General features: G+C 60.5%; 48 protein-coding genes and 1 tRNA gene. 29 read left to right on the top strand and 20 right to left on the bottom strand.

Going from position 1 to position 55,122, the window contains the following annotated elements:
* From VMA09_20635 to VMA09_20620, 4 genes are all read left to right on the top strand, one after another.
* A partial coding sequence (locus tag VMA09_20635) for a hypothetical protein (GenBank protein ID HUA36030.1) occupies nucleotides 1–400 on the top strand: 400 nt, incomplete at its 5' end.
* Nucleotides 397–2,181, top strand: a complete 1,785-nt coding sequence (locus tag VMA09_20630; GenBank protein HUA36029.1) for a type IV secretion system DNA-binding domain-containing protein — start codon at nucleotides 397–399, stop codon at nucleotides 2,179–2,181. The genes VMA09_20635 and VMA09_20630, both read left to right, overlap by 4 nt.
* A gap of 2 nt (nucleotides 2,182–2,183) precedes the next feature.
* Nucleotides 2,184–4,892: a MobF family relaxase gene (gene mobF / locus VMA09_20625; GenBank protein ID HUA36028.1), complete on the top strand. Its 2,709-nt coding sequence runs from the start codon at nucleotides 2,184–2,186 to the stop codon at nucleotides 4,890–4,892.
* Between the two features lie 290 nt (nucleotides 4,893–5,182).
* Nucleotides 5,183–5,428 carry a hypothetical protein gene (locus tag VMA09_20620; protein HUA36027.1) on the top strand — a complete coding sequence of 82 codons (246 nt, stop codon included), beginning with the start codon at nucleotides 5,183–5,185 and terminating at the stop codon, nucleotides 5,426–5,428.
* A gap of 509 nt (nucleotides 5,429–5,937) precedes the next feature.
* Here VMA09_20620 and VMA09_20615 read toward each other — a convergent pair.
* The 3 genes from VMA09_20615 to VMA09_20605 form a co-directional block, all read right to left on the bottom strand.
* Nucleotides 5,938–6,378: a hypothetical protein gene (locus tag VMA09_20615; protein ID HUA36026.1), complete on the bottom strand. Its 441-nt coding sequence runs from the start codon at nucleotides 6,376–6,378 to the stop codon at nucleotides 5,938–5,940.
* A 358-nt stretch (nucleotides 6,379–6,736) separates the two neighbouring features.
* Nucleotides 6,737–6,814, bottom strand: a tRNA-Glu gene (locus tag VMA09_20610).
* Nucleotides 6,815–6,907: 93 nt separating this feature from the next.
* Entirely contained in the window at nucleotides 6,908–10,114 is a 3,207-nt protein-coding gene (locus VMA09_20605; protein HUA36025.1) for an AAA family ATPase, read from the bottom strand.
* Between the two features lie 231 nt (nucleotides 10,115–10,345).
* Between VMA09_20605 and VMA09_20600 the strand changes: the two genes are divergently transcribed.
* On the top strand, nucleotides 10,346–11,161 hold the full coding sequence (locus tag VMA09_20600) for an alpha/beta fold hydrolase (GenBank protein HUA36024.1): 816 nt from the start codon (nucleotides 10,346–10,348) through the stop codon (nucleotides 11,159–11,161).
* Nucleotides 11,162–11,186: 25 nt separating this feature from the next.
* Complete coding sequence (locus VMA09_20595) at nucleotides 11,187–11,570, top strand: cupin domain-containing protein (protein HUA36023.1); 384 nt, start codon at nucleotides 11,187–11,189, stop codon at nucleotides 11,568–11,570.
* Here VMA09_20595 and VMA09_20590 read toward each other — a convergent pair.
* On the bottom strand, nucleotides 11,567–11,956 hold the full coding sequence (locus tag VMA09_20590) for a VOC family protein (protein ID HUA36022.1): 390 nt from the start codon (nucleotides 11,954–11,956) through the stop codon (nucleotides 11,567–11,569). The two genes, VMA09_20595 and VMA09_20590, sit on opposite strands and share 4 nt — an antisense overlap.
* Nucleotides 11,957–12,033: 77 nt before the next feature.
* Entirely contained in the window at nucleotides 12,034–12,963 is a 930-nt protein-coding gene (locus VMA09_20585; protein ID HUA36021.1) for a hypothetical protein, read from the bottom strand.
* Here VMA09_20585 and VMA09_20580 point away from each other — a divergent pair.
* Together VMA09_20580 and VMA09_20575 are read left to right on the top strand one after the other, a co-directional pair.
* The gene (locus tag VMA09_20580; GenBank protein HUA36020.1) at nucleotides 12,956–13,324 is read left to right on the top strand and encodes a hypothetical protein; all 369 of its coding nucleotides are present in this window, start codon (nucleotides 12,956–12,958) and stop codon (nucleotides 13,322–13,324) included. The two genes, VMA09_20585 and VMA09_20580, sit on opposite strands and share 8 nt — an antisense overlap.
* Nucleotides 13,325–13,408: 84 nt before the next feature.
* On the top strand, nucleotides 13,409–13,741 hold the full coding sequence (locus VMA09_20575; GenBank protein ID HUA36019.1) for a hypothetical protein: 333 nt from the start codon (nucleotides 13,409–13,411) through the stop codon (nucleotides 13,739–13,741).
* A gap of 368 nt (nucleotides 13,742–14,109) precedes the next feature.
* Here the strand turns inward: VMA09_20575 and VMA09_20570 are convergent, their stop codons facing one another.
* Both VMA09_20570 and VMA09_20565 read right to left on the bottom strand, forming a co-directional pair.
* A complete protein-coding gene (locus VMA09_20570) occupies nucleotides 14,110–15,492 on the bottom strand; it encodes a sulfatase-like hydrolase/transferase (protein HUA36018.1) in 1,383 nt (460 codons plus the stop codon).
* A gap of 43 nt (nucleotides 15,493–15,535) precedes the next feature.
* A complete protein-coding gene (locus tag VMA09_20565; protein HUA36017.1) occupies nucleotides 15,536–16,699 on the bottom strand; it encodes an acyltransferase in 1,164 nt (387 codons plus the stop codon).
* Nucleotides 16,700–16,794: 95 nt separating this feature from the next.
* On the opposite strand from VMA09_20565, the gene VMA09_20560 reads away from it, so the two are divergent.
* On the top strand, nucleotides 16,795–17,706 hold the full coding sequence (locus tag VMA09_20560; GenBank protein ID HUA36016.1) for an alpha/beta hydrolase: 912 nt from the start codon (nucleotides 16,795–16,797) through the stop codon (nucleotides 17,704–17,706).
* A gap of 19 nt (nucleotides 17,707–17,725) precedes the next feature.
* Here VMA09_20560 and VMA09_20555 read toward each other — a convergent pair whose 3' ends face one another.
* The gene (locus VMA09_20555) at nucleotides 17,726–18,172 is read right to left on the bottom strand and encodes a peroxiredoxin (protein HUA36015.1); all 447 of its coding nucleotides are present in this window, start codon (nucleotides 18,170–18,172) and stop codon (nucleotides 17,726–17,728) included.
* A gap of 124 nt (nucleotides 18,173–18,296) precedes the next feature.
* Nucleotides 18,297–19,688 carry an amidase gene (locus VMA09_20550; protein ID HUA36014.1) on the bottom strand — a complete coding sequence of 464 codons (1,392 nt, stop codon included), beginning with the start codon at nucleotides 19,686–19,688 and terminating at the stop codon, nucleotides 18,297–18,299.
* A 102-nt stretch (nucleotides 19,689–19,790) separates the two neighbouring features.
* On the opposite strand from VMA09_20550, the gene VMA09_20545 reads away from it, so the two are divergent.
* A complete protein-coding gene (locus VMA09_20545) occupies nucleotides 19,791–20,900 on the top strand; it encodes an LLM class flavin-dependent oxidoreductase (protein HUA36013.1) in 1,110 nt (369 codons plus the stop codon).
* 236 nt (nucleotides 20,901–21,136) lie between these two features.
* On the opposite strand, the gene VMA09_20540 is transcribed toward VMA09_20545, so the two are convergent.
* Nucleotides 21,137–22,021 (bottom strand): LLM class F420-dependent oxidoreductase, encoded by an 885-nt coding sequence (locus VMA09_20540; GenBank protein HUA36012.1) that lies wholly within the window; start codon nucleotides 22,019–22,021, stop codon nucleotides 21,137–21,139.
* 161 nt (nucleotides 22,022–22,182) lie between these two features.
* Between VMA09_20540 and VMA09_20535 the strand changes: the two genes are divergently transcribed.
* The 5 genes from VMA09_20535 to VMA09_20515 all read left to right on the top strand — a co-directional run bounded on the left by VMA09_20535 (nucleotide 22,183) and on the right by VMA09_20515 (nucleotide 26,906).
* Complete coding sequence (locus tag VMA09_20535; GenBank protein HUA36011.1) at nucleotides 22,183–22,602, top strand: GntR family transcriptional regulator; 420 nt, start codon at nucleotides 22,183–22,185, stop codon at nucleotides 22,600–22,602.
* Nucleotides 22,599–23,633, top strand: coding sequence for a DUF5808 domain-containing protein (locus tag VMA09_20530; protein HUA36010.1), 1,035 nt, complete (start codon nucleotides 22,599–22,601; stop codon nucleotides 23,631–23,633). The genes VMA09_20535 and VMA09_20530 overlap by 4 nt, the downstream gene beginning before the upstream one ends.
* A 4-nt stretch (nucleotides 23,634–23,637) precedes the next feature.
* Nucleotides 23,638–24,084, top strand: a complete 447-nt coding sequence (locus VMA09_20525) for a DUF4019 domain-containing protein (GenBank protein ID HUA36009.1) — start codon at nucleotides 23,638–23,640, stop codon at nucleotides 24,082–24,084.
* A gap of 68 nt (nucleotides 24,085–24,152) precedes the next feature.
* Nucleotides 24,153–25,457 (top strand): DUF1329 domain-containing protein, encoded by a 1,305-nt coding sequence (locus VMA09_20520; GenBank protein HUA36008.1) that lies wholly within the window; start codon nucleotides 24,153–24,155, stop codon nucleotides 25,455–25,457.
* Nucleotides 25,458–25,574: 117 nt separating this feature from the next.
* Nucleotides 25,575–26,906: a DUF1329 domain-containing protein gene (locus VMA09_20515; GenBank protein ID HUA36007.1), complete on the top strand. Its 1,332-nt coding sequence runs from the start codon at nucleotides 25,575–25,577 to the stop codon at nucleotides 26,904–26,906.
* Between the two features lie 8 nt (nucleotides 26,907–26,914).
* Here VMA09_20515 and VMA09_20510 read toward each other — a convergent pair whose 3' ends face one another.
* Complete coding sequence (locus VMA09_20510; protein HUA36006.1) at nucleotides 26,915–28,078, bottom strand: ABC transporter permease; 1,164 nt, start codon at nucleotides 28,076–28,078, stop codon at nucleotides 26,915–26,917.
* Nucleotides 28,079–28,080: 2 nt separating this feature from the next.
* Nucleotides 28,081–29,193 carry an FtsX-like permease family protein gene (locus tag VMA09_20505; GenBank protein HUA36005.1) on the bottom strand — a complete coding sequence of 371 codons (1,113 nt, stop codon included), beginning with the start codon at nucleotides 29,191–29,193 and terminating at the stop codon, nucleotides 28,081–28,083.
* A 706-nt stretch (nucleotides 29,194–29,899) separates the two neighbouring features.
* Between VMA09_20505 and VMA09_20500 the strand changes: the two genes are divergently transcribed.
* On the top strand, nucleotides 29,900–30,241 hold the full coding sequence (locus VMA09_20500) for a hypothetical protein (GenBank protein ID HUA36004.1): 342 nt from the start codon (nucleotides 29,900–29,902) through the stop codon (nucleotides 30,239–30,241).
* A gap of 64 nt (nucleotides 30,242–30,305) precedes the next feature.
* Here the strand turns inward: VMA09_20500 and VMA09_20495 are convergent, their stop codons facing one another.
* The 6 genes from VMA09_20495 to rfbC all read right to left on the bottom strand — a co-directional run bounded on the left by VMA09_20495 (nucleotide 30,306) and on the right by rfbC (nucleotide 37,167).
* A complete protein-coding gene (locus VMA09_20495) occupies nucleotides 30,306–32,228 on the bottom strand; it encodes an amidase family protein (GenBank protein ID HUA36003.1) in 1,923 nt (640 codons plus the stop codon).
* Nucleotides 32,229–32,698: 470 nt separating this feature from the next.
* Nucleotides 32,699–33,532, bottom strand: coding sequence for an acyl-CoA thioester hydrolase/BAAT C-terminal domain-containing protein (locus VMA09_20490; protein ID HUA36002.1), 834 nt, complete (start codon nucleotides 33,530–33,532; stop codon nucleotides 32,699–32,701).
* Nucleotides 33,533–33,547: 15 nt separating this feature from the next.
* Nucleotides 33,548–34,588, bottom strand: a complete 1,041-nt coding sequence (locus VMA09_20485; protein ID HUA36001.1) for an LLM class flavin-dependent oxidoreductase — start codon at nucleotides 34,586–34,588, stop codon at nucleotides 33,548–33,550.
* A 24-nt stretch (nucleotides 34,589–34,612) separates the two neighbouring features.
* Nucleotides 34,613–35,695 (bottom strand): hypothetical protein, encoded by a 1,083-nt coding sequence (locus VMA09_20480; protein HUA36000.1) that lies wholly within the window; start codon nucleotides 35,693–35,695, stop codon nucleotides 34,613–34,615.
* Nucleotides 35,696–35,773: 78 nt separating this feature from the next.
* Nucleotides 35,774–36,607, bottom strand: a complete 834-nt coding sequence (gene rfbD, locus VMA09_20475) for a dTDP-4-dehydrorhamnose reductase (GenBank protein HUA35999.1) — start codon at nucleotides 36,605–36,607, stop codon at nucleotides 35,774–35,776.
* Nucleotides 36,608–36,609: 2 nt separating this feature from the next.
* Nucleotides 36,610–37,167, bottom strand: coding sequence for a dTDP-4-dehydrorhamnose 3,5-epimerase (rfbC, locus tag VMA09_20470; GenBank protein ID HUA35998.1), 558 nt, complete (start codon nucleotides 37,165–37,167; stop codon nucleotides 36,610–36,612).
* 165 nt (nucleotides 37,168–37,332) lie between these two features.
* Between rfbC and VMA09_20465 the strand changes: the two genes are divergently transcribed.
* Both VMA09_20465 and VMA09_20460 read left to right on the top strand, forming a co-directional pair.
* Nucleotides 37,333–38,106 (top strand): hypothetical protein, encoded by a 774-nt coding sequence (locus VMA09_20465; GenBank protein ID HUA35997.1) that lies wholly within the window; start codon nucleotides 37,333–37,335, stop codon nucleotides 38,104–38,106.
* A gap of 33 nt (nucleotides 38,107–38,139) precedes the next feature.
* Nucleotides 38,140–39,420 carry an MFS transporter gene (locus VMA09_20460; protein ID HUA35996.1) on the top strand — a complete coding sequence of 427 codons (1,281 nt, stop codon included), beginning with the start codon at nucleotides 38,140–38,142 and terminating at the stop codon, nucleotides 39,418–39,420.
* Here the strand turns inward: VMA09_20460 and VMA09_20455 are convergent.
* The gene (locus tag VMA09_20455) at nucleotides 39,411–40,481 is read right to left on the bottom strand and encodes a nitrilase-related carbon-nitrogen hydrolase (protein HUA35995.1); all 1,071 of its coding nucleotides are present in this window, start codon (nucleotides 40,479–40,481) and stop codon (nucleotides 39,411–39,413) included. The two genes, VMA09_20460 and VMA09_20455, sit on opposite strands and share 10 nt — an antisense overlap.
* Before the next feature lie 15 nt (nucleotides 40,482–40,496).
* A complete protein-coding gene (locus VMA09_20450; protein HUA35994.1) occupies nucleotides 40,497–41,855 on the bottom strand; it encodes a TrpB-like pyridoxal phosphate-dependent enzyme in 1,359 nt (452 codons plus the stop codon).
* 186 nt (nucleotides 41,856–42,041) lie between these two features.
* Here VMA09_20450 and VMA09_20445 point away from each other — a divergent pair, with 186 nt between their 5' ends.
* The 11 genes from VMA09_20445 (at nucleotide 42,042) to VMA09_20395 (ending at nucleotide 54,864) form a co-directional block, all read left to right on the top strand.
* The gene (locus VMA09_20445) at nucleotides 42,042–42,716 is read left to right on the top strand and encodes a helix-turn-helix domain-containing protein (GenBank protein ID HUA35993.1); all 675 of its coding nucleotides are present in this window, start codon (nucleotides 42,042–42,044) and stop codon (nucleotides 42,714–42,716) included.
* Nucleotides 42,717–42,728: 12 nt separating this feature from the next.
* Nucleotides 42,729–44,243 (top strand): 4-hydroxyphenylacetate 3-hydroxylase N-terminal domain-containing protein, encoded by a 1,515-nt coding sequence (locus VMA09_20440; protein ID HUA35992.1) that lies wholly within the window; start codon nucleotides 42,729–42,731, stop codon nucleotides 44,241–44,243.
* A gap of 49 nt (nucleotides 44,244–44,292) precedes the next feature.
* Nucleotides 44,293–45,144 (top strand): fumarylacetoacetate hydrolase family protein, encoded by an 852-nt coding sequence (locus tag VMA09_20435; GenBank protein ID HUA35991.1) that lies wholly within the window; start codon nucleotides 44,293–44,295, stop codon nucleotides 45,142–45,144.
* A 48-nt stretch (nucleotides 45,145–45,192) separates the two neighbouring features.
* Nucleotides 45,193–45,960, top strand: a complete 768-nt coding sequence (locus tag VMA09_20430) for a DUF455 family protein (protein HUA35990.1) — start codon at nucleotides 45,193–45,195, stop codon at nucleotides 45,958–45,960.
* A gap of 228 nt (nucleotides 45,961–46,188) precedes the next feature.
* Nucleotides 46,189–47,292, top strand: coding sequence for an FtsX-like permease family protein (locus VMA09_20425; protein ID HUA35989.1), 1,104 nt, complete (start codon nucleotides 46,189–46,191; stop codon nucleotides 47,290–47,292).
* The gene (locus VMA09_20420; protein HUA35988.1) at nucleotides 47,289–48,455 is read left to right on the top strand and encodes an ABC transporter permease; all 1,167 of its coding nucleotides are present in this window, start codon (nucleotides 47,289–47,291) and stop codon (nucleotides 48,453–48,455) included. The genes VMA09_20425 and VMA09_20420 overlap by 4 nt, the downstream gene beginning before the upstream one ends.
* A gap of 208 nt (nucleotides 48,456–48,663) precedes the next feature.
* The gene (locus tag VMA09_20415; GenBank protein ID HUA35987.1) at nucleotides 48,664–49,665 is read left to right on the top strand and encodes a hypothetical protein; all 1,002 of its coding nucleotides are present in this window, start codon (nucleotides 48,664–48,666) and stop codon (nucleotides 49,663–49,665) included.
* A 120-nt stretch (nucleotides 49,666–49,785) separates the two neighbouring features.
* Nucleotides 49,786–50,949: an FtsX-like permease family protein gene (locus VMA09_20410; GenBank protein ID HUA35986.1), complete on the top strand. Its 1,164-nt coding sequence runs from the start codon at nucleotides 49,786–49,788 to the stop codon at nucleotides 50,947–50,949.
* A gap of 26 nt (nucleotides 50,950–50,975) precedes the next feature.
* On the top strand, nucleotides 50,976–52,133 hold the full coding sequence (locus tag VMA09_20405; protein ID HUA35985.1) for an ABC transporter permease: 1,158 nt from the start codon (nucleotides 50,976–50,978) through the stop codon (nucleotides 52,131–52,133).
* Between the two features lie 176 nt (nucleotides 52,134–52,309).
* Nucleotides 52,310–52,495: a hypothetical protein gene (locus VMA09_20400; protein ID HUA35984.1), complete on the top strand. Its 186-nt coding sequence runs from the start codon at nucleotides 52,310–52,312 to the stop codon at nucleotides 52,493–52,495.
* Nucleotides 52,492–54,864 (top strand): response regulator, encoded by a 2,373-nt coding sequence (locus VMA09_20395; GenBank protein ID HUA35983.1) that lies wholly within the window; start codon nucleotides 52,492–52,494, stop codon nucleotides 54,862–54,864. The genes VMA09_20400 and VMA09_20395 overlap by 4 nt, the downstream gene beginning before the upstream one ends.
* Nucleotides 54,865–55,122 lie beyond the last annotated feature (258 nt).

Genomic DNA, 55,122 nt, shown 5'->3' with positions numbered 1-55,122 from the left:
AGAACGCAAACAGACCTACACGATTCGTATTCCCGAGGAGATTGCGACCCGGATCGAGGATGCCGCCCGAACTCGAGGAATCCCACCGACCACGCTTCTCCAATCACTCGTTCTGCACAAGTTCAAATCGCAACAGTCCGCCGATTTTGAAGCGGAAGGGCTCGCCGCTCAGACCATCGTGGCAAAGCTCGAGTCACTACGAAAAACCCTCGAGCTCCGGGTTCATAACGGAGACACACGCATCGAGCAGCTGCGATTCGAGATCGTCAAGACGCGCGCCGCTCTTCTTCATTCGCTCGATCAATCTCTCGGCGCGGCAGTCGTCGACCAGATCATCGAGGCCTCCGAACAAACAGCGCGAGAGTACACGGCCGGCATCGCGCGAGGAGACAAGTCGTGAAAGCCGACTACGACAGCGCAGTGTTGCATCGCGCCGACATGGCGACGCTGAAGGTATGGGCTCAGACCGCGCTGCGGATCGTCTTGATGATCGTGTTCATGTGGGCGGTGACCACTACAGTATTGGTGTGGTGCTGGCTCGGATACTACGGCGGGCCGCCCGCGCACGAGTACTTCGGACGCTGGGTACTGGCCTGGTTCTTTACCGAAATCGTTCCGCTGCCGTTCGGTTCACTTCCCTACCGCGGCGCACGCTATCCGATCGATCGCATGTACGTGTTCCTCTGCCGCAAATACTACCTGGGCGGATCGTTTGCCGGCTGGTTCTGGCATTATGCGCCCTGGGGCGCGGTCGTCACGGGGTGGCTAATCTGTCTCGTACTGCTGCTCATCTTCCGGCCGAGAGGTGAATCGCGAAGTTCAAAATATATTCGCGGCACCGATGTCGTTCCGACGCAGCACCTCGCCCGTGAGCTCGCCGCAGACGGCATAACCATCGGCGACATGCCCACGCCTCGGCGCCAGGAGTCGCAGCACTTCATCATCAGCGGCGCGCCGGGGACGGGCAAATCGACCGCCATCCGCTCGATGCTCCGCCAGACCGAGCGGCGCGGCGAAACAGCCGTAGTACTCGATCCCGAATGCGAATACGTCCCGGAGTTCTACCAGCCACAGCGGGGCGACGTGATCCTCAATCCGCTCGATGCTCGTAGTCCCTCGTGGTCGCCGTGGTGGGAGCTGAGACCGGGCAGCGAAGCGATGGACGCGGAGGCACTCGCAGCGGCGCTGGTGCCCGATCCACCCAGCACATTCAGTCAGGGCGGGGCCGACTTTTTCTTCCGACAGTCCGCGCGCACGTTAATCATCGGACTGCTGTACGCGCTCAAGTCACGTGATCCAGCGGACATTCCAAAGCTGCTCGGACTGCCGCGCCATGAATTGAAAGAGGCATTGAGAGGAACTCCGGCGGAAGTGCTGATCGACCCGGGCGCCCATGAGCAGGGCGCGGGAATCGTCGCTACGGCTTTCAACGCGACCAGCGCTTTTCGCCACATTCCGCATCGGGCCGAGAAGTCGTGGAGCGCACTCGGATGGGCAGGCAACCAACGGAGTTGGCTCTTTTTGAGCTCCAATGAGGAGTCGCGCGAAGCCGCGCTCCCATTGCAGGGCGTCTGGCTCGATTGCGTCATCCGTCGCTTGATGGCACGCGAAGAGGGAAGCGGCCAGGTCTGGATTTTCGCCGACGAGTTGCCGGTGCTGAAGCGGCAGGCCGAACTCGAGACTCTTGTAGTGCGCGGCCGCAAGCGCGGACTGTGCGTCGTGCTGGGCTTTCAGGCCATCACCCAGTTGCGCGCGATTTACGGGCATGACCAGACGGCGACCTTGGCCGCGGCTCCAGCGACCAAGCTCATTCTGCGCACCGGCGAGGCGGAAACAGCTCGCTGGTCGAGCGCGCAGATCGGCGAGCGCGAAGTTACCAGGCGCGAAATCGGACATAGCCTCAACCGGCAGAACGGGTTCACCATTCATCCCCATCGGCAGGTCGAGAGCGCCGTACTCGCGAGCGAAATCCAGATGCTGCCGCCATTCGAAGGCTACCTGTGCATTGCCGGTCACCATCGCGCGCGAGTCCGCGTTCCGTACCTCGCGCCCGTACGTCGCGAGCGTCCCTTCATCCGCCGCGTCGATGAAGCCGCGTTGAATCCGCACGAGGGTTCAGGCAGCCCTATCGGACCGAAACCGAACGAAAGTTCGCGCCCCGGGCGCCGGCTTCGGGCTTAGTCATGCTCGTAATGTCCAAAGGCGCGCTGTCGGCGGCGCAAGCCGAAACGTACTACGAAGAGAAGTACGTTCATGACGATTATTACTCCGAGCGGCAGCAGGTCGTCGGCGAGTGGTTTGGTAAGGGAGCGAACGCGCTCGGGCTTTCCGGTGAGGTAGCGACAGAAGATTTTCGGGCGATCCTTAACGGCCAGCGGCCTCAAGATGGAGAGGTCCTGGTTCACACTGCCAACGGCCGGAGCGAGCGGCGCGCGGGCTGGGACGCGACCTTTAACGCGCCAAAATCGGTCAGCATTCAGGCTCTGGTCGGCGGTGATGCGCGTCTGGCAGAAGCGCACCGCCATGCCGTAAGCTGCGCGCTCGGTGAGCTCGAACAATATGCACTCTCACGCCGCAACGGCGGCAGCGAGTGGGTCGTCAGCGCTAACATCGTCGCGGCGCGGTTTGATCACATCGCAGCTCGTCCTTCACAAGGCGTTGATGATGGCTACGGTCCCGATCCCCACTTGCATACCCACGTCGTGATCGCAAACTTGACGCAGCGTCCCGACGGAGCCTGGCGTGGCCTCGACCCAGTCGAGATCTATCGCTCACAGAGCTTCGCCACGGCCATCTATCGCTCTGAACTCGCGCGCCAAGTGCAGCGGCTCGGATATGGAATTGAGATCACCAGTAGCGATGCACGCTGGGAGTTGCAGGGTTACACGCGCGAACAGGTGATGGCGTTTTCCCGACGCCGCAAGGATATCGAGCAGGAGCTGAGCCGCAGAGGCCTGAGCGGAGCTGGCGCGGCGCAGAACGTCGCACACCAGAGCAGGCTCGCAAAGGACGGTCGCCGTGAAGCTGAGCTGCGCGAAGAGTGGCGGACGCGCGCGCACGGGTATCGCATCGATCTTCAGGCCCCACGGCACGCCCAAATCGTTCAAGTGTCTCCATTCGAAGTCCAGGATGCTGTCGGTTACGCCGTCACTCACGCGACCGAGCGCGAGGCTGTCGTTGACCGCAGGGCTCTTGAAGGCGCAGCGCTTCAGCATTCGATGGGGCGAGCGTCGCTCACCGAGATTCGAGACGAAGGCATCCAGCAACAGCTTCGCGGCGAACTAATCGAGATCAAATCGGCGCAGCACGCGTCGTTTACAACGCCGGAGATGTTGCGGCTCGAGACCGAGAACCTTGAGCTGATGCGCGCCCGTCGGGGGCGAGCCAACGAGATCGCTCCAAGTGCTCAGATCAACCGATGGTCGAGGCAGCGCGGGCTGCTCAGCGATCAAGCGCAGGCGGCGGAAATCACGTTATCGAGTCGCGACTGGCTCACCTCTATCGAAGGATTGGCCGGCAGCGCAAAAACCACCACTGTCGGCGCGATTGCGGAATTTGCAGGCGAGAATGGTTACACGGTGCTGGGTTTTGCTCCCACCACTCGCGCGGTCAGATCGCTTTCCGAAGCTGGTATCGAAGCCCAGACCGTCGCGAGTCTTTTGGAGACCTCTTCTCCGGAAGACACGATAAAGCGCCAGTTTTGGATCGTCGACGAATCGAGTCTTCTTTCCACTCGGCAAGTAAATCGATTGCTGCAACGTGCGTGGTATCAGGATGTGGACAGGATCGTGTTTGTCGGCGATCAAAGACAACATCACGCAATCGAAGCCGGGCGGCCCATCTTCCAGATGCAGCAGGCCGGAATGGCGGTTGCCCGGCTCGATACCATCCGGCGTCAAAGAGACGGCGAGCTCCGGCAAGCGGTAAAGTTCGCTGCGACGGGGCGAGTGGCCGAAGCTCTTGCCCGGCTCAAGGAGCAGAATCGAATTCGGGAGATCGCTTCGACTAACGACCGATACCAGGCAATCGCGCGCGAGTTTGTTGGCGCTCACGAGAGCGGCGAACGAGTCCTGGTCGTCAGTCCCGCCAACGACGAGCGCCGCCAGCTTAACGAGGCGATCCGGGAGTTGCTCAGAAGTCGAGGGAATATTGAGACAGCGGGACACGATCAAACCGTGCTCATCAATCGCAACCTCACAGCCACGCAACGCACTTCTGCGCGAAACTACGAGGAGGGTGACGTCATTCGATATAGACGAGGGAGCGCCAAGCTAGGCCTCGCGAGATGCGACTACGGGCAAGTTAAAAGTGTCGACGCGAAACATCATCGCATCAAAGTCCGTACCGAGAACGGGAAACTGGTTGAGTACAACCCCAAGCGCCCCTCAGGCGTCGAGGTCTTTCGAGCGGAGCACCGCACGCTCGCCGTTGGTGACCGGATCCAGTTTCGAGCGCCCGATCGCGCTCTCAAAGTCGCTAACGGCGAGTTAGCCACCATTCGTTCGATCGATGACGAAAAGGCAATTCTCCGAACCGATGCCGGCCGGGAAATCAGAGCCGCGCGCCAGCGGCTGCGCCATATCGATTACGGCTATGCGTCGACCTCTCATTCGAGCCAAGGCGCCACTGTCGATCGCGTGATTGTCAACATCGACACGCTGCGCTCGGCAGAGCTGGTAAATCGCAAGCAGTTCTACGTCTCAGTCAGCCGCGCTCGCCACGCGGTTTCGGTTTACACCGACGATCGTCAGGCGCTTCAATACGCCGTGAACCGCGATCGTGAGAAATCGCTTGCGCTTGAGCACGCTCGAAGGACGATAAAGCCGCAGATCAAGCAAACTCCGCTGGCACCGCGCCAGACGATTACACCGAGTCATGGATTTCGAATGTGAAACAGTACGTCTACGGCATACAAAATGGTGGCGCTTGCTCCGTTCGCAACCGCGCCGCCCGCGCTCACACGCGGGGTGCTTCGCTCGTCACGCGTGCAGCACTCCGCGGCACGCGACTCAGAATCCTGCGCCGCCCTCCTTGTTCAATTGAGAGGGCGCCGCCTTCAATGCTGCGCAGCAATCGGCGCGAGAAGCCCTTCCCTTCGGGAGGCGGGAGCTTGGGCATGTCCCTTGACTTTGCAAGAAATATCTAGCTAGATAGCTAATATCATACATTAGTGAGCACGCTCATGAGCCCCGAGCAGTCTGTCAGTCGTCCAAAGCCTTATCTTTCCGTCCGTGAATTGGCCGCTCTCACCCCTTGGACCGAACAGGCGATTCGAAGCATGATCGCCAAAGGAACTCTTCGCGAAGGTGAGCACTTTTTCCATGTCGGGCGAAGGCCCCTGCTCAAGTGGGAGGCGATCGTCGCCTTCATTGAAGCAGGTCACGAAAATCCGGAAACTGCAATTCCTCACTATCGCGATCGACTTTGATGGCTAAGAAGATTGCGAAACGCCAAGCCTGCTTTGTTGAAACGACGCCCGCCGGACGGCTTCGCTTCCGCTTTCGATGGAAATTGCCAAACGGCCGCCGGCGCTTCTTCGCTGAGGCGACGGTGCTCGATGATACATCTCGCAATCGTCGGCTCGCAGAAAAGCAAGCCGCTTACATTGGCGCCGAAATCCGCGCCGGCGTTTTTGATTATCTCAAATGGTTTCCGAACGGGAACCGAGCGAATTATTTTCTTCGGCCGGTGATTGCGCCGGACCAGCCGGTCCCGACGCTAGGTGAATTCTACGAACGTTGGATCACGACCAAGAATTCGCCGGCTTTTCGGGAGTCGCTGGTGAGGGACTACAAGAGCCACTTTCGTCGCTATATTTTGGGCTTCCTGGGCAATCTGTCAGTCTCTGCTCTCAGTTTGGCGCACCTCGAAGACCTCAGGGCACAACTCCGGGCAAGAGGTCTGTCTGAAAAGACGATAAGGAACGCGATTGACGGGTCACTTCGAGCCATGATGCGGGAGGCACTGCAAGAAGAAGTTCCGGCCGCGTTCCCTTTTCCCAAGTTGAGATGGCCCGAAAAGATCGTCCCCGGTCCTTCGCCATTTGAGGCCGAGGAACGCGATCGAATCCTCCAGTACTTCAAAAGCAGGAACTGGAAAGTTGGCGGGTTCAACGACACCCGGCCGCACTACGCTTATTATGCCCTCGCGCATACCTTGTTCTTCACTGGGATGAGACCGTCCGAAGCAGTGGGGTTGCGGGTAGGAAATGTCAGCTTGCGCGCTGGAACGATTCAGGTCGAACGCTCCCGACACCTCGGCTTCGAAACCGCACCCAAGACGCAGCGCGCGCGACGCGCTGTCCGCCTCACACTGGAAACCATCGATGTGTTGAAGCCGCTCATCCAGTTGAGAGCATCCGGCGATTATCTGTTTCAAAACGTTCGCGGAGAACCGATCAATCCCGCGAATTTTTACGACCTGTTTCGCGACGCACAGAGAGCGCTGAAGGTGTCGCCGCTGCGGGACCTGTATTCTACAAAGGACACCTACATCTCGCTCGCGCTGACCAACGGCGTCAGCCTGGCGTGGCTCTCGGATCAAACTGGAGTGGCAGTGGCAACCCTCCTTAAGCACTACGGCAGGTACGTGCACACCTCCGAAACCGATGCGTTTGAGCTCTCCAAGATTGCCGGTTCCAGCTTTCGGAACCTTCCTGATGCCGCTCAGTTTGAACACCGGTGTTCAAACCAGGACAGCTCAGACGCGGGAAACTCAGGAATTTCCTCAGGAATCTTGGCGTCCCCGACGGGATTTGAACCCGTGTTACCGACGTGAAAGGCCGGTGTCCTAGGCCGAGCTAGACGACGGGGACTTTGAGCCTGAAATAAGTTGGCGCGCCAGATGCGCGCCGGACAGGTGAAACTAACAGACGCTCAAGAAGCGGGGCAAGTAGCTGCGGCGATTGTTACGAGGAAGATGGTGAGTTCTCGCTCATGAGGTCGCCGGCGCGTTTTATCCAGCCCGTCATTGCCAGTTCTTTGAACTGATTGAGGGCGCAGCAGAGTAGGGGTTTCGCGCGTTCGCGATCTTCGCCGCAGCCGCGCCGGATGAACATCAAGGCTTCATCGAAATCGACGATCGCTCGCATTGGCCGCGCGCCTTGCTCGTCGAGCGCGATGCGGGCCGCGGCGAACCACTGGCGCGCCTCGTCAGGTCGGTTTTGCAGCGCGCACAGGCGCGCGATCGAGAGCCGGCAATCGCGCATCGGCGGTCGAAAATCGGTGGGCAGCATCCTGTCGCGCAGGTTGCGCTCGATAATCTCGGCGTGATCGGTTCGATTCATCAACCACAGCGCGAATGCCGCGTTGCAGGCCGCGATGCCATAGATGGGGAAGCACGGCGCGCCAACTTCGAGCGCAGGCGGGACCATCGACAGCCATTGCAACGCGGCGTGGCTATTGCCGAGGCGCGCAAAAATGTACGCGGCAGTCGAGCAAATCGAGGCGAACGCCCAGCGCGTTTCGATCGAAGGCTGCGAGATGTAGCTCGACTCACCCAGCATGCTTTCCCATCCGCAGTCGAGCGCGATGAGCATCTCCTGCTTCACTGAAGCGAGGCTCAGGTGATGTCCGGATTGGCCTGTTGTGCGCGCCGATAAAGCGCATGCGCGATCGTAGGCCGCCTGGCCGGCCGCAAAATCACCGATTGCGATGTAACAGCGCGCGACATTGGCCCACGAGCTCATCGCCTTGACGATGCGTCCCATGCGCTCCTGATCGCCGGCATCGTGCTCCCAAATCGACAGGCTGCGCCGATAGTCGCCGGCCAGGAAGGTCAGGCAACTCGCCGGCGCTTCGGGAGTTCTCAATGTTTCTTCGCGCGAATCGAATGCCGGTTCGATTCCGTGCGCAATCACCTGGTCGATCGGCAGCCGCTTCATGGTCGCGCGCCACTCGCGTAACTCGGGCGAATCGCGGCGAATTCCATGGCTCTCGGGGTCGCTGGCGTCAATGCGGATGCGATCGAGCTCGGCGAGACTCGCCCAGGTAATGTCGCGTCGTTCGCCGATGCGCTCCAAGCCCTTGCGCGCGAGCTCCCACGAGCCGCTGGCCAAGCCCGCGAAATGCATCGATCTCGCGGCGGTCTCGAGATAATCGGCGCTGGCGCCGGGTCCCGATGCGGTTTCAATCAGACCTGCGACTTCGTTGATGACGGTCAGCGCCTCTTGTTCCTGCTGCGTCCAGGTAAGCGTCGTGCCGAGACGCACCAGCAGCTCCTGCCGCCGAGGATCGGTCGCGGACAACAGTTCGATCGCGATGCGCAGAAAGCTCGCGAGCTCGTCATAGGCATATGCCTTCTCGGCGTAGTTAGCGGCTGCTATCGCATAGTCAACACCGCGATGCTCACGGCCCAATGCTGCCGCGCCGCGCCAGAAGTGATACGCAACTTCGGCCGCATGTTCGGCCGCCTCGTCGCCCCATTGGCGATCCATCGTTTCCGCGATTCGCCGATGCAATCGGATGCGGCGCGCCGGGTTGAGCTGGGAGTAAAGCGAATGCCGGATCAAGGCGTGGGTGAAGTCGAAGTTGTCGGCGACGGTGCCGGGGCGCAGCAATTGCGCTTCGAGCGCCTCGTCGGTTGCGCTCAATGCCGCGTCGTCGCTCAGACCCGCGACCGAGGCGGCGACATCAAATGAGAACTCGCCCTTGAACGCCGCGCCCACCGTCAGCAGGCTTCTCGCGTCATCCGAGAGACGCATCAGTCTGCGTTCGATGATTTCGCGCACGCCCTCGGGAATCCCCAGCTCTTCGATGCTGAGTTCGGACGTCCAGCTCTGTCCGGCGCTCAGGATTTTTCCTTCCTCGACCAGGTGCAGCAGAACTTCGCGGATGAAAAACGGGTTTCCATCGGTCTCTGCCTCGAGCGTCTGGACCAGCTGCGCCGGTGCGGTTTGATCGCCGATGATCCCGAGAAGCTCGGCGACGTCTGTGGCGCCGAGTCCTTCGAGCGCGATGGACTCGAAATCGCGCGTGCGCCTGATGGCCGCGAGCGCTGCGGAAAGCGGATGGAGCCGGCCGACTTCGCTGTCGCGATAGGCCCCGATCAGCAGGATCGGATTCGACGCGACAAAGTGTCCAACATGGTTGAGCATCGCCACCGTGCCGCGATCCGCCCAATGGAGATCGTCGAGGATCAGAACGAGCGGCGATAGTTGCGCAATCGAGATCAGCGATTGTGCGACCGCATCGAGCAGGCGAAAGCGCTCTTCGTCTTTGTCGAGGGCCGACGGCTCTGGAACATCGCCGAGGTAATGCCGCAAACCGGGCGCGATGCGCGCAATCGTTGAAGCGCTGTGGCCGAGCACCTTTTTCAGGTGATCCAACGAGGCCGCTTGCGCGTACGCGCCAATGACTTCGGCGAACGGACCGTATGGCCGCTGAAATTCGCCGTCGTAACATGCGCCGCGCAAGACAATCGCGTTGCGCTGTCGCGCCACGTCGGAAAATTCCTCGAGCGCGCGCGTCTTACCGATTCCCGGCTCGCCGACGAGCATCGCGACGGCACCGTGCCCGTTTGACGCGAGTTCCAACTTCGCAAGCAGGCGCTCCATCTGCACCGCGCGGCCGACAAACGGGGTGCGGTTGAGCAGAGCGACGGGATCGTTGCGCTCGTAATGCACTTCGCAAGCGACGATTGGCTCGACGATTCCCTTGAGCTGTAGCGGTCCGATCTCGCCAAAGGTAAACGCGTGGCGCGAGTTCAGCAGGTTCGCCACCATCGTGCTGCACAGAATCTGGCCCGCCTCGGCGCGGTCGCATAGCCGGCGTGCGATCACCACCGCGGCGCCGAAATAGCCTTCCTCGCGGCGCATTGCTTCGCCGGAATGAATCCCGATCCGGATCTCGAAACGCACGTTGCCGATCGGGCGCCGCGCCGTCTGCTGAATTTTGATCGCGCTCCGCACGGCGTCGGCTGTCGATCCAAACGCGGCCAGCACGCCGTCGCCGAGCCATTGCAATTCCTCGCCGCCGCAGCCCGTGACCGCGTCGGTAATCAATTTGTGATGAGCGCGGAAAAAGCGTTGACCGGCTTCGTCACCCGCGTCTTGCAGGTGGCTGGTCGAGTTGACCAGGTCGGTGAAGAGAAGAGTGACTGTGCCTGACCGAGCCACGATAATTTGCCGATCCCTCGCAGTCCTGGCACTACCGCGAGGACTCTAAATAACTCAGCTATTCTTTCTAATGAACTTTATAACTCAATCATGTTTTAAATCAACTTGACATGTTATTGTATCCATTGGCGACGCAAGATGTCGAGTGCCTGGCAGATCGTTAACGGCCGGTTGCGAAAACTCTGTGCCATGCGTGCATACAAACTGCGATCCCTGATAGGTGCTTAGGCGATGACCGAGCCTGTGAAAGTGCTGGTTCCTGGAACGCCGCGGATTGCGGTCGAGCATATCGGCGCAGGGCCGGTTGCGATTTTCCTGCACGGCATCGGTGGGAATCGCACCAACTGGCGCGAGCAGCTTCGCGCCTTTGCCGGCGACTTTCATGCGATCGCATGGGATGCGCGCGGCTACGGCGACAGCGACCATTATGAAGGCGCGCTGGACTTTGCGGACTTCGCGAGGGATCTGCGCCGCGTGCTCGATCATTTCGACGCACGCCGCGCGCATGTGATTGGCCTTTCGATGGGCGGCGTGATCGCACTGGATTTCGCTGAGCGATTTCCGGATCGCGTTGCAACGCTCACCTTGTGCGATTCGATGCCGGGGTTCGGCCATTTGTCGGAGGCGCAGCGCAGCGAGTTCATCCGGCTGCGCCAGGAGCCACTGCTCGCGGGCAAGGAGCCGAGCGACATGGCGCCGGCCGTAGCGCGGACTTTGATAGGCAAGAATCCGCGGGCGGGAGTCTTCGAGCGGCTGGTCGCGAGCATGTCGGCGCTCCACAAGGAGTCGTATTTGAAAACGATCGCGGGATCGGTGAACTACGCGCGCAAGTTCGAGCTGGAAAAGATCGCGGTCCCGACGCATGTTGTGGTCGGCGGCGAGGACACGCTGACTCCTCCTGCGATCTCGCAAGCGATGGCGCGGCGCATCGCCGGCGCGCGCCTCACGATCATTGAAGGGGCGGGGCATCTGAGTAATATTGAGCAGCCCGAGGCATTCAACCGCGCGGTGCCAGATTTCCTCCTTGAGCATCGCGAGCGGGCATGACCGATTTCACCCGGAGACGAACGACATGCCCGTTGTAAACAATGCGTCACAGACGGAATTCAATCTGCCAGGTCTGAACCATCGCACCTTCGCGGGACCTGAGCATGGAATGAAGAATCTCGAGGTCTGGGGCCAGGCGATCGAGGCCGGCGCGGCGACGCCGGTTCATCGTCACGCCTGCGAGGAGGCGATCGTGATCCTCGAAGGCTCAGGCACGCTGACGATCGAGGGCAAGGGCACGGCCTTTGGTCCGAACTCGACGCTGATCATCCCGGCCGATGTGATTCATCAGATTGCCAACACCGGCGATAGTAAGATGGTCCTCATTGCCGCGCTCAGCGCCGCCCCGGTGAAGGTCCGCCACGCCGACGACACTGCGATGCCGCTGCCGTGGCAGGCGCCGCGCTAACGATTCAGCATCGTCGCGATCCACCAGGTATTGCCGAAAGAATCGACGACGCCGCAGTTGCGCTCGTCGTAAGGCTGATCCGCCGGCGCGCGCATCGTGGTCGCGCCCGCGCCGAGCGCGCGCTTGTAGGCGGCATCGACATTGGGAACATAGACGTAGGTCGAGTTAGGTTTGCCCGCGGCATGCGGCGGATCGGCGACTTCGAGCACGACGACGGAATCGCCGATCCTGGCCTCGATATGAAAAGCCTTGTCGCCGAGCTTGTGGCGGCTCAGTTCCTGCGCGCCGAAAACCGTTCGGATGAAGTCGGCAAGATCGAGGCGGCCGAACAGGTAAGGCCGCACCTGCCCGAAGCCGTCGCGGGTGAAACTGTTGTGCGTGCTCATCAGGGCTCTCCCGGAGTCGAGCGCGACCGCTTGCTCCTAGCCTCTAAACTGCGCGCATCGCAAAAGGTTACGGCCGCCTATTGGTTCCCTCCCGGCCACGGCGCGCTGCTCAGAGTGCTCAGGAACTCGCTCAGATACGAGTCGGTGCTGCCGCTGAACCAGTTGCCGCTGTAGTGTGTGTCGATACAGCCGTAGGCGAGGTACTGCAGGTTGGTCCAGCCGGAAATTTTCGAGGCGCCACTGGGATTACTCTCGGCGGCCGCGACCGCGTTCTCATAGTCAGTCGCGCCGCTCGGGCTTTGCGCGTCGAAATAGCCATACTGGTCGCCGTTCACGCATCCACGCATCTCGGCGTAGCGGAAATCCACCCCGAAGGGTGTCGATTCCCCCATCATCGGCCACGTCATCCATTCGTAGAAGACCTTGTTCTGCACGATTGACCACGAGGCATACAGATTTGGCATCGCGAGTCCGCCAAATCCTTCGAGGCCGCAGAATTGACCATTGGGCGTGAGAGCAGTGACAGGCAGTCCACTCACGCATCCCGATGGATTGTTCTCGTCGCCGCCCTCTGCGCATCCGCTGCCGCCATGCGCCGCGGCGCAATCCTGATGCCAATGAGATTCGATGTAAGCCTGGGCGCGAATGTAATCCTCGTCGATCCCCCACTTGCAGGCATAGACGCGGAAGATGTCGTCAGTCGTTCCCGCGTAGGCGCCATCGACGGTCTGGAAATCCGCATTCGGCAGCTCCGTGCAGCATGGTGCGTTTTGATAGAAGTAGCTCGGCACGCCACCCGCAGGGCTCTGGTTGGAGTTGTAGCCAGTGCCGTCGTCCTCGTTCCAGGGCGCGCTCTCGGCAATCGGCGAAGCGTTCACTTGCGCCGCGCATGATGATTCGGTCGGCAACGTCGCTGCCGGACCGAGCATCGAATAGTGCGGTCCGCCTGGAGTCGGACTCGCGGTGGGCGTCGGACCGACGTTCGACGAGAGCCCGCTATTGTTCACGGTTAGTGTCTCGGAAGCAGTACCAAGAACGACGGAGTTCGGGTTTTCGCTTTGGCTGGTCACAGTGATCGTATGGGTGCCGTCGCTGACGGTCGTGCTGTTGAACACCACTTTTCCGGGCGCGAAGGCGCCCGATTGCGTACCGTCAACCTGGAGCGTTTCGAACCAGAGTTTGGGGCAGGTGTCCCTGGTCGTGATCGCGACGCTGGTGCCGCTCACGGTGCTGTCGTTCGTGGGCGCGGTGATCGTGATGCAAGGCGTCGGTGTGGAGCTCGGCGATGGAGTGCCTGTGGCCGTTGAGGTCGCCGTTGCGGTTGCGGTTGCAGATGCCGTCGCACTCGGAGAAGGCGTCGCCGTCTGAGTTGCAGTTGCAGTTGCGGTCGCCGTCTCGGTAGCAGTCGCCGTGGCGGTGGCTGTTTGAGTAGGTGTGGCCGATGCGGTCGGAGTGGCAGTCGAAGTCACGGTCGGGGTCGCCGTCGCGGTAGCCGTGGTGCTGGCGGTCGCGGTCGGCGTCGGAGTGGCGCCGGGTGTGGATGTCGCGGTTGAAGTGGTGGTAGCCGTTGCAGTGGGGGTCGCGGTGCGGGTGCGCGTTGGTGTGGGGGTCGGCGTGCGAGTCGGCGTCGCAGTAGGTTTGGGCGTCGGCGTGCGCGTGGGAGTTGGCCGGAAAATCGGCAACCATCCGAAGAGCTGCGCCGCGCCCGAGCTGGGCGTCGCAAGAATTGTGGATATCAGCAGCGCGCACACCAGCACGCCGATGCGAAAGGTCCGTGAATTTTGAGACACACGTACACCCTTCACGCCACGCGCAGTTAAAAAACGCGTAGGCGCACCGTTAGCGCTCCCTCAGACGGCATAGCCGTCAGGGAGACAATTCGTATTTCGGTCGCGGCGGTTAGTAGGTGATGCGACCGTCACCGGTGGAACCGGTGACTCACCGGCCTCTTGAAGGGACGGTTACTCAGTGCGAGACGCCCAAAACAAAGAAATCCCCTGCATCTCGTCGCTAGCGGTGTACCATACTAAATGTATCAGAAGCAAGCTTCTTATGATGATCAGGCTTTAATGATTACTCAAAGTTTTCTAGCTAACTTCTGTTAGGCTATTGTTATCTAAAATTGAGTAGTTTTTACAGAATGTGAACTTTATTCACTCCGCGATCGTTTTCCGTTCGCGTTCGACGTCGGTGAACCAGTCCATCAGTTGATTAGTCATTCGCGCGACACGATCAGATTCCCGCGCCGCCAAGTCAACGCGCTCGAACGGATCGTTGACGATATCGAAAAGCTGCGCGGGCGGCGGCGCAGGGCGCGTCCGCTCCGGTTCCGGTTCGCGCACGATGTCCGGGTACCTGTCGGGGTGGTATTTCGAATCGAAGTCCATCGCGAGGTCGGCTTGCGAGACTCTCATCAGCTCGCGCATCGCGGGCCGCACGAGCTTCCATCGCCCGTCGCGCATCGCGGCGTTGCATTCGCCGTCGGGCGAATAGCGATTCCATTGCCAGAAACGCTCGCCGGGGGCCTTGCCGGAATCGCCGCTCAATACGGGCCTCACGTCGATCCCGTCGAGCTTGCGATCGCGGGGCGTGTCAGCGCCCGCGATCGACAGGATAGTTGGCAGCCAGTCAGTGAAGTGAATCATGTTGTGAACCTGCCGCGCAGGACCGAGTCCCGCCGGCCACCGCATGACCATCGGCAGGCGGATTCCGCCCTCGTAGACGAGGGTCTTGGCGCCGGCGAAGCCGCAGTTGAAGCGATCGGTGCACATTTCCCCCTGGCCGCCGAACTGCGGACCATTGTCGCTCGAGAACATGACCAGCGTGTTCTCGGCGAGACCGAGCTCGCCCAGCAGATCGAGCAGCCGCGCGATTCCGCGATCCATGATTTCGATCATTGCGTAGATCGCGCTGACGGCGGCGGTGAAGCTGCCGGTCTCGCGATAGGGCTTGATCGCATCGTCAGGCGCTTCGAAAGGAAAATGCGGGGCGTTGTACGCGAGGTACAGAAAAAAGCTCTCGCTGCGATGGCGCCGGATGAAATCGGCGGCCTCCTCGGTGAAAACGTCGGTGAGGTAGCGGCCGTCGGACGAGCCGATTGAGCCATTGCGATCGATTCGCCAGTTCCAGTACGGCGCCCATCCGCCGCAGAAGCCTGCGAACTCGTCGAAGCCGCGCCGGTTCGGATGGTAGCGCGCGTCGAGCGCGCCGTTGTGCCATTTGCCGACGAGCCCGGTCACGTAGCCCGCAGGCTTCAACAGTTCGGCGAGAGTGCGTTCACGCAGCGCCAGGCGGTCGAGCCCGCGCATCTCGAGCGTGTCGAGCACGCCGGTGCGATGCGGATAGCGGCCGGTGATCAGCGACGCGCGCGCGGGAGCGCATACGGGAGAGGCGGAATAATGCTGCGTCAGGCAGAGGCCGCCACGCACCAGCTGATCGAGTGTCGGCGTCCGCGAGATTCCGTAGTTGAAGCAGCCGAAGTCTCCGTAACCCATGTCATCGGCAAGGATGAGCAGGAAGTTGGGTTTGCCGGGCATAGAGGCGAAACTCCTTTAGGCCAGAATGATTCCGAGATGATGACTAGCTGATTGTTCCTGCGGCAAGGATCGGCGGCGATGCGGCGCCGCGCGGCTTCAGGGCGCGATCGCGCAGGAGCAGCGAGGGGCGTTCGATTGCGGCGAAGAAAAGAGCTCCGACGATTGTTGCGGTGCCCCCATACACTGCGATCGATAGGAGCGGATGCGGCATAAGCGTCCCGCCGGCGCAGAGACTGACGAGGTGGTAGACGGATTTGTGCGTGAGATAGAGGCTGTATGCCATCGCGGCGACCAAGCCTGCGCCGGGAATCGCCTTGCGGCCGATGAGACTCGACGGACTCGCGCCGGCGGCGACCAAACCGCCGAGGGCGATCGCGAGAATCGGAAAGCCGATCACCGACGGCATGAAGTCGACCTGATCGCGAAAGATATATGCCGCGATTGCAAACAAACTGAGGGCAGCGATTAACATCGTGTTGCTGCAATCCATCAGCAGCCGCCATGCCTTCGGACGAAGGCCGCGTATCAGCGCGAGGACGATGCCGGCGAGGAGTCCGTCGAGGCGCGACCACGTCGGACGGTAAATCAAATTCATCCAATGCCAGTCGAGCTGGTGCGGAGAATCGACGAAGGGCGCGAGCGCGAGCTTCCAGATCGCAGCGCGCAGTACGACTCCGCCGATCAGAATCGATGCGCACGCGACGATCGTCTTGAGCGCCGAGGGCCGTCGCGCCAGCATCCACACCGCCAGCGGCGCGATTAGATAGAACTGCTCCTCAACGCATAGCGACCAGGCGTGCGAGAAGGCCGTTCTGCGATCAGCGTCGCTGAACAGGTTCTGCGTGAAGGTGAGAAAGCGCCAGAGTGGCGGAATCGGCGGCGCCTCTCGAACAATTGGCAATGTGAAATACAGCACCACGACCGCGAGGTACGGCGGCCAGGTGCGAAACATCCTGCGCGCGTAAAACCGCCAGATATCGATCTGATGTCCATGAGTGAGCGGGCGAATGAGCTGGTTTCCGATCAAGAAGCCGCTCAGTGCGAAAAACAGGTCGACGCCCATCCATCCGGTCCTCGCGACCGGGTCCGAGTGCGCGACAAAATGGAAAACGACTGCGTGATAGTACATAACCCACAGGATCGCGATCGCGCGCAGCAGGTCGAGCCCCGGCATCCGAGTCGTCGCTTCGCCACCTTCGCCATCCATAGAAATGAGCCTTCGATCCTCTCGCTCGACGCTAGCAGCGCGAGTACCGCCGATGCCATTCGGTGTATATAGCTGGTCCTGTGAGTGAAACCACGATGACGAAAACTCGAACCAGCACCTATCTGCGGAGCCTGGCATTTATACTGGTGGCGCTATTCGCGTCGGCGGAATCGAGCTGGGCGCGGTATCCGTGGATGATCCTGCCGCCGACCCCGACGTTGCCAAAGGCCGAGCGCAGCGGCCTCGCCGCCGTGAACGGCATCCATCTTTGGTTTGCCGAATTCGGACGCGGCGCGCCAGTAATCATGCTCCATGGCGGCCTGGCGAATTCCGATTACTGGGGGCTGCAGGTGCGCGCGCTGGCGTCTCGCTATCACGTGATCGTGATGGACAGCCGCGGCCATGGCCGCAGCTCGCGCGACGAGTCGCCGATCGGCTACGACCTGATGTCATCCGACGTCCTCGCGCTGATGGACTACCTGCACATCGACAAGGCCGCGATCGTCGGATGGAGCGACGGCGCGATCGTCGGGCTCGATATCGCGATCCATCATCCGGAGCGCGTGACGCGGCTCTTCGCGTTTGCGGCGAATTCAAATCCCTCCGGGGTCAAGGACGTCAACCAGAGTCCGGTCTTCACCGCGTTCATCGCACGAGCCGCCGATCAGTATGCGCATCTGTCGCCGACTCCAACGAAATACAAGTCGTTCCTCGCCGACATCGAGCATATGTGGGCGACGCAACCGAACTTCACTGCCGAGCAGTTGACTCATATCGCGGTGCCCGTGTGGATCGTGGACGGCGATCACGACGAAGCAATCAAGCGCGAAAATACCGATTACATGGCGTCGACGATCCCTGGCGCCGGAGAATTAATCCTGCCGCGCGTGAGCCACTTCGCATTTCTGCAGGATCCGCAAATGTACAACGCATCGCTGATGCACTTTCTGAGTGGAAGTGAGCAGCAGCCTGGGTCCGGTCAGGGACCTCAGGCGGCTGCTCAATGATCAGATCCTCTAAGAGACTTTAGGCCCGAGCCGCATCAGCCAGCACCTGCGCTGGATGATCGGCGGGACTCACTTTCGGATACGTCTGCATGATCTTGCCGTTCCCGTCGATCAGATAACTGATGCGATTTGCGTAGCCCGCGGTCTTGTCCGTACAGGCACCGTACAGCAATCCGACTTTGCGATCGGTATCGCAGAGCAACTTGTACGGGAAGCTGAACTTCTGGACGAAAGCGGCATTGGCCGCGGCGTCGTCGAAGCTGATGCCCAGCACGACGATGCCGGCTTTTTCGAACGCGTCGTGTTGGTCGCGGAACCCGCGACCCTCGATCGTTCAGCCAGGCGTGTCAGCCTTGGGATAGAACCACAACAGAATCTTGCTGCCGCGCAGCGACGAGAGCGTGAGCGGTTTGCCCTCGTGCGTATTGACGGTGAAATCAGGCGCGGACTCGCCAACATTCAGCATCGCACAAACCTCCTTGCGTCGAGCTTTGACGAATTGGCCGCGATAAGTGCCGCGACTCGAAAAGTGTAGGGAGTGCGCGGCGGCTGGATCAAGCCGCTGCGATTCGATCCGCCTTTGATCTCGGTCAGATCGAGGGATGCAGCCGATGCCATTCGGTCGCCGCTTCGTATACGGCGCCGGCCTGGATTAGCGTCGCCTCGCCGAGCCGGCGCGCGATTAACTGCAGGCTCGGCGGCGGCGCGCCCGCGCCGCAGGGCATCGACAGCGTGGGATTCCTGCTCATGTTGAACGGCGACATGAAGCGCATGAGGGGATTGCCTTCCAGGAGCCGCTTGGCGTCCGGCGGCCCGCCGCCAGCCGGAATCGCGATCCGCGGCAATGAAGGGCAGGCGATGACGTCCACGTCTTCGAAGAATGCCTGGAAACGGTTTCCGAACTGCTCGCGCACGAGCTGCGCATTTGCGTAATCCGCGCCGCGCAGCGACTCGCCCACTTCGAGCATCGAGCGGAAGCCCGGCCCGTAGTCGGCCGATTGCGCGGGATATGTCTTTGAGTGAGCCGCGACCGCCTCACAGGCGAGAATCTTAATCCCCGCCGTGACGATCGGATCGAAGTCAGGCAGCATGATCGTCACGATTCGAGCGCCGCACTGTTCCAACATCCGCGTCGCGGCGATTACCGCGTTGCCAACTTCGGGTGCGGCTCTCGCGATGAACTTTTCATCGACGCCGATGCGGATACCCTCGATGCCTTTGCCGATCATCGCGGAGTAATCATTAACCGGCGCTCGCAGGGACGTATCGTCGAGTGGATCGTAACCTGCGATTGCCGCGAGCATGAGAGCTGCATCGCCTACCGTGCGCGCCATCGGGCCAACATGGTCGAGTGATTCGGCCAGCGGAACGACGCCGTGCCTGCTGACCCGGCCCCAGGTCGGTTTGATCCCCACCACGCCGCAGGCCGCCGATGGAGCGCGAATCGAGCCGCCTGTGTCGGTGCCGATCGAAGCGAAGCACAGACCAGCTGCAGTCGCGACGCCTGAACCGCTGGATGACGCGCCAGGCCAAATCGCCGGATTCCACGGATTGATCGGAACAGGAAATTCCGGATGGTACCAGCCGCCGGCGAACTCGGTCTGATTCAGCTTGCCGAGCATCACGGCGCCGGCGGCTTCGAGCCGCGTGACGACGGTCGCACTCGAATCGGGACGCCATTCGCGCAAGACCTTGCTCGCGGCGGTCGTCAGCGCGCCCCTCGTCTGGCACAGATCCTTGACGGAAACTGGCACGCCATGAAGTGGCCCGCGCCATCGGCCCGCTTCGATTTCCCGATCAGCTTGAGCCGCGTGTGCCAGCGCGGATTCCTCGAGCACGGTGATGTAGGAGTGCAATCTCCAATCGAGCTGTCTGATGCGATCGAGCAGGCTTCGCGTAACTTCCGAGGAGGAGATCTTTCGTGCGCGGAGCATCGCGCCGAGGTCCGCGATCGATAGAAAGCAAATCTGTTCCGTGTCCATGAGGCCCTCGAATGAGAAAGCCGGAGCAGAGCGAACCCTAGCACATGAGCCGGCGATCGTATTGCCTCGTGCGTTTTCCGTCTGATGTGGTAAGGACATGCCATGAATGTTGGAATCTTTATGATGCCGTCGCATCCGCCGGAACGCAGCTTCAGCGAGGGCTTCGAATGGGACCTGAAACATCTCGAGCTGTGCGATCGCGCGGGCTTTTCCGAAGCATGGATCGGCGAGCATTTCTGTTCGCCATGGGAGCCGAACCCCGCGCCTGACCTGCTGATTGCGCAGGGCTTGCTGCGTACGTCGCGGATGAAGCTCGCGCCGGGTGCGCATTTGCTGCCATATCATCATCCCGCCGAGCTCGCTTGCCGCGTCGCCTATCTCGATCACATCGCCAAGGGCCGCTTCATGTTCGGCGTCGGCTCGAGCGGACTGCCGAGTGACTGGCGGTTATTCAATGTTGACGGGCAGGGCGGTCAGAATCGCAAGATGACGCGCGAGGCGCTCGACATCATTCTCAAGCTGTGGGAATCGGAGACGCCTTTCGAATACCGCGGCGAATATTGGACCGTGAATCGCATCGAGCCGATGCTGCGCACGTTGAAGTTCCACATCAAGCCGTATCAGAAACCGCATCCGCCTATCGGCATCGCGGGACTCACGCCGAAATCCGACACGCTCGAAATCGCCGGCGAGCGCGGCTTTATGCCGATGAGCCTGAACCTGTCCAGCGCGTACCTAGCCGAACATTGGGCGTCCGTCGAGCGCGGCGCGGCCAAGACCGGCCGCAAGCCCAGGCGCGAGGATTGGCGCGTCGTGCGCGAGGTTTATATCGCGGAGACCGACGCCGAGGCCAAGCGCCTCGCGCTCAAGGGGATGTTGGCGCGAGCGTATCGCGAATACCTGCTGCCGCTATTCGGCGACTTCGGCCTGCTCTCGCTCTTCAAGCACGATCAAAAAGTTGCCGACTCCGATGTCACGCCGGAGTATCTCGTCGAGCACAACTGGCTGGTTGGCTCGCCGCGCACGGTGAAGCAGAAATTCGACGACATGTACGGCGCCTGCGGCGGTTTCGGCACGATGCTGGTGCTGACGTTTGATTTTTCCGAAGAGCACGAGGCGTGGGCGGCGTCGCAGCAGGCGCTGGTGAGTGAGGTGATGAGCGCGCCGATGCGCATCGGCGCGCAGCCCGAGGTTCCCCAGTTCCAGCGCTAGAGTCGCATCGCAGCGGCGATGGAGTTCGACGTTATCGTCGTTTGGCGTCGGCGGGATGGGCAGCGCAGCCACATGGCAACTCGCGCGGCGTGGAAGGCGCGTGCTCGGACTCGGACGCTTCGCAATCCCGTATGCGGTGGCTCATCGCACGGGTCATCCGGCTGTCGTACTTCGAAGGTCCGCGATACGTGCCGCTTCTGCGCCGTGAAGCTCGTGCAGCCTTACGGCGTCGATCGTCAGTTAAGCCGCGTTGCGCGCTCCACGGTCGGCGCCAGCCGACGCACGATCTCCATCGTTTTACCCGATGCCATCTTGATTGCGTCGCCCTGCGAGAAGAGCACGAGCCGGTTTGCGCCAGCGTCCTTGTACGCCTGCAGATCGTCGGACGAGATGCCGTCTTCTGCCGGCGCGATGAACGCGCTGATATCAAAGGTGTCGGGATTTCGACCTCGCTCGCTTGCAGCTTTGCGCAGAGCCTCAATGTCGCGCTTGAGGCTGGAGGGTTTGCCCGCGATTGGAACCCATCCGTCATAAGTGCGGACCACGCGTTCGATAGCCTTCGGTCCGCGAGCGCCGAGCAGAATAGGCGGTCCGGATTTTTGAATTGGCTTGGGATCGCATCGCACCGCCGGGAACTTCACCAGTTCGCCTTCATAGCTGGGCGCGGGCTCCTTCCACAGCACGCGGAGCGCCTCGACCGTCTCGCGCAAGCGCTTCCATCGGGTCTCGAAACGCGTGCCAAGCGCCTCCGTCTCCTCGCGGAGCCATCCCGCGCCCACGCCGAGGATAACCCGGCCGCCCGAGATGACATCGAGCGTCGCGATCGTCTTGGCTGCGATAATCGGCTCGCGCTCAGGCAGGAGGCAGATTCCGGTGCCGAGCTTGATGCGGCGCGTCACCGCGGCGGCGACGCTGAGCGCGACGAAGGGATCCATCCAGCGCCCATAATGCTCGGGCAGCGTGCCGCCGCCACCGCCCGGCAGGGGAGTTTTGAAGCCAATCGGAATCACGGGATGCTCGGGGATGAAGAGCGACTCGTAGCCGAGGTTTTCGGCCTCGCGCGAAATCTCCGCGATGTCTCCGGATTCGGCCGTGGCCGCGATCATGACTCCGATTTTCATCGCTGCAGCTCCTTATTGCTCGATTTAGTCGCACTCTAACCTACCTGTGGCATAGAATCCCAACCCCGTGCGCGATTTCCCGCCCCAATCCCCGGGCAAGTCGCCCTATTGCATTTAGAGCGCGGTTCTTGTATGTCAGTGCTAGACAAAACAGGGCAACCATGGCGCCAAACAAACGATCACTAAGAATAGACCTCAGCTCAACGATTCCGGTTTACCAACAAATCGCCGACCAGGTGCGCGCGATGCTTGTGGCAGGGCAACTAAGTCCTGGCGACAGGCTGCCTACGGTCCGCCAGGTCGCGGTTGATTTGGGGGTCAACCACAATACGGTCGCTGAAGCGTATCGCAACCTTGCCGATGAAGGTTGGCTCCTCCTGGAGCGCGGGCGCGGCGCCGTTGTGACCGCGCGCAGCACTCCCGCCGCAACCAACAAGGCGCGCGTCGCTTTCGCGCAGCGCTTGCGCGGATTGATCGCGCAGGTTCGTGCGGCCGGAGTCTCGCCACAGGTGATCCGCTCGGAATTTGAAGACGTTGCCGAATCGCTCCTAACGCCCAAACGAAAGGAAGGCGAGCGGTGATCTGGTTCAACGTCCTCCACATCAATCCGGTGTGGACGATGGTCGTGCTGACGATGGCGTCGCTCGAATACCTGATGCCGGAGTTCAGCCGGCCGTCGGTGGCGTTCTCGATCACGGTCAGCCCCGACTTCCGAGATTCCGCCGACCACGCACGCATCGTCAGGCGGTATCGCCGAGGGGTGCTGCTTTCGGCGGTGGTCGGGATCTTCATCGCGCTCGGCGGCGTGGAGCAGTTCGAAGCCTGGAGCGGCCCGGGCGCATTCTGTGCGCAGTACCTGCTCTTCATCGCGAGCTTCGCGATGGCTCGTGCGGCGACTTCGCGCCATCGCGCCGAACCAGACGCGGTTCGCGAGGCCGATTTCACGCGCCGCGAGCCGCCGATCATGCTGGCACTGCTGGTGATGGCGCCGCTGGTCGCGATGTGCGCGGCGCTCGCGTGGACTTACCTCAACTGGCAGTACATTCCAGATCCATATCCCGTCCATTGGGGACTCAACGGCCAGCCCGACGTATGGGTGCAACGCACGCCGCTGCACGTATACGGGATGCTCGCGCTTCTCGCCGGAGTAGCCGCGCTGCTCGCGTTCTTCGGTTATGGATTCCTGTTCTGGATTCGCCGGCCCGACGGCACGGGCGAGCGCGCGTGGTATCGCCTGCCCACGGGCTGTATCGCGATCATGCTCGGCGCGGAATACTTCGTTGCGGCCTCGGCGATGCTGCCGCTCGGTGTCGATGTGCATCCGTACGAGTTACTATTGCTGTCGCTCCTGGCGGCGAGCTCGCTATGCCTGATTATCGTTGGTCCGATTGGAAGCCGCGCCCCCTCGCAATCCAATGATTACACGCCCGACGGCGCGTGGAAGCTCGGCATTTTCTACTACAATCCGGACGATGCCGCGCTTTTCGTGGAGAAGCGCTTCGGACTCGGATGGACCGTGAATTTCGGTCACACCCGCGCCTGGATTCTAATCGGGCTCGCCCTCGCTCCCTTAGGGCTCGGCTTCGCTTTCGTGATGTCGCTGGCCTCGTGATGCAATGAGACGCTGGTTCGAAATACGTATCGCCAGATCGATCCTGATGGTATTGGCCGTGCTCACAGCGACCTGCGCGACGGGTTGGGCGCTCGATCAGAGCAATGCCGCCAAGGATGCCAATGCCGCCGCGGAAAGCTGGCTCAAACTCGTCGATGCCGGCAAGTTCAATGCGAGCTGGCTCGAAGCGTCGACCTATTTTCGCAATGCCGTCACCAAGCAGGATTGGAAACGGCAGGTCGCGCTCTGGCGCAGTGCACTCGGCCCGGTGGTATCGCGGCGGCTCAGAACCGAGCAATTCGTGACCACGCTGCCCGGTGCTCCTGACGGGCAATACATCTTGATCCAATACGATTCGAGTTTTGCGCATAAGAAATCCGCCGTTGAAATAGTCACTCCGATGGTTGACGCCGACGGTAAGTGGCGTGTTTCGGAGTATTCAATCAAGTAGTAATGGTCCGGCATTGCAAATATCAGCTCGCTTCAAATCGTCCGCGAATCTATCTGCGGCAGTTCGCGTTGGCAGGCGCGGTCATCGCGAGTATCCTGGTACTTTCAATTGAGGCTCGCGCGCACGTCACGCCAGGTGAGGTCGTTACCGCGGACCAAGCGCAGCAGGTTGCCGATCTCGTCAGCCCTGGAAATCTGCTGCTCGTGAAGCAAGGCATGACGATGAAGATCGTGCCGACCGGCACGATCGACTGGCCGGCACCCTATCGCGCCGCGACTGAGAAATATTCATCGCAAGTCCGACTCTCAGAACGGGGAGAGCTGACGAACTACGAAGCGGGGCTGCCGTTCCCGATGCTCGACTACAATGATCCGCAAATCGCGCAAAAGATCATGTGGAACTTCAGCTACCGGCCGCAGTACACCGATGATGTCGATATCCGCGATGTAGAGGCCGAGAATCGCAACAGCGATCCCCATGCGTCGGATGCGATCGAGCATTTCACGATCGGGCACTTCGCGCTCTACAACAATGTCGGTCGCACGGAAATCGCGCCTACGCCCAGCGATCCCGACGCGAGCTCGAGCGGGATCCGATACCGCTTTGCCGTTTATCCGATACTAGAGCCGTCGGAGCTGCGCGGGATCGGGTTTTTGCGCTATCGCCATCTCGATCCCGCACTGGAAGACGACGTGTGGATTTACGATCCGACCACACGTCGCACGCGCCGTATCTCGCCGAGCGGCCTTTCCGATACGATCGAGGGCGGATCGCAGAGTGATTCGAGCGGGGTCGGCGGAACGAGCTACGCCAACACGATCGATCCCGATTCGTACTTCGGATTTGCCGCCAAAATCGAGGACTTTGACTACAAGCTGCTGGGCGTAAAAGAGATGCTCGCGTGCGTTGAGGCCGAAGATTCGCCGGCTCATGCCTGCAATACTGATAACGGGCGATCGGTGTGCAAAGAGAACTGGGAACTAAGGCACCTCTATGTAATCGAAGCGACCGCGCGAAAGACCTCACTTTTCGGATCGCCGCCGGCCGTCCCGCGCCGGATTATCTATATCGATTCGGAAGGCTTCTTCATTACCGCTTCAGATCTCTATGATAACGACGGAAGATTGTGGAAGACCGTAGCCACTTTCAATACTTACCGCGATCGGCCGACGATCGATGCGAAAGTATCGATTTGGCCTTTCAAACGTATATTTCAGACGGCGATGGTTGACGAAGACGTTCGCACTGGCGTTTCGACTGTGATGTTCACTCCCAGCCGCGACAGTGACTATGGCGACTCATGGTATATCAACCAAGGCGTGGTGGGGCCGAGCACATTGCAGCCCGACGCGATCGTGAGATTGGGACACTGAGATTGGGCCTCCCGCCGGGGGCAAGGTGACGGTGTGGACCCCACCGATTTGTGATCCTTCCCCCGGCGTTCTTTCGTTCTCGTCAGAGCTCTGGCCGGGAGCTCAGGAAGGAACACTATGGATCTCGCCCGCCGAGTTGCAACGACAATAATTGCGCTAACGATCGCTGGCCTAGTCGGCAGTCGCGCCGAGGCGCAAGTCAGACCGGGCGACGAAATCGGCCCTGACAACGCCGCCAAGGTCGCCGATCTCGTGAGCCCGGGCAACCTGATGCTGGTGCGGCAGGGGATGCGGATGAAGATCGTACCGACGGAGCGCCTCGAATGGCCGCCGCCGTATAAATCCGCGACTGAAAAATACTCACCGCAGGTTCGCCTCAATCCGAAGGGTGAGCTCCAATACTATGTCGCCGGGCAGCCCTTTCCGCTGCTGGATCCAAATGATCCCCAGGTCGCGACCAAGGTCATGTGGAATTTCAGTTTCCGGCCGCAATACACCGACGATGCAGATATTCGCGACGTCGAAGTGGATAGCTATCGCCCGACCGGCGGCGATCCGGTCGAGCATTTCCTGATCGCGCACTTTGCCTTTTACAACAATATCGGACGCACTGAGGTTCCACCTATCCCCACTGATCCTGAAGGTCAGGGTCCCGGTATCCGGTACAAGTTTGGTTCGTTTCCGTTCCTCGAGCCGTCGGAGATTCGCGGCTTCGGCCTCGTGCGTTATCGCTACATAGATCCTGACAAAGACGACAATGCCTGGTTTTACATTCCCAGCAATCGGCGCGTGCGCGAAGTGACTGCGGACACGCTGTCCGATGTGATGGGCGCGCTGAGCGGCGCCAACCAGGGTCCGAGCAGCACCTACGCCACTACGCTCGATCCCGATTCCTACTTCGGATTCTCGGCCAAGATTGAGAACTACGATTACAAGCTGCTCGGCATCAAGCCGATGCTGGCAGTCGTGCAGGCGGCGAATACTCCGGTCAAACCCTGCGCCACCGACGGTAATCGCACGATCTGTCCGGAGAACTGGGAAATGCGGCAGCTCTATGTGATCGAGGCGAATGCGAAGCCGCTTTCATGGCATCAGCGAATCGGCAGCGACAACGTGTTAATTCCCAAGCGCATTCTTTATATCGACTCTGAAGGGTGGTTCATTACCGCATCCGATCAATACGACAAGGAAGGCAAGCTTTGGAAAACGATCGCGACCTACAACACTTATCGCGACCGTCCAGTTCCCGATGCGAAAGTTGCTATTTATCCTTACAAGCGCGCGTTCCAGGTTGGGCTCGTCGATGAGGACCTGCAAACGGGCTTTTCATCCGTCATTTCGATGCCGGGGCGTGAGTCGCCGGACCACGAATGCTGGTATATCAACATGGGTATCGTGACCAAGGCGTTTCTCGATCCGCATCACATGGCGCTGATCGCTGATCACTGAGTATTGACTCAGACCACCTTGCGCAGTGCGATCGCCGGCGGCGTGTGGAGAGCGCCGCCAACGGGAATCGTTCCGCTGACGATACTAACTGCGATCGCAGTCACAAAGGACACGATCGCCACCATCGGCGAGACCGAGATCAGCGCGAGACCATTGGTCAGGGCGCCGAGATCGGTGCCGTTGAGGAACATCATGAGCGCCGCGATAGAGCCGATCGCGCCGCCGACGAGGCCGAGCAAGACGGCCTCGCCGAAGAGCAGGAAGCCGATGCGCCATCTGCCGAAACCGAGTGTGCGTAGTAGCGCGACCTCGGGAATCCGATCGCGCACCGTCATCGCCATCGAGTTGCCGGAAATGAGCAGTACGGTGATCAGCACGACGAACACGAGACTCGCGATAATGGCACGAATATTTCCGACGCTCGCGAGATTGCTCGAAATAAAGTCGCTCTCAGTTTCAGTGCGCGTCTCAGTATCAGAGTTGCGATAGGTCTCATCGATCACGCGCGCTACCTGACCCATGTTGTCAGGATTATCGACCCCCACCAGCAATCGCGAGGCGCGTCCGATGAGGTCTTTCAGGCCGTGCGCCTTGTAAGCCTCATCCATATAATCGCGCCGCACCAGGAACAGATTCGGATAGGTCTGATCGGGCACAATGGTCTGAATAATGAACGGCAAACTGATCGCCTGACCGTTCCAGGTGTTACGTAGCATCACCTGCTGCCCGACATGCCAGCCGAAGCGCTTCATGGTTTCGTAGCCGACAGCAGCCGAGCGCCGGTCCGCCTTGAAGCGCTTAAGATCCTCGGGGTTGCCGCCTTGAAGATCGGCACTCATGTCGAGCAACTCAAGGTCTGCTTCTGAGATGCCGATCCAGTCCGAATCGGAGCGATAGAGCATAAAGTCGTCGAAGTCGGCTGCGCATCCCGTGACATGGGGAAGCTTCTTGATATCGAGGCAGTACTTCGCCGGCACGTTCCATGGACCAGCGCGATTAGTGACGAACAGCCGCTGCTGCTTCGAGAGCTGATCGACTATTCGGTCCATCGAAGTCGGCACCGACACCAGCATCGCGAAGACAAGTGTCGCAACCGCGATCGTGAGAATAGTCAATACCGTGCGCCGCGGATTGCGCATCATGTTGCGAAAGATGAGGACGAGGAATTTCATCTTCAGTCTCTCAGTGCCTCGACTACATCGAGGCGCGACGCCTGCCACGCCGGCAGTACGCCCCCGCATATTCCGATAATGATCGCGGCAATGAGGCCGTAGCCGAACGCCGACGGCGTCAGATCGAAGGCGAACATCATGTTGCCGACGGTCATCAAGCGGCTTTCGAGACCGGTGGCGTGCGCCACGACGATCGCGAGGATTTCGCCGATGACACCGCCGCAGAGTCCCAGCACCGCGCTTTCCATGATGAACGCGGTGAGCACATTGCCGCGGCCGAAGCCCAGCACGCGCAGCGTTCCGACTTCACGCTTGCGACGCGCGACCGCGGAATACATCGTATTCATCGCACCGAAGAGCGCGCCTATAGCTAGAATCATCGCAACGACCAATCCCAGGCTGCGTAGCTGGTTGCTGGTACCGGCCAACTGATTGTAGAAGTCGCGTTCGCTATATAGATCGACGCGAAGCCTCGAATCGGCCCGCAGCCCGGCGGCAAACTGCTCCTCATACCCGGGCTTCAGGATCAAATGCACGGTATTCGCGCCGAGCTCGGCCGGTGGAATGTGATTAATCACCGCAAGATCGTTGAAATCCATCAGCACTTCGGATTCCCGGGTGCTGCCGTCGTCGGTGAACACGCCGACAATCGGAAAATCGACTTTTGAACGTCCCAGCCGCATCTTGGCGCCGATATGAAGTCCGGGAAAACGAATCAGCAGTCGCTGGCCGACGATCCACTCATTCTTGCCGCGCTCGGGCAGACGTCCCTCGATCACTTTGATCTTGTTGTGCACCTCGTACCCGACTGGCGACTGGATCGCCCGAATCGTGGCAGTGGAAGCGTGCGGCGCGTCGGGCGTGGGATCGAAGGGAATGAGTATCTCAGCCGACATCAGCGCGTTGCCGCGGGCATCGGTCGCGATTTCAGGGCGGGTGCGCAGGATGTCGAGTGACTCGTGGTTGATGAAGCCGGCCTCGATCTTAACCCCGCGAAAAACCAGGATGTAGTTGTTGCGGCCGGCGGCAGACGTGATCGTGCGCCGCATGCCGTCGACGAAGCCGAGCAGGATCGTCAACACCATTACGACCATCGCCACGCTAAGCGCGGTCATGGTCGAAGAAGTCAGCCGCTGGCCGAGACTTCGAATGCTGTACCGGATCGGAACCAGGAGACGAACCCCCTTTCCGCTTGATGATGCGAGAGCGTTACTTTACACATGGACAGCTCGCACCTCAATGCCATGGAAACGCTGCATAGGCGGTTGCTATCAGCGAGCTAACCGCAGGCCACCAAATGTTCGCATCTGACCTGCGAAAATCTCGTTTGCAGTATCGCTCGTCCGAGTGTATGCCTCTCACAGACAGTTGACAGATCGGCGGACTGACAGGAGTGGTTATGCGACCAGGATCTGTCGGGCAGCCCTTGTCACTCTTTCTCCTTTCTTTATCCGGTTTCGCGGCGCTCGTGTTCCTTTTCCGGCCTCGCACGGCATTGGCTGCGGAGCTCGAGCCCGGTGAGCTGGTTACGCCGGCGAACGCGTCGGAGGTCGCTGGACTCGTCAGCCCCGGCAACTGCTGCTCGTCAAGCAGGGGATGCAAATGAAGATTGTGCCGATCTCTCACCTGGACTGGCCGCCGCCGTATAAGGAAGCTACTGAGAAATACGCATCGCAGGTGGCTCTGGCCCGTGACGGCACCCTAGAGAACTATGTAGCGGGTCAGCCTTTCGCGCTGATCCTAAGGATCCTCAGGTTGCTGGCAAGGTAATGTGGAACTTTACTTTTCGCCCGGGCTTCACCGACGATGTGGATATTCGCGATGTCGAAACGGATAGCTACGCGGTGCGTTCTCTATATCGATTCTGCAGCATGGGTAGTCACTGCGTCGGACCAATACAAGATTGGCGGCGAGCTATGGAAAACGCTCGCGCTATTTTATGCGTATCGAGACCGATCCTATCCGGATGCGAGGGTAGCGATTTATTTCTTCCGGCGCGTGTTTGAGACCGCGATGGTCGACGAGGATGTGCAGGACGGGTTTTCGACGGTGGTCTATACTCCGGCTCCGCATGGCTCAGATCGCGAATGCTGGTATATCAACAAGCGCGCTGGAACGCCGGAATTCTTCAATCCTGGCAGAATGGCGAGTACATCACATTAACCGCGGATGCGGAGCCGCCGGCATCTGCCGGCGGCTCCACGATTATTCGGCCGGGGATAGCGGATTACGGCTCTCCTGGAACTGGCGGGAACAGCGGCGGCGGGACACGTCCGTGCGTTGCCTGTTCGTAGGCTGCTGCTACGTGCAACAAGAGCGGTTCGCTGAATGGCGCGCCTTGCAGCAGGATTCCGAACGGCAGCTTGGTTGAAACGGGACCCACGAGGGTATTGTTCGGGCGCGTGCGATCGTAGGAAACGGTCGTGAAGCTCGAAGGAACCGTGAGCTCCGGAATACCGTTTGCGCCGAGTGTCGAATAGCCATTGCTCGGCCGATTGTGCACTGTCGGCTCGGTGGGATCGGTCAACACATACGGCGGAATAGTAGTCGTCGGCGCGATTATTACATCGATATTGTCCTTGGCCAGTTTCTGCCGCACGATCTGCTCGAGCGTGAAGCGGCGCACCTGTTTGGCAGTCACACTCAGAGTCGTAACGGTTGCCGCGCTGGCGAGGCTCGATTGCTGTGACGTTCCCATGTTGGGATCTACCCAGAAGTTCGATTTGGTAGCGAGATCGTTGATCGTCTGGATGTTCGCGTCGCCGCGGTTTTCCAGGTAGCGGCTCAAAACATATGTCAGCTCGCCAGTCGAGTTCGACGGTCCGAGGTTGCGGATATTGGGTGCGTCGACGTCGCTCGGATAGAGGGCGGTGTTGAACCACAGCGCCAGGATCTCGCTCATCTGCGAATTGGACGAGAACAGGCCCGGCTCATCGCTCTGGAAAGTCGCTGATTCGAGATATGGGAACAACTGCGGGATGACATCGTCGAACAAGTTGTTATTGGGACCTGGATCGACAATTGTCGCGCCCAGTTTGGCGAAGACCGGAATGGCATTTTCCATCAGATCGACCGATTCCTGATCGGCGATCGTCCATGGCACGTCCCATTCGCGCAGCACGCCGATGCGGATTCCCGCGAGCGGCTTCGATCCCTTCAAGGTCGACGGATCGGTGAACGAAGAATAGGGCGCGTCGGGCATCTGGCCGACGCTGAAGGCGGTCAACTCGTCGCTGGGGTCATAGCCCGCGATCACGTCCATGATTTTCGCGGTGTCGTTCACCGTGCGGCAGATCGGACCGACGCGATCGTTATAAAGTGAAGCCTGGATCATGCCGGTTCGCGGCACCAGCTCCTGCGTGGGGGCGAGGCCGACATCGTCGCTCCAGTTGGCGGGATGAATGATCGATCCGCCGGATTCCTCGCCGATCCCGCACATCGCCATGTTGGTAGTAATCGCAAGGCCGACACCGGTGCTCGAATGGCCCGCACTGCGCGTGGAATCGTAGGCATTGCACATCACGCCGCCCCACGAGCTGCGGTCGCTGCCGGATGCATACTCTCCCATGTTGGTCTTGGCGAGGATGATCGCGCCGGCATTACGCAAGCGCGTCACGAACACCGAATCCTTGGGCGGACGATCATTCGCATAGGGAGCATCAGCGCCGCTCGTGGTGCGCATATCGAAGGTATCGTACTCGTCCTTGATCGCCATTGGCACGCAGAAGAGCGAACTCATCTTGCCTGTTCTCTTGAACGAGGCGTCCTCGGCGGCCGCCGTTTCAAGCGCGTCGGGCATGCTCGGATCGCCGTCCACCAGATCAGTCTGGCTGCGCGCATGATGCGCATCGAAACCGAACAGCATTCGGTTCGCGGGCCGCAAATTCAGCGTCATCAGGGCATTGACTTGATTGACGTTGGGTTCGACGGTGATCGCGCCGAGCTGCCCATTCGGCTGATCGACACATACTCCGTTGTAGGCCTTGATTCGTGCGAGATAGTACTCGACCAGTTCTGTGCAGGTTAACTGATGCTCCTTGATAGCTGTTTGGACATCATCGATGGTCGCGTCGAGCAGATGAAACTTCGATCCGAATGGCAACTTGGGCAGCGGAAACGGCAGCACCGGTAAGCTGAACGGTGCAGGCAAGACTGGAACCGAACCTGCGCGCGCAGGCATTGCACCTGCGAGCGTAGACAAACCCATGGCAAGGATCGCCGGACGCAATCCCGCCTTCAGCCCTCGCGGGCCGCGCAAACGCATAAACATAACTAGAAGCTCCTCCCAGAGCCGTGATGGGAAATGGAGCGTCTGCAAATTACAGACCGAACCGCTTAATTGAAATTTGCACGCCGGAATTTGACAGGTAGCGCTCGAAGCGATCGTTCAGAGCATCCGGCTTCTGACCAAAGAGGCATCAGCCTGCTGCCCGCACGGGCTCGGTGGCTCGGCATCGCTAGAAAATTCTATCTACTAGAGAAACTTCTATGGACTACGATCAGGTGATTCACTGCAGCTCGGAGTCAACAAAGTGACTGGTAAACTATACCGGTCTGTATTTTCAGTAAACGGCGGAATCTAAATAGCTAATATCAAGCTACTCAGTGTGGTTCGGAAGGTCATGGAGATGGAAAGCGCAACAGCAATTCGATTGCTGTCCACGCGGCGGCGCCGAGCGCACGATCCGCATCGTCATTGCCGCCGTGTGCGTTCAGCGTGGATCGCGGGGTTGTTTCACCGGGCAGCAAGACTCGATGGCCGGCATCCGGATGAGTGACTAACACAGGATTCTTTCCGGTCGCCGTGAGTCGATCGGCGAGTGCGCGCGCGCAAACGTCGGAAGGCCAAAGCGCGTCATCAGCGCCGGCGACAAGGGCTACTTGAGCGCGTGCATTTTCAATCGCGATTGAGGCTGCTGGGACTTCGTCGGCGAAACGCGCGAGGCTGCTCTCCGCGTAACGACGATACGACACGGGTTGGTCGCCTCGCACAGGCATGTTTTCAACATCGTAGTGAACGAACGGCAGGGGCGTTCCGTTACGGGTCCATGACGAGCGCGGCGGCCATACGTCGCCCGCCCATACTACGGAAGATGGACTGATCGCGACGGCCACATCGACGCGAGGATCTTCGATCGCCACCAGCAGCGCAGCTTCCGCGCCTCGCGATGTACCGACGAAAGCGATTCTGTCGCATCCCAGATCAATCAGTCTGTCTGTAGCTGCTATGAACCGTTCCAGCGGAATCTCCGCGATAACGGGAGACTGTCCCGCACCACCGAACCAGCGCAGTGCCAGTGCTGTTGCGCCGCGGGATGCGAAGAGGCTGGCTCGCGCGACGTCCACGCGGCCGCTCGATCCGCCGAGTACTATCACCCCTAAACCGCCTGGTCGCTCAGGCGTCAGCAACGCGCCCTGCACTTCGCCAGTGAGTAGTTGCTCGTGAACGTCCATATCCGGTGCTGCTGCTCAGCTTTCGACGAAATGAGGCATTACTTCGCTTGCGAATAAGTCGAGCGAGCGGCGCGAATGCTCGTAGGTCAGGCTTCCCCAGGCAAATGACAGAACCAGGTAATTGCATCCGCTCTGCTCGGCGTAGGCGGTAACTTTATCGCGCACCGTCGCCGGTGAGCCGATGATCGCAGCCTCGCCTTTGATGGCGCGATCCAGATCGTCAGTAAATATAATTGGCACCGTGTTGAAATCGCGCCACAGCTTGGTGATGTTTGCGTAGTAATGGCGATAGGCTGGGCGCGCGATTTCCATCGCTTCGGCGTCGGTCTTGGCGACGAAACAGTGACGGACACCGCCGAACTTCGGCACTGCGACTTGCGGATTTAGATCGTCGTCGCTGTTACGACTTGTCTCGCGCATCGAACGATAAGCTTCGAACCCGGCCTTGAGGATGGCGTTGGGGCCACCGGTTACGACATTCATTCCATGCCGCGCCGAATATGCAATTGCGCTCGGCGAAGAGGCACCATACCAGAAAGGCGGATTCGGGTTCTGCTTGGGCGCGAGCTCCAGCGGCGCATCGGCATAACGATAGTAGCGTCCCTCGTATGACACTCTATGACTACGCAGCGCTGAGACGAGTACCTGCAGCGCCTCGTCAAACATCGCGCGCGATTGGAGAAAGTTTACATTGAAGTAAGCGAGCTCAAATGGCGATGCGCCGCGGCCGACACCAACCTCGAACCGGCCGCCGCTCATTTGATCGAGCATGCAAATCTCTTCCGCAAGTCGCATCGGATCATACAAGGGTAGCAGATAGACCAACGGCCCGAAGTGAATTCGATGCGTGCGCGCCGCGACGGAAGCGAGGAAGAGGCCAGGTGACGGAGCGCAGCCGAGCGGTGTCGCGTGATGCTCCGCCAGATGATAGCAGAAGAAACCCGCGGTCTCGGCAGCCACAATCAGATCAAGCCGCTGCGCGTAAAGTTGCTCCAGTGGAATATCAAGTCGCTCGAGATGATCGAAAAGGCCGAAGTCGAGTGTCATTTTGTTCATCCTGCGGAGCTTGCTTCTTCCTGATTAGTGAAATGAGTAAATAATGATAAGCAGAATGATCGCCGCGAATGAGATTGGCAATACCAGCCGGAAGGTGCGAATTAGACGGCGCGCGCGCGCGATATGTCCCGAGCGTCCAGCGATATGTACCGCGGTGATTTCGATCGCAGTAAGGAAGACGAACAGATAACAGACGAGAAAAAACAGGTCGATGAAGGTGAGATAAGGCACCTTCGGCAGGTTGGCCTGGATTGCAAATGCGAATGCGATGACGGTGAGAATAGTGGTGACCGAAATAGTGGTTTGAGCGCTCAACTCAGTCGGATCGACCCAGAGCACGGTCCACGATAGCACGACCATCAAGAGCAGCGGCAGAAAAACCTTCCAGATATAAAAGTTGTAGCGACGGACCATCGAAACGCTGAAGCGAACTTCGGTAATAGGTTCGCCTCCGATGCCGGGAATTTCCTCGACGCTCGAATCGGCGCCGGTCATTTGCCATTGCGCCAGCTCTGAATAGACCCGCGGTTCGGCGCTCAAGGATTTTTCGCCGTGCAGCTCGGAGAGCGCGACCACTCTATCCTCAGCCGCTGTCTGATGGATCAGGATTTCAAGAGTTTGCCGGTCGAAGGGAAAGGTTCGCAGATTGAAAACGTTGGAGAGTTCGGCGCTGGAGCGCTCCGAATACCTCACGGTCCCGTCGAGAAATACGCGCATCGTAACGTCGTGCGCCTCGTGGGGGGCAACGCCATTGACGAAATCGAAGTGCGGACACCAGACTTGGTCAGCCGCATAGACGCGGAACTTTTCCCACGGGGCCGAAGGCGTAAACGCGAGGCGATCGTCCTTCCATTCGGCCACCAGATAGCCCACCATTCGGAAGCGTTGAGTAACCTCGTCGATATCCGAAAGGTTTATGATGCGCATTGCGATCGCAACCGGGATCAACTGGCCGTCGGTTTGAGGCGGACTGAGTAATGAGTTGGCCGCCGGTGCGTTGGCTGCTGACAGCGCCGCTTCCGCGCGACCGCATAGGCAAAATGCGACGAGAAATAGCGCCGCGATAACTATCGTGCGAGTCTTCAGCACCTGTCTGTTATCGATCACAAAGCTGGTGAGCTTACATAGGGCGACATCGCGAAGCGGTCAAGCGCAATAGCCGTGGTGGCGACTATAGCCATCCGCTCAGATGCGTTGGCGGACCTCGTTCGCGAAGGCGCTCACGCCGTCTTGCCAGGGCGGCAGGACGAATTCGGCATCGCGGATCGTCGCGAGCACGCTGTAAGGAGGTCTCGTTGCGGCCACGGGAAATTCACTCTGGCTGACAGGCACGAGCCTGGTCTTGATGCCGAGCAGCGCAAAAAGGTGGTGCACGAGATCGTATCTGGAAGTGCCGCCCGAGCCGGCCATATGGTAGAGGCCGTAGGCGTCGGTATCGATCAGGCGTGCGATGCCTCGCGCAAGATGAGGAGCATATGTCGGCGAGCCGAACTGATCGGCAACCACGCGCAATTCGCTCCGCTCCGCCCGCGCCCGCATCGAATTTAGAAAGTTCTTTCCATTTGCCGCGAACAGCCACGCAGTGCGGACGATGAAGTGCATCGGATTCGCATCCATCACCGCGATCTCGCCAGCCAGTTTGCTGCGGCCATACGCGGAGAGAGGATTGGGCGCATCGTGTTCGCAATATGGACGACTGGTGCGGCCGTCGAAGACATAGTCGGTGGAAACATGAACGATCGCTATCCCCAGGGCGGTCGATTCGAGAGCGAGGATACGGGGGCCGCGAACGTTGACGGCCTCAGCCAGCTCAGCATGGCTCTCGGCACCGTCGACGTCGTTGTATGCCGCGGCGTTGATAACCACGTCGGGCGCGACCGCTACGATCGCCGCGCGAACTGCATCAGCATCAGTGATGTCGAGTTCCGCATGCGTTCGACCCGTTACTTGATGCTGATCGAGCGCGCGCGACAGCGAACGTCCAAGTTGTCCGTCTGCACCTGTGACCAGGATGCGCATCGCTACTGACCCTCGAACCTGGGCAGCTTGTCGAGCAGATCCTCGAGCCGGCGCGCCGCCTCGTCTCCGGCGGACAGGATCGGTTCGGTGACTGGCCATTTAACGCCGATGGTCGGATCGTTCCAGATGATTCGCAGCTCGTCGTTCGGGTGGTAGAAATCGGTGCACTTGTACTCGACCTCGGCGAAATCACTGACGACGCAGAACGCGTGCGCGAAGCCGGGTGGCACGTAGCATTGCAGAAAGTTGGCCGCGCTCAGCGACAAACCGATCCATTGCGCGAAGCTTGGTGAGCCGCGGCGGATATCAACCACGACGTCGAAGATCTCGCCCATCAATACGCGCACGAGCTTGCCCTGCGGATGCGTGACTTGTGCGTGGATGCCGCGGATTGCGCCGCGCGCCGAGCGCGAGTGATTGTCCTGGACGAAGTCGAGGTCGATTCCGATCTCGCGATACTTGCGGCGCTGGTAGGTCTCGAAGAAAAAGCCCCGATCGTCGCGAAACACGTCCGGTTCGATCAACAGCACGCCGTCAAACTTTGTCCTCGTCACTTTCACCGATAGGCACCGAACTCCTGGCTCAAAATTCTACCACGTTGAAGACCCAACTCGCATTCGAGATGAGGTCAGTCTGTCGCGGCGCTCGTCGATTTCGGAAATAGGAGCGATCTCGCGGGCGCGATTTAATTCGCGTGAGGCTCCTGCTAGCCTCCCTGCTGTCGTATGAGTACCGAGCACGGGGGCATCGTTGTCCCGATCTCGAATCCCGAGGGCGTAGTACCGCTTCTCGACCTCGCATTCGCCGCCACCCAACCCGACGAGCCGACGCCGCACGTTCTGTTGATGACGCGGCGTGCGCAGGCGATTGCCCAGGAAGCGCAGCCCGGTTCCGCGGCATTAACATCGGTGCAGGAATTCCTGACGAGCCGCAACGCGTCGCTCGCTTCGCCGCCGACGTGGACCGATGATCCGGCGACGGATATCGTCGCCACGGCGCAGGCGCGGGGCGCGCGATGGATCCTGATGGGATCGCATCGCCCCGAGTTGACTCCCGATTATCGTGGCGGCACGGTCGGCGATGTCCTGCGCCGCGTCGAAGGTACCGGGATCAAAGTCGCGGTTCTCATCTACGGACCCGCGCATCCCCAGGAAAGCGTGATCGCGGTCGTTGACTACAGCTCAGACGGAGAATCCGCCCTGGAGATCTCAGTGCGAATCGCCGCGGGCCGCAAATGCAAGATGCGCACGCTGATGGTGCCGCGCGAGGGACGTGGTCCGGACGAAGAGCTGCATGAAATGGTCAAGCGCGCGCACAAGAAGATCGGCGGACGCCCGCGCACCGATGTACTGTCGGAACGCAGCGCCGCGCGCCTCGCGCATCAGACGCCCGGTTCGATCGTCGTCATCGCATCGCGCCTGACGGAACACCTGGGGTTGCCTCTCGACAGCGCGCGCGGCGACTCGCGGCGCGTGGTGGTCGTGCACAGCGAAGATTAGCGTCGGCGCATCGGCGTCGCGGAGGAGGATGAAATGGGCGGCTGGCGGCGCGCGCTCGAGGTTTACGCTGATCGCCGCGTGCTGATGATCCTGCCGCTCGGTTTCGCCAGCGGCCTGCCGCTCCTGCTCACCTTCTCAACGCTCTCCGCGTGGCTCGCGACCGCGCACATCAGCCGTTCCGCGATCGGCGCCTTCGCGCTGGTCGGGACGCCATACGCTTTCAAGTTCCTATGGTCGCCGCTCATCGATCGCTTGCCGCCGCCGATCCCGATTGGCCGCCGCCGCGGCTGGGGCCTCGCGATTCAGATCGCGCTCGTCGCAGCGACTCTGGGCCTTGGGCTCTGCGACCCGCACCGCGGCCTTGGCAGGATGGGCGTGCTCGCGCTCATCGTCGCGTTCTTGTCAGCAAGCCAGGACATCGTGATCGATGCATACCGCGTCGAACTGCTGAGCGAGGATCAACAGGGTCCGGGCGCCGGGATGATTCAAACCGGCTATCGACTCGGGATGCTGGCTGCGGGCGCGGGCGCGTTGATTGTCGCCGATCTCGCGGGATGGTTCGCGGCCTACGCGACGATGGCGGCATTGCTCGCGATCGGCATGGCGGTATTCATCTTCGGCCCCGAGCCGCCTTCTAATAATGAAGGCGCGGACGGACCAGCCGGTGCGTGGCTCGAGACCGCAGTCGTTGGTCCATTCGTGGACTTCATGCAGCGGCCAGTCTGGGCTGCGATCCTGATCTTCATCGTGGGCTACAAGCTCGGCGAAGCGCTCGCGGGCGTGATGGCGATGCCGCTCTACGTGTCGCTGCATTTCTCGCTGGCGCAGATCGCGGCGGTATCGAAGCTCTTTGGCTTCTTCGCCACGATTATCGGCGCGCTGGTCGGCGGTATCGTGGCGGCGAAGCTCGGCGTGATGCGCGCGCTTATCGTATGCGGCCTTCTACAGTCGGTCGGCAATTTCTTCTACGTGGTGCAGGCGCTCGAGGGGCATCGGATCGGATACCTCGCGCTGTGCGTTGCAGCGGAAAACCTCACCGGCGCGATGGCGGGCGCGGCTCTCGTCGCCTACCTCTCCGACCTGTGCTCGCCCGCGTTCACCGCCACGCAGTATGCGCTGCTGTCGTCGCTCGCCGCGGTGGGACGGACGCTGTTCGCGTCGTCGGGCGGCGTCCTCGCCGATCGCCTCGGCTGGGTGCCGTTCTTCATGCTCACCACCGTCGTGACCCTGCCTGCGATCGCGCTTTTGGTCTGGATCGCAAGGCGCAGCGGCGGAATGCGAGCGGCGCCGCGCGCGGCGGTAGCTCATTCATAGGACGATTTCTTCCAGATGCCGCGTGATTGCATCAGCGCGATCTGCTTCTCGATCACTTCGCGTCGATATTCGGCATGCTTCATCGGCGCGCGGTTCAGATAAAGATTCTTCGGATAGATGGGATCCTGATAGATGAGTTGATAGAGCTCGGTGCGAATGTCCTTCAGCCAGTTGTCCCATTGGGCGCTCTCGCGATGGAAGCGCAGCGCCTCGATGTCGATCACGCCCGCGACGTAGGTCGAGACGCCGCCGTATTCCTGCTTGCCGACGATCCGCCCGCGGTGGTCGATGATCATCGAGCGGCCACCAAACGTGTCAATTGGCGTGTCCGACTCGGCATCGATGTAGTACGTGCCCATGTTGGGCGCGACGATGTACATGTTGTTGTCGAGCGCGCGGGCGCGGCTCTGGATCTCGAACATCTCGTTGCCCGTCGCAGGATGCGGATAGGATGCGCGGTAAACGACTTCGGCGCCGTTGAGCGCGAGCGCGCGCGCGTTCTCGGGATACGAACCCTCGTTGGCCATCATGATTCCAAGCCGCCCGATTTCTGTATCGACCACCGGCCAGAACGCGTCGAGCGTTGCACCGTATTTCTCAATCCACCAGTCGAAGATGTCGTGCGGACACACCGAGTGCTCAACCGGAAACAGCGGCGACACCTTGTAGTGCTGCAAGATCACTTCGCCTTTGGGATCGAGGATAAAACCGACGTTGAAGAAGCGATCCTTCCAGTCCGGATGCCGCGCTTTGGCCTGCGCGATGACGAAGCAATCGAACTCGCGCGCGATTTTTCCGAGCGCCGCGCTCTCTTCGCCGGGAATATCGATTGCGCATTCGCGGGCGAACTGAACGTGATCGAGATCGAGCACCTCGTCATTGAATCCCTGCAGCGCGCCCTCTGGAATCGCAAGCAGCCGCACCGGCAAGTCCAGGCTCGACAGCCATGCCGCGGCCTTCACCAGATGCGCGATGTGATCGAGGTTCTTTGCGATATCGGCGCGCCTGCGGATTCCGCGCGCGGTCGGGATTAAGCCCACTGCCGTGTACGGCTTGATCATCATGAGCCTCCCGCGTCAGCCGCGCGCGACCTTGGGCAACTCGTTGAGTGCCTTTTCGATTTCCTCTCCGGGGTAGGCGTAGTCCGTTAGCTGTCCGCTGAAGTAGCGATCGTAGGCGGCCATGTCGAAGTGGCCATGCCCCGACAATGTGAAGTAAATCGCTTTCGGTTCGCCAGTGCGCTTGCATTCGAGCGCTTCGTCGATCGCGACGCGGATGGCGTGGTTGGCCTCAGGCGCCGGGATGATCCCTTCGGTGCGTGCAAACTGAACGCCGGCCTCGAATGTAGCGAGCTGCGCAACCGCGACTGCCTCAACTAATCCTTCATGATGCAGCTGCGAGACCAGCGGCGAATCGCCGTGATAGCGCAGTCCCCCGGCGTGAATCGCGGGCGGCACGAAGTTGCGCCCCAGCGTGTACATCAGCATCAGCGGCGTGAGGCCTTCGGTGTCGCCCGCGTCATAAGCGTAGTGACCGCGCGTCAGGGTAGGGCAGGAGGCCGGCTCGACTGCTACGAGACGCAGATTTTTGCCCGCGGCCTTGTCGGCGAAGAACGGAAACGCGCTGCCGCCGAAGTTCGAACCGCCGCCGCAGCATGCGATGATGACGTCGGGATAGTCGCCGACCTTCTCGAACTGTTTGCGCGCTTCGAGGCCGATCACGGTCTGATGTAGGATGACGTGATTGAGCACCGAGCCCAGCGCATAGTTCGAATCCTTGCGCGAGGCCGCTTCCTCGACTGCCTCCGAGATCGCCATCCCCAGCGAGCCGGGTGAATCGGGATCGGAATCGAGAATCTTACGGCCCGCCCGCGTCTCGCTGCTCGGGCTGGCGAAAACCTGCGCGCCCCAGGTTTCCATCATCGAGCGTCGAAATGGCTTCTGCTCGTAACTGGCGCGCACCATGAACACGCGCACGTCGATGCCGAACATCTGGCCCGCGAGTGCTAGCGCCGATCCCCATTGTCCCGCGCCCGTCTCGGTGACGAGACGGCGAACACCTGCGCGATGATTGAAGTAAGCCTGCGCTGCCGCCGTATTCGGCTTGTGCGAGCCCGCGGGGCTCACGCCTTCGTACTTATAGTAGATGCGCGCGGGGGTCCCGAGTGCCGCTTCGAGCCGCAGCGCGCGGAACATCGGCGTCGGCCGCCACTGGCGGTAGATCTCGCGCACCGCCTCGGGAATCGGGATCCAGCGCTCGCGCGCGACTTCCTGCTCGATTATCGCGGCGGGAAAAATCGCGGCGAGCGATTCGGGCGAAATCGGCTGGCCATCGGGCCCAAGCGGCGGCGCGGGCGGATTCGGCATGTCCGCGACGATGTTGTACCAGTGCCTGGGAATTTCGGATTCGTCGAGAAGAATTTTTACTTGGGGCATTTGTTGTCGAGTGCCTGGAGTTGCGGTGCGCGCCGCGCCGGCAAAACGCGCGCGGAGACTCTAGCGGCTCGGATAATCCCATCGCGCAGGCCGCACTTTCAAGCGCGCCGCCGCACCTGGCCGCGCTTGACGTTTGGCCGAGGTTTGATTAAATCTGACTGCGCTCAAAACTGAGCACGCTCAGAAATGACTTCGCAGCTTAAAGTGCTGGTCGCGGAACCTTCGACCAATGGCGCCGCGCCGGGACGCATCGAACGCAAGAAGCGCGACAAGCTCCAGCGTATCAAGCGTGCCGCGCGTACTCTCTTTGGCCACAAGGGTTTCGAGGCGACGACGACGCGCGAAATCGCTCGCGCGGCGGATATCGGCGCCGGCACGCTCTTTCTTTACGCCGGAACCAAGGAAGATCTCCTGGTCATGATTTTTCGCGAGGAAATCGGCGCCGCTGTCGATCAAGCATTCCACACCATGACCGAGCGCAGGCTTATCGATCAGTTACTGCGCGTGTTCGGCGCCATGATCGCGCATCACGAGCGTAATCCCGGCCTCGCACGCGTGTTCGTCAAGGAGTTGCCGTTCGTCGATAACCGCCGCCATGGCGTCGCGACCTTCATGGCGGCGCTGCTGAAGCGGATCGCCGACTTGATCGAGCGAGCCCAGGAGCGCAACGAACTTGATTCCAGCCTGCTGCCGGCGCTCCTCGCGCAGAACCTTTTTGCGCTTTACTTTGCAACGCTGCAGCGATGGCTCGGGCGTGAGGGAACTTCCGCCGAGTCGCGCGATCGCCGCCTGCGCGCATCACTCGAGCTCCAGTTGCAGGGACTTACCATCGCGCGATCGCGACGAGGGGCGCGCGACTAAAGGAGAATTCGCATGCCGGCACGAACCGGAAAGGAATTTCTACGCGGCCTCAAAGGCACGCGCGAAGTCTGGGTCGATGGCGAACGCGTCGGCGACATCGCCGCGCATCCCGCGCTTGCCGGCGGCGCCGCGACAATTGCGAGTGTATTCGATTTGCAGCACGCGAACGCTGACGCGTGCCTGATGCCCGATCCCGAGACCGGCGAGCTCATCAACATGAGCCACATGATTCCGCACTCGCGCGAGGATCTCGATCGGCGTCATCGCTGCCTCCAGACGATCGCCGAATTCACCGTCGGCCTCATGGGCCGCACGCCCGACTATATGAATGTGACCTACGCGGGCTTTGCGGGGCGCGCCGACGAATGGGCGATCAATGGCAACGAGCGCGGCGCGGCGAATCTCGTGCAGTATCAGAAGTTCCTGCGCCGCAATGACATTTCGCTCACACATACTATCGTGCAGCCCACGATCGACAAGGCGCAGGGCGACGCTCCTCAGGCCGGCAACGAGGTTGCGCTGCACAAAGTCGCCGACACCGAGCACGGCATCGTCGTGCGCGGCGCGCGAATCCTGGCGACGCTTGCGCCGTTTGCCGATGAGCTCGCGGTCTATCCCGCCATGCCGCTGCCCGAGGGCGCCGACGCGTACGCGCTCTCGTTCTGCATTCCGATGGGTGCGCCGGGGCTCAAGTTCCTGTGCCGCGACAGTTGCTCGACCACAGGTAGTCAATTCGACCATCCGCTCTCGACACGTTTCGACGAGCAGGATGCGTTCGTGATTTTCGACGATGTCGAGATTCCGCGCGACCGCGTCTTTATCGATTCCAATATCAAGGCCTACAACACCGTGATGACGACGGGCTGGTACCCGAACGTCATGCAGCAGACGATGATTCGCGCACAAACCAAGCTCGAGTTTGCGTACGGACTGGCATCGCGGATGGCGGAAATTATCAACGATGTCTCTCCCGCAACGTCGCAGTTGCTCGGCGAAATCTGGACCTATGGGGAACTGGTGCGCGCCGCTATCAAGGCGTCGGAGGACGAAGCGTTCGTCTATGGCAACGGCGTATGCTTTCCCAACGGTGCTCCGCTCGCCGCACTGCGCGCCATACTGCCGACCTGGTTCCCGCGGGTTGCAGAAATCATCACGTTAATTGGCTCGCACAATCTGCTGGCAACGCCAAGCGCGGCGCAATTCGATGATCCGAAGATGCGGCCACTGATCGAAAAATTCCTCTGCGGCGCGAAGGGAGTAAGTGCCGAAGAGCGGGCGCGGGTTTTCCGCCTGGCGTGGGATTTCGTCGGCACGGCACTCGCCGGTCGCAACGTGCTCTACGAGCGATTCTACCTGGCATCCGGGCCGCGCAATATGCAACTGGCTAATGTGCTTGCGCCGAAAGACCGCGCGCGTCGGCTGGTCGATCAAATACTCGGTATCGCACAACCTTCAAACGGCCACGCATCCGCAGCGCCGCAGGTTGTTAACCTGCCGCGATCCGCGTCCGGATTTCGCAAGCAGTAGTCGCAAACCAGATCACATTCAACCAACTGACTAATCGGGAGAGTATCCAATGAGTGTGCTTAACGGACCAAGAGAAGAATTGCGGCGAATCCTTTTCCAGGGACATCCCGAATGGGTTCACAGCGAAGGAGATCGCCTGAAGCTTGGCGACGGGCGCACGATCGCGGAAGCTGAGGCGACCTATCTTCCGCCGTGCGATCCGACGAAAATTCTCTGCATTCATCTGAACTATGAGTCGCGGCGCGTTGAGTTCAAAGCGCCGACAATCGAAACGCCCACCTACTTTCAAAAGCCGACCACCGCGCTCAACTCCCATCGCGGCAGCCTGTGCCGTCCGGCGGGGCGCAAGTATCTGAACTATGAAGGTGAAGTTGCAGTTATTATCGGCAAACCGATGCGCAACATCGGCCGCGCCGAAGCCTGGAATTATATTGCGGGCTTCGCGCCCGCTAACGATGTCGGATGCCAGGACTTTCGCGACACCGACGCGGGCTCGATGCTGCGCGTCAAGGGCATGGACGGCTTTTGTCCGATCGGACCGGGAATCGTGCGCGGCGTCGATGTCCGCGACTCTACCCTCAAAACCTACATCAACGGCAAGGTCGTGCAGAACGGCAACGTCAGCGAAATGCTGTTTCCGATTGACTACATACTCGCCGACCTCTGCCGCTATATCACTTTGCTTCCCGGCGACGTGATATTGAGTGGAACGCCGAAGAACTCACGGCCGATGAACGTGGGCGATACGGTTGAAGTAGAAGTCAGCGGCATTGGACGCCTGATGAACAACGTCGTCGAAGCGCCCGCAGCCGCAAATCAGGTTGGGCACCAGGGCAGCGACACCGATTCGGTGCGGCGTGTAGCGCTCGGGTCGGATTGGGTTCGCCCCGAGGCGCGATAACGGGCGGCGAGGGTGGCTTCGACCTAAAAGCGGAGTACCATCTCAGCTATGAGGCGATTTCTTCCGGCCGAGATGCTGGCGCGGCCCGAGCACTTCATCGTGATGAGTGTGCAGAAGATGCGCGCGATTCGCGCCGAGCAGGGTCTCACCGGCGTAATCGTGCCTCTCGATGAAGAGCATCTGCGCGCGCGGCTGCATACGATATACACGGGCGAGCTGCAGGCGATGGAGGCCGCGGGGCGCACGCTGTTCGACTTTCCCGACGCGCCGTGGGAATTCCAGCTCGACATGGCGCGACAGATTTGGGACGAGTCGCGGCATACCGAGATCTTCGAGCGGCTGCTGGAATATCTCGGTGCGCGGCCGGGTGATTACGTCGAGACCGATCTTCTTTACAGTTGCACCCTCACCGATGATCCCGCTGCGCGTGTCGCCGGAATGAACCGCGGTCTCGAGGGCCTCGCCTGCGACACCTTCGAGCAGTTGATTCGAATTGCGCAGCACAATGGCGATGTGATTATCGAGCGCGCCGTTGACTACGTGTTAGCCGACGAAATTACCCACGTGCGGATGGGCTCGAAGTGGATGCGCCGTCTGACCGAGGGCGACCCCGAGCGCCTCGCCAGAGCGCAGGCCTTCCAGGATGGCGTCGACGCCGATCTGAATTTCCGCGGCCGCCGCCGCGCACGCGAAGATCTGCAAAAAGACGACGGCAGGCTAATCGCAATCGCACGCGAATCGCGCCTGCTCGCCGGCTTCACCGAAGACGAAATCAAACGCCTCGCCGACTCAGCCCGCCGCAGCGCCGCTTACTGAAGTAATTTATTGCGACGCCAATCAGGCGGCCCTGCGCAGGTGGGGTCGTAGTTGGTGGCCTACGGCTAGATCGTCGTATCAGGCGCAACTTGACGATCAGTCGTAAAACAGTAAATTCACCATATCCGGCTGTCGGCCGAGGTGCTACGTTCCCGCTTCAGCAAGGGGCGTATGGTTCCAATCCGCTACAACGTACGGAGCTTGCTCGAACGCGGAGGAACATCATTGATGACCGTGCTGGGTCTCGGCATGGTCGCAATGATCTTCATAGTACTGTTCGGCTACGTAGATGGGCTCAAGCAAACAATCTTGAATGGAAGTGGCGATCGCAACTGGATCCTTCTGAGCCGAGGCGCACAGGACGAGGGACAGAGCGCCGTTACCTACGACGAAATTGAAATGGTGAGCGTGCGGCCGGAAATCGCCGTTGACAGCAACGGCCGGCCGCTCATTTCGCGCGAACTCCTCCAAGGCGTCAATATCAGCCGCGACAAGCACGTGCGCCGATTCGTCCTGCTGCGCGGCGCGACGCCGAACGCATATGAAGTACATCGCGGCATGCACCTGGTCAGCGGACGATGGCCCGCGCGCGGTCAAGTTGAGTGGGTCATTGGACAGAAGGTATATGCGCGTGAGCCCTACCTTAAGCCAGGGACTTCGTTTCACTATGGACGTCAAAACTGGACGATTGCAGGCATATTCTCAGATAACGACAGCGCCCGTGAATCGGAGATATGGACCGACTACGAGGATTTGCTGGTCGACGGAAGGTATCCAAGCGACATCGCAAATTCACTCCACGTGGTGCTGAAGCCCGGTACCGCCGAAGCATTCAAGCAAGCTCTCAAGAGCGATGGACGGCTGAACTTTGACGTTCTGTCCGAGCGCGAATACTACGCCGAACAAAGCCGGGTCATCGATCAGCTCCGCTCGCTAGGTCTCATCGTAGCTCTGACTCTCGGAATCGGCGCCACCTTCGGCGGGATGTATACTATGTTTGCCGCGGTTGCACGGCGCAAACGCGAAATCGGCGTGTTGCGGGTGCTGGGATTCTCGCCCGGCAGCATAGTCAATAGTTTCGTGGCGGAGAGCGCGGTCCTGGGCGTTGCTGGCGGAATCACGGGCGCGTTGCTCGCTTATTTAACAGCTTGGGGAACGGGGCTGAACAGCCGGTTGCTCAGCGTAGGATCGACATACTTCTCATATCAATCGACGGTAGTTGCGGTGCTGGCCGGCATAACCGCTTCCGCACTTATCGGTATTCTTGGCGGTCTGGCACCCGCATGGCGCGCCGCTCACATGGGCGTGGTTGAATCCCTTAGGGACCCATGATTGCCGCGCGCTTGTGGCTCATAGCGTTGCGCAACATGCGGCGCCAATTCTGGCGAACTGCTCTAATCAGCCTGATGTTTGCCGTCGCAGTCTTTCTCTCTACGATTCTGGTAGCAGTACCAATATCGATGGACCGCATCGCTGCAGATGCCGCCAAGGGGCTTCGGCTTATCACGATCGCGCACAACTCTTACGGCCTGCCGGCGAAATATTGTAACCAGATCAAGAAGATGCCGCACGTGGTCGCGTGTGCACCCGAAATAGAATTTAACGCGATCTACCGCGACCCACGTGACCACATCATGGCTCTCGGAGTAACCGAGGATATATTTACCGTCAGTGGCACCAATGAGTACCAGGTCCCGCCCGATATCCGTAAGAAGCTTGAGGCCGATCGTCGGGGTGCGTCGGTCGGCAGAGTATTAATGCGCGAATACGGTTGGAAACTTGGCCAGCCGATCACGCTGCGGGACGCGGACAGCAAAGTGACTTTGACGCTGATCCCGATGCTGGAATTGCCGACCTTGCTTACGGCAAGGTCGCTATTCTTCAATCGCCAGCTTTTTGATGATGCAATTAAAGATAGCTATGGTTCGAGTTCGCAAGACCTTGCATCTTTCCTGGCAGTCAAAGTCGATCGGCGCGAGAACATGGACCAGGCGATTGCGGAAATAGACGAAACTTTCCGCAATTCGCCCGCCGAAACTGAAACGACTGATGAATCTGATTCACTTAACAGCGTTATCACAGATGTTGGCGATGTAAGAGCAATCGCCTTCAGCCTGTGCAGCGTGATCCTTGTGACAATTTTTCTAATCGCGGCCAACGCGATGGCGATGATGGTAAGGGACCGCATAACCGAGGTGGCCGTATTGAGAGCAGTAGGTTTCGGAAGGGGGCACGCTGTGGCGATGCTTCTTATCGAAGCGCTTCTAATCGGCGCGCTAGGTGGACTAGCCGGCGCCTGCGTCGCGCTGTTGCTATTTCACCGGGGAATATCACTTGGCGCTCTGACCGGCGATCTCGGCTACATGGCAGTCGCCCCGGACATCGCAATTGGCGCGGTTTTCTTAGCGATGTGCGTAAGCGTCCTCAGCGCGATAGTGCCCGTGATGCGCGCCGTCCGAATTCCGCCTGCAATAGCAATTCGTAAAATTGTTTGAAGTCTTGGACTCCAGGTCTGGGCAATTCGCCGCGGCAGAAGGTCTTCGCGGACGGCGCGCCACGAGCTGGGCGGATTTCTCCGAATGTCGAGTCGCGAACCGAGATCGCGTTCATGCCGCTGCATCGAAGTCAGTGCGTCGCCGCAGCGCGGCGTACTGATTTTCACCATCTTGAGTATGACCCGGAAGTGTTGGCAGAATTCTCGCGATGGATTCTGATCCTCAACTGTATCGCGTACGACGGCTGTTGCCTGAAGATGCGCAGGCGATTCCTGGGCTGACCGAGGCCGTCAATGGTCCCGGGTACATTCACGCCGAGGTGTACCATCCCGCCGCGCTGCTGCGGATGAACGAGAGTGGCGAGCGGCTGTCGGTCGTCGCCTTGCACGAGGAGGCGGGCGTCGTTGGCCACTATGCGCTCGAGCGGCCGGACCTGGGGTTATTTGCCGAGACCGGCGAGGCGATGGTCCTGCCTGCGCATCAGCACCATCATCTGCTCGATCGGATGCGCGTGTTGCTCGAAGAGGAAGCCGCTCGGATCGACTTGATCGGCATCTACGGCAACGCCGTCACGCATCACGTGTACAGCCAGAAGATGGAGGAGCTGTTCAAAGCGGTGCCGACGGGATTCCGTTTGGGATCGGCGCCCGCCGCGGCGCATCGCCTCGAGAATTTTCCGCAGCGCATCAGCCTCGTTACGTATTTCAAATACTTGCGGCGTCCGGGCGCGTTGCGCGTGCACATTCCTGCCCATCATCAGCAGATGGCGGTAAAAATCTTCGCCGCGCTTGGCCGCAAAGTCGAGGTTGCACCTGCAAGCGAGCCGGCGCCCGTCGCCTTGACGATCGAGTCGTCATTCGAGACGAGCGAGCAGCAAGCTACGGTCACGATTCGGCGCGGCGGCTCGCACACTATCAGCGATCTTGAAAACGAGGTTGCGAGCCATCTTGCGAATGGAGATGCGGAGGTCGTGTTCGTTGAGATTCCGTTGGCTGATCCCGCAGCGCCGGCGTTGTGTGCGGCCTTGGAGGCACGCGGATTTTTCTTCTGTGGCATCGAGCCGCGCGACGAAGAAGAGGGCGATCTGATGCACATGCAGAAGCTGATGCGGCCGCTCGACCTCGCCCTGGTGCAGACAGTTGATGACCTCGCGCGTGAGTTGCTCGGCTACATAGGAAGCGAGCGCGAGCGGGTCTCGGCGAGCAAATAGTCAACACCACGATCTGCGCCGCACCTTCTGGATTGGCGTTTATCGGACTGCTAGCTTACTGCATTCCTGAAGCCTTTGCGGCGGTTTGATCCGGCCTCGTTCCGAAAGGAGATCGCGGCGGTGATTCCTATACGTTACAACCTGCGCAGCCTAATGGTGCGGCGCACCACTTCTGCCATGACGGCGATCGTCGTCGCGCTGGTGGTGATGCTGCTCTTCATCCTGTCGGGATTTGTGGCAGGTCTGAAACAAACTGTCATGCGCAACGCCGTGCTCGACAACTGGATCGTGCTGAGCCGCGGCACTACCAGCGAGCCCGACAGTTATATCAGCCGCGACCAGTATGAGATCATCAAGAGTCGTCCACAGATTGTTACTGACGCGAAAGGGGCGCCGCTGATCTCGCCTGAGATCTCAACCGGCTTCAATCCCAACCCCGACGCGCCGCGCTTGGCCTCTATGTCTACGATGCTGCGCGGGCTCTATCCGATCGCCTACCAGGTTCATCGCGAGCTCAAGATCGTCGATGGCCGCTGGCCGCAGCACGGCGCGGCCGAGATGGCGATTGGGCGCAAGCTGGCGGCCCGCTATCCGAATCTCGGGGTCGGCAATACCTATCGTTTCGGCCGCCGCGACTTCAAAATCGTCGGCATCTTCTCGGACAACGACAGCGCGCGCGAGTCCGAGGTTTTCACCGACCTCGATGTGCTGGCACAGGAAGTTCATTTCAACAGCGGTTTCGAATCGCTGCACGTGGTGCTGAAGCCGGGTATGGAATCGGCATTCCAGGATTCGCTCAACACCGACGCGCGGGTGAGACTCGACGCGGTGTCGGAGCAGGAGTTCTACGCGCGCGAGACTGGTTTCGTCGAGCAGTTGCGATCGCTGGGACTGATCGTCGCGATGATTCTCGCGATCGGCGCGGTTTTCGGCGCAATGAACACGATGTATGCGGCGGTCGCGCGGCGCACGAGCGAGATCGGCGTTCTGCGGGCACTCGGCTTCAACCGTATCAACGTTCTGGTTTCGTTTATCAGTGAGAGCGTGCTGCTCGGACTCGCGGGCGGTATCGCGGGAGAAATACTCGGTGTCGTCGTGGCATTCGCAACGGGCCTGACCGGTGAACTGCTCAACGTCGGTTCGTTCATTTTCAGATTCCAGTTAACGCCCGGCGCATTTATCTCCGGGATGCTGGCGGGGATTATCATCGGCGCAGTCGGCGGACTCCTGCCGGCCTGGCGAGCGTCGCGAATCGGCGTGATCGAATCGCTGCGCGCGGTCTGAGCGGTGCGCGGAGGCGGTTTGCAACAATGAAGCTGTTCAAGCTGATCGAGCGCAACATGCGGCGCAATTTGCGGCGCACGATTCTGACTACGCTCACGATCGCGCTCGCCGCTTTCGTTTACACGGTGCTGGTGAGCGTGCCTGCCTCGATGGACCGCGTCGTCAACGAGGCCACGGGAACGCTGCGGCTGGTTGTCCTGAACAAAACGGCGCCATGGGAGGATCTGCCCGCGCGTTACTGCGACGAAATCCGCGAGATGCCGGGAGCGGGCGCGTGCGTGGCGTTCACCGGATGGTTCGCGACCTGGCGCAATCCGAGTGAGCCGGTGTTCACGATCGCGGGCGGCCCACAACTGCGCCAGGTGTTTCCCGACTACCGGCTCTCCGACGAGATCGAGAAAACCGTCAGGGCGGAACGCCGCTCAGCGATCGTCGGTCCCGTGCTGATGGCGAAATACCACTGGAAGATCGGACAGCAGATTACGTTGCGGGGGACGGACTCCAAGCACATGGAGTTGCCATTCATCATCAAGGGCGTGGTGCCGACGACTCGCTATCCGAACACCTTTCTCATCCGGCGCGACTACCTGATGGAAGCGCGCAAGGCTAACGGCCTGGGCGACGAGGATATCGCATGGCAGTTGTTCGTGCGCTCGGACAGCGCCGCGACGCTGGCGCCGCTGGCCAAGGAAATCGACGATCACTTTCACAACTCCGACTACGAAACGCGCTCGATAACCGAGAGCGACGCGCTCGCCTCGGGACTGTCAGCGCTCGGTAATTTGCGCGGGATCATCTTTGCCCTGATCGCGGTCGTGGTTCTTACCGTGTTCCTGATTGCCGCGAATTCGACCGCGATGATGGTGCGTGATCGTTTGAGCGAAGTCGCGGTGATGCGCGCGCTCGGCTTCTCGCGGCTCGCCGTCTCAGGAATCTTGTTCGGCGAGTGTCTGCTCATCGGCATCATTGGCGGCATGATCGGCGGCGGGCTCGCGCTCAAGATGTTCTATGACGGGATCACGCTCGGCGTGGTGCTCAACGGCAACGGCGCGCTGTGGGTTACGCCTCAGCAGGCGCTTGGCGCGGTAATCGTGTCGGCGCTGGTGTGCATCGTCAGCGGCGTGGTGCCGATTATCGAAGCACTGCGGATTCCTCCGGCGCTGGCATTCCGCCAGATCGTCTGAAACATCGCTGTTCGAAAACGGGACATCGCGTCCCGCGTTCGCGACACTGCTTGTCACATCGATTGTTGTCGGCACGCTATCGCTCGCCCATTCGACCGACGCGAAGGCATCGCTCTTGCTGATGAGATCGCGGGAGGGTGCCATGCGCGCATCGCACATGGCGCCGAAGGTTTGTCATGCCTCGTAGGTTGAAAGCGAAAGCACCGCACAAGCTTGCGATCGCAGGTGTCGCGGCGCTCATCTGGCTCGTTGTCATCGCCTCTGAACTGCTAGTAATACGCGAGCTGTCGGCCGCAACGGCGCCAGCCGTGCCTGCGGCCAATTCCGCGTCCAGCCAGGAGGGGATGGCGTGGAAGGCATGACCCTCTCAGCCCACGAGGTGGTCGTGCCTTCGGCGATCGATCGCGCCGCGGATGAGCGCGCGCGGGCGATCTTTGACGGCACGCGCGAGTACTTCTTTCACTGCACCGATCAACTGTTCGCAGTGCTGATGCCACTGCAGTGGCTGGGCGCAATGCTGGCGGCGTGGTGGATTCCGCCGCTCTTCAGCAACGATCCGATACCTGGACTGTCGCGGATGATGTTCGTCGTGCTGCTGGGTGGCGCGATCACGGCGCTCACGGTCGGCCTGGCGCTGTACTATTCGGGCACCGTTCTCACGCGTCACACGATCGCGGTCTGTCAGATGCTGATGTGCGCGCTTCTGATCAACGTTGGCAATGGACGGATCGAATTTCATTTTCATATTTTCGGCTCGCTCGCGTTTCTAGCTTTTTACCGCGACTGGAAGGTCCTGCTCACAGCCTCGGCCGTGGTGGCGCTGCATCACTACCTGTTTGGGCAATATGTCCCGCAGTGCGTTTACGGTGTGCTGGTCGTCCAACAATGGCGGTGGCTCGAGCACAGCGCGTGGGTGGTATTCGAGGATATTTTTCTCTCGGTCTCGATCGTTCAGAGTACTCGCGAGATGAAAAAAATGGCGGCGCATCGGGCCGACCTCGAGATGGTTAACGAGCGTATCGAGCACCAGGTCGACGAGCGCACCGCCGAGCTGGTTGCGGCGCGCGAGGCCGCGCTCACGGCATCGCGCGCCAAGTCGGAATTCCTGTCGACCATGTCGCACGAGATTCGCACGCCGATGAACGCCATTCTCGGCATGGCAGAGCTGCTCGAGGAGACCAACCTCAGTCCGGATCAGCGCAGGTTCCTTAATATCATGACCAACAACGGCGCGGCGCTGCTCAGCTTGCTCAACGACATCCTGGACCTGGCGCGCGTCGAGACTGGAAAGTTCAAACTCGAGCAAGTCGAATTCGATCTCGAAGGAGTGACCGATCGGGTGGTCGAGACGCTGGCGCTGCGCGCGGACAGCAAGGGAGTAGAGCTCGCCGCGCATATCGCGCCGGACGTTCAGCTCCATCTGATTGGCGATCCGCTGCGGCTGCGGCAAATCCTTGTGAACCTGATCGGCAACTCGGTCAAGTTCACCGAGCACGGACAGATCGTGCTCAATGTCGAGCGCTGCCCGAACGCCGAACCGGGCTGGCTGCACTTCTCAGTCGTCGATTCCGGCATCGGGATCAGCAAGGACAAACTCGATCAGATTTTCTCCGCATTTACGCAGGCCGATTCTTCGACCACGCGCAGGTACGGCGGCAGCGGACTCGGACTTACGATCGTCAAGCGGCTCGTCACGCTGATGGGCGGCGAGGTGTGGGTCGAGAGCGAGGTCGGCAAGGGCAGCGCGTTTCACTTCACAGCCAGCTTCACCGTGGTTGACGGACCGTGCGCAGCGGTTGTCGAAAAGACTCGCAACCTCACCGCCGTCCTGTCAGGGGTGAGCGTGCTGGTCGTCGATGACCAAGCAGTCAATCGACTCATCCTGCGGGAGATGCTGGCGAGCCGCGGCGCGATCGTCGATCAAGCCGACAATGGAGCGACGGCGCTCGCGATGCTGGAGGCTTCGAGCAAGAGCGCCAAGCCCTATCGGTTGATTCTGCTCGACTGCCGCATGCCGGGGATGGACGGCTTCGAAGTCGCGGAGCGGATCAAATCGCTCAGCTACGGAGCGCTTTCGGTGATGATGCTCTCGTCGGACGATCTGAAATCGGAAATCGCGAAGTCGCGCAAGTATGGCCTCGATGCGCACCTGGTCAAACCGGTGCGGCGCGCGGACCTCTATGAGTCGATCGCAATTGCGATGTCGCATAAGCGTGAGGCAAATCCCGAGGCAGCGCCGGCCGCTGCGCCTGCAGTGGCAAACAAGAAAGAAGCGGTTGAGCCTGCCAAGCCCTCGCTGCGAGTTCTGCTGGTCGATGACTCACCCGACAATCGATTGCTGGTGCGGGCTTATCTCAAGAATCCGCGCTACGCGCTCGACGAAGCCGAGGACGGCGCGATCGCAGTCGCCAAGGTCAAGAACGGCAAGTACGACGTGATCTTGATGGACATCCAGATGCCGGTGATGGATGGCCTGGAGGCGACGCGCGCGATTCGCGAATGGGAGCAGACGCTGGCAGCGCCGCGGCTGCCGATTATCGCGCTCACCGCGTCGGCGCTCGAGGATGATGTTCGCCGCACGCTGGAGGCGGGCGCGGATCGTCACGTCGCCAAGCCCGTCAAGAAGAGCATCTTGATCAGCGCGATCGACGGCCTGACAGCTAATCGCCCGGCGGCCGAGAATTGCGGCCCCGGCGCGCTCGTCAGCGGACCGCTACAGCATCGCGCGTGACCCGCGTGGCGCCGGCCGCACATTTAACTTGCGTCTGAGTTGAAGCTTCGGTAGCTGATGCTGCGTCAGAGGCGCAGGCCGGTCTGCCATGTTGCGAACCATCATATTCAACGGAACGTCGACGAAACTCATAGACAATCAATCGCGCGTGAAGCCGCCCGGGCCGGGCGAGCTGTGCTGGATCGACGTGCAGCAATACCAGGCCGAGGAGTTACACGCGGTCGGCGATGCGATGGGATTCCATCAGCTCGCGATCGC

This window comes from Candidatus Binataceae bacterium, assembly GCA_035508495.1.
GTDB lineage: Bacteria > Desulfobacterota > Binatia > Binatales > Binataceae > JASHPB01.
This window is presented reverse-complemented; position numbering and strand designations above follow the sequence as displayed.

Coding starts and splice junctions, on each gene's coding strand:
- mobF (HUA36028.1), top strand. CDS start 2,184: ATGCTCGTAATGTCCAAAGGCGCGCTGTCGGCGGCGCAAGCCGAAACG.
- VMA09_20620 (HUA36027.1), top strand. CDS start 5,183: ATGAGCCCCGAGCAGTCTGTCAGTCGTCCAAAGCCTTATCTTTCCGTC.
- VMA09_20600 (HUA36024.1), top strand. CDS start 10,346: ATGACCGAGCCTGTGAAAGTGCTGGTTCCTGGAACGCCGCGGATTGCG.
- VMA09_20595 (HUA36023.1), top strand. CDS start 11,187: ATGCCCGTTGTAAACAATGCGTCACAGACGGAATTCAATCTGCCAGGT.
- VMA09_20590 (HUA36022.1), bottom strand. CDS start 11,956: ATGAGCACGCACAACAGTTTCACCCGCGACGGCTTCGGGCAGGTGCGG.
- VMA09_20570 (HUA36018.1), bottom strand. CDS start 15,492: ATGCCCGGCAAACCCAACTTCCTGCTCATCCTTGCCGATGACATGGGT.
- VMA09_20565 (HUA36017.1), bottom strand. CDS start 16,699: ATGGATGGCGAAGGTGGCGAAGCGACGACTCGGATGCCGGGGCTCGAC.
- VMA09_20560 (HUA36016.1), top strand. CDS start 16,795: ATGACGAAAACTCGAACCAGCACCTATCTGCGGAGCCTGGCATTTATA.
- VMA09_20550 (HUA36014.1), bottom strand. CDS start 19,688: ATGGACACGGAACAGATTTGCTTTCTATCGATCGCGGACCTCGGCGCG.
- VMA09_20545 (HUA36013.1), top strand. CDS start 19,791: ATGAATGTTGGAATCTTTATGATGCCGTCGCATCCGCCGGAACGCAGC.
- VMA09_20540 (HUA36012.1), bottom strand. CDS start 22,021: ATGAAAATCGGAGTCATGATCGCGGCCACGGCCGAATCCGGAGACATC.
- VMA09_20535 (HUA36011.1), top strand. CDS start 22,183: ATGGCGCCAAACAAACGATCACTAAGAATAGACCTCAGCTCAACGATT.
- VMA09_20525 (HUA36009.1), top strand. CDS start 23,638: ATGAGACGCTGGTTCGAAATACGTATCGCCAGATCGATCCTGATGGTA.
- VMA09_20515 (HUA36007.1), top strand. CDS start 25,575: ATGGATCTCGCCCGCCGAGTTGCAACGACAATAATTGCGCTAACGATC.
- VMA09_20510 (HUA36006.1), bottom strand. CDS start 28,078: ATGAAATTCCTCGTCCTCATCTTTCGCAACATGATGCGCAATCCGCGG.
- VMA09_20505 (HUA36005.1), bottom strand. CDS start 29,193: ATGACCGCGCTTAGCGTGGCGATGGTCGTAATGGTGTTGACGATCCTG.
- VMA09_20500 (HUA36004.1), top strand. CDS start 29,900: ATGTCGAAACGGATAGCTACGCGGTGCGTTCTCTATATCGATTCTGCA.
- VMA09_20490 (HUA36002.1), bottom strand. CDS start 33,532: ATGGACGTTCACGAGCAACTACTCACTGGCGAAGTGCAGGGCGCGTTG.
- VMA09_20485 (HUA36001.1), bottom strand. CDS start 34,588: ATGAACAAAATGACACTCGACTTCGGCCTTTTCGATCATCTCGAGCGA.
- rfbD (HUA35999.1), bottom strand. CDS start 36,607: ATGCGCATCCTGGTCACAGGTGCAGACGGACAACTTGGACGTTCGCTG.
- VMA09_20465 (HUA35997.1), top strand. CDS start 37,333: ATGAGTACCGAGCACGGGGGCATCGTTGTCCCGATCTCGAATCCCGAG.
- VMA09_20460 (HUA35996.1), top strand. CDS start 38,140: ATGGGCGGCTGGCGGCGCGCGCTCGAGGTTTACGCTGATCGCCGCGTG.
- VMA09_20455 (HUA35995.1), bottom strand. CDS start 40,481: ATGATCAAGCCGTACACGGCAGTGGGCTTAATCCCGACCGCGCGCGGA.
- VMA09_20450 (HUA35994.1), bottom strand. CDS start 41,855: ATGCCCCAAGTAAAAATTCTTCTCGACGAATCCGAAATTCCCAGGCAC.
- VMA09_20445 (HUA35993.1), top strand. CDS start 42,042: ATGACTTCGCAGCTTAAAGTGCTGGTCGCGGAACCTTCGACCAATGGC.
- VMA09_20440 (HUA35992.1), top strand. CDS start 42,729: ATGCCGGCACGAACCGGAAAGGAATTTCTACGCGGCCTCAAAGGCACG.
- VMA09_20435 (HUA35991.1), top strand. CDS start 44,293: ATGAGTGTGCTTAACGGACCAAGAGAAGAATTGCGGCGAATCCTTTTC.
- VMA09_20430 (HUA35990.1), top strand. CDS start 45,193: ATGAGGCGATTTCTTCCGGCCGAGATGCTGGCGCGGCCCGAGCACTTC.
- VMA09_20425 (HUA35989.1), top strand. CDS start 46,189: ATGACCGTGCTGGGTCTCGGCATGGTCGCAATGATCTTCATAGTACTG.
- VMA09_20420 (HUA35988.1), top strand. CDS start 47,289: ATGATTGCCGCGCGCTTGTGGCTCATAGCGTTGCGCAACATGCGGCGC.
- VMA09_20415 (HUA35987.1), top strand. CDS start 48,664: ATGGATTCTGATCCTCAACTGTATCGCGTACGACGGCTGTTGCCTGAA.
- VMA09_20405 (HUA35985.1), top strand. CDS start 50,976: ATGAAGCTGTTCAAGCTGATCGAGCGCAACATGCGGCGCAATTTGCGG.
- VMA09_20400 (HUA35984.1), top strand. CDS start 52,310: ATGCCTCGTAGGTTGAAAGCGAAAGCACCGCACAAGCTTGCGATCGCA.
- VMA09_20395 (HUA35983.1), top strand. CDS start 52,492: ATGACCCTCTCAGCCCACGAGGTGGTCGTGCCTTCGGCGATCGATCGC.